We start from the raw sequence: 55,715 nt of genomic DNA on the forward strand, positions 1-55,715 counted from the left end.
CGGACCACATGGACGAACTGGGCAGCGCGTTCGCCTGCCTGCGCGAATGCGGCATGCGCATCGCGCTGGACGATTACGGCGTGGGCAATTCAAACTTGCAGCTGTGGTCCGAAATGCAGCCCGACCTGGTCAAGATCGACCGGTATTTCTTTGAAGGCATCGGCCAAAGCGACCGCAAGCAAAATATGGTGCGGGCCATCCTGAAAGTGGCGCAGCATCTGGGCACGGCCATCGTGGCCGAAGGCATAGAGACCGCGGAAGACCTTGCCGTGGTGCGCGAACTGGATATCCGGTACGCGCAAGGTTGGTTCCTGGGCCGGCCCGAGGAAACGCTGTTGACCGAGTTGACCGCGCCGCTGCGCGACTCGCTGCGGGTCCGCAGCCCCGCCCCGCTGTCGCAGCGTTCTGCCGGCGGCACCGCCGCCAGCCTGCGCGTGGAAGCGCCGGCCGCCTTGCTGAACCAGCACACCAACGACGATGTGCATCGGCTGTTCATCGAACACAAAAGCATGCATGCCGTCGCGGTGGTCGACGGCGACAACCGCCCCGTGGGCATCATCAACCGCCGCGATTTCTCGGAACACTACGCGCAACGCTATACGCGTGAGCTGTTCGGCCGCGACGCGTGCTCGACGTTTATGAATGGCGAACCCGTCCTGGTGGACCTGAATGTGTCGATCGACCAGTTGAGCCATGTGCTGATTTCCGAAGACCAGCGCTACCTGATGGACGGCCTGATCATCACGCGGGACGGCCGTTACGACGGCCTGGCCACCGGCGAGACCCTGGTGCGGTCGGTCACCGAGATGCGGATCGAAGCCGCGCGCTACGCCAATCCGCTGACGTCGCTGCCCGGCAACATCCCCATCAGCCGGCACATCGCCACCTTGCTGGAAGACGCCGCGGACTTCACGATCTGCTATGGCGACCTCAATAACTTCAAGCCATTCAACGACGTATACGGCTACTGGCGCGGCGACGACATGATCATGCTGACCGCCGAGGTCATCAAACGGCATTGCGACCCGCTGCGCGACTTCGTGGGGCATGTGGGCGGCGACGACTTCGTGGTGCTGTTCCGCAGCCTGGACTGGGTGCAGCGCGTGCAACGCATCATCGCCGAGTTCAATGAACAGGCCATGGACCTGTACGACGACCAGGGCCGCCATAACGGGGGCATCGAAGCCGAAGACCGTTATGGCGTGCCGCGCTTCTTTCCGTTCGTGACACTGGGCGTGGGCGCGCTGACCGTCACGCCGTCTTTATGCGAGCGCATCCGCCCCGAGGACATCGCGTCGGCTGCCGCGCATGTCAAGCACAAGGTCAAGCATGGGAACCTGTCGCTGGTGATCGAACGCTACACCGGCGGCGCCCTGCCCCAGCTGGCCGACTAGCTGGCCGCTGGCCGAGGCCTGCACGGCGGCGGCATTCTGCGCCGCCTGCGCAATCTGGAACACGGCCACGGCGCGGCGCAGCCCTTGCGCCTGGAGTTCCAGCGCCGCGGCCGCCGCCGCGGTCTGTTCGACCATCGCGGCATTCTCCTGGGTGGACCGCTCGATATCGGCCACCGCGTCGTTCACCGACGCAATGCCCGCGGCCTGCTCGGCGGTGGCGCTGGAGATTTCGGCCACGATCTGCGTCACCCGGTCGACCGACACCATCATGTCGCGCATGGTATCGCCCGCCAGGTGCACCTGGCGCACGCCGGCCTCGACGCGCACCGCGGAATCTTCGATCAAGCCTTTGATTTCGCGTGCCGCCTGCGCGCTGCGCTGCGCCAGCGAACGCACTTCGCCCGCCACCACGGCAAACCCTTTGCCCTGCTCGCCGGCCCGCGCCGCTTCCACCGCGGCATTCAGCGCCAGGATGTTCGTCTGGAACGCGATGCTGTCCACCACGCCGACAATCTCGCCGATTCGGCGGGCGCTGTCCGCAATGCCCTGCATGCTCTGCACGACCTCGTTCACCGCCTGGCCGCCGCGCTGCGCCAGCTGGGTGGCGCTTTCGGCCTGGCGGCTGGCCTGGTCCGCGTTGCCGGCGGTCATCTGGACCGTATGCGCCAACTGAGTCATGTTGGCCGCGGCCTCTTGCAGCGAACCCGCCTGCCGCGCGGTGCGATCGGACATGTCCGCCCCGCCTGCGGCAATTTCGCCAGACCCGGTGTGGATTTCCTCGACGCCCAGGCGCACCGAGGCGACGGCGGCCGACAGCCCCGTCTGCATGCGGCGCATGGCTGAATACAGCACGCCGATCTCGTTGTCGCCCCGCATGGCGATGGCGCCCGTCAAGTCGCCGTCCGCGATGCGGTCGAAGTGCGCGCCGGCCTCGTTCAGCGGCCGCAAGATGCTGCGGCGGAACGCCAGCCGGATCAGTACGGCCAGCAGCAGCACGATGCCCAACACGCCGGCCGCGACCAGGATCACCCGCTCCAGCGTCTGGCTGGCGCCCGCCACCGCTGCCTGCCCCTGCTGCCGCGAATAGGCCTGATAGGCATCCGCCTGCTTGACGTAGGCAGCGCCGCTTCCGGGCAGCACCTTGTCCACCAAGCGGTTGACCTCGATCCCGTTCCAGCCCTGGATCGCCTTTTGCATGGGCACGAGCGTCTGGTCGGCGAAGGCGGCATAGGCCTTCAGCATCTGGTCGAACAGCGGGCCGCCCTGGGCGCTGACATCCGGGTTGCCCCGCAGACGCGCCAAGCTGGCACCGGCCTGTTTCAACAGCACATCCGCCTGCGCCAGGGATTCGTCGCGAGCCGCTTCCAGGCCGCCTTCCATCCCTGTCTTGGCGTCGGTCAGCGCGGCGCGGGCCTGAAACAGGCGGCTGGTCATGTCCGCCAGGTCGCTGGCGCGTTCGATGCTGCCGCGGCCCAACGCCTCGATATCGGCCCGGTTGTCGCGCAGCACCGCGATGCCCGCTGCCGCCGCTACCGCGAACAGCACCACAAACAACGCCAGAATGGCGGAGACCGCCGTGGTGACCCTGAGATTTTTCCGCATATCCATCCGTATATATCCTGGCGCCAGAGGCGCAGTGCAACGGATTATGGGCATCCAGTTTGGCAATTTCTTGACACAACCTGGCCAGGCGCATGACGAACGCCCGTCATGAAACTGCGCTTTTGCGAACAGGAACCCCGTATTAAGCAATTGTGAATTGGCAGCGGCACGGCCTTGCGGCACATTCGATGCTGTACCGAACCATTCCCCTCATCCCTACAGCAGCCCTATGCCTCACGCCTCTCACGATTACCAGGACATCCGCGAAGCCGTGCGCGACCTTTGCGCCCAATTCCCCGGCGAATATTTCCGCAAGGTCGACGAAGAACGCGGCTATCCCGAAGACTTTGTCCGCGCGTTGACCGAGGCCGGCTGGCTGGCCGCGCTGATCCCGCAGGAATACGGCGGCTCGGGCCTGGGCTTGACCGAGGCGTCGGTCATCATGGAAGAGATCAATCGCAGTGGCGGCAACTCCGGCGCCTGCCACGGCCAGATGTACAACATGGGCACGCTGCTGCGCCATGGGTCCGAAGCCCAGAAGCGCGAATATCTGCCCCGCATCGCCGCCGGCGAATTGCGCCTGCAATCCATGGGCGTCACCGAGCCCACCACCGGCACCGACACCACCAAGATCAAGACCACCGCCGTGCGCCGTGGCGACCGCTACGTGATCAACGGCCAGAAGGTGTGGATCTCGCGCGTGCAGCATTCCGACCTGATGATCCTGCTGGCGCGTACCACGCCGCTGGACCAGGTCACGCGCAAGTCGGAAGGCATGTCGATCTTCCTGGTGGATCTGCATCACGCCGTCAAGCACGGCATGACGATCCGCCCCATCCCCAACATGGTCAATCACGAGACCAACGAGCTGTTCTTCGACAATCTGGAAATCCCCGTCGAGAACCTGATCGGCGAAGAAGGCAAAGGCTTCAAATACATCCTGGACGGCCTGAACGCCGAACGCACCCTGATTGCCGCCGAATGCATCGGCGACGGCTACTGGTTCGTGGACAAGGTCACCGCTTACGCCAAGGAACGCATGGTGTTCGGCCGGCCCATCGGCCAGAATCAAGGCGTGCAGTTCCCCATCGCGCGCGCCCACATCAACGTGGAAGCCGCCAGCCTGATGCGCTACGAGGCCTGCCGGCTGTTCGACGCCCACCAGCCCTGCGGCGCCCAGGCCAACATGGCCAAGCTGCTGGCCGCCGACGCGTCCTGGGAAGCCGCCAATGCCTGCTTGCAGTTCCATGGCGGGTTCGGCTTCGCGACCGAGTACGACGTCGAACGCAAATTCCGCGAGACGCGGCTGTATCAGGTGGCGCCCATCTCCACCAACCTGATCCTGTCCTACGTCGCCGAACACATCCTGGGCCTGCCCCGCTCTTTCTGATCCGACCACGCTCATGAACGCAGCCAAAGACACCCCCCACCTAAGCGCCGAACTGGCGGCCTTTGCGGCCAACCTGCGGTACGAGGACATCCCGGCGCCGGTGTTGCGCCGCGCCGAGGACCTGCTCCTGGATTGCCTGGCCTCGATCCTGGCCGGCGCCTCCGCCCGCGCCGTGCAAGCGATCGACCGCTATGCCACGGCCATGGGGCCCGCCGACGGCCCCAGCGAAGTGCTGATCACCCGCCGCCGCACGTCGCCGATGTTCGCCGCGATGGTCAATGCGGCCGCCGCCCACGTGGTCGAACAGGACGACGTCCATAACGGTTCGGTATTCCATCCCGCCGCCGTCGTGTTCCCGCCCGCGCTGGCCGTGGCGCAAGCGCTGGGCAGCTCGGGCCGCGACCTGCTGACGGCTGCCGTCGCGGGCTACGAAGTCGGCATTCGCGTCGGCGAGTTCCTTGGCCGTTCGCACTATAAGATCTTCCACACCACGGGCACCGCGGGCACCCTGGCCGCCGCCGTCACCACCGGCCACCTGCTCAAGCTGTCCCCGGAACAGATGTTGCACGCGCTGGGCTCGGCCGGCACCCAGGCCGCCGGCCTGTGGGAATTCCTGCGCGACGCCGCCGATTCCAAGCAATTGCACACCGCCAAGGCCGCCGCCGACGGCATCACCGCCGCCTATCTGGCGCGGGAAGGCTTCACCGGCGCCCGCCACATCCTGGAAGGCCCGCAAGGCATGGCGGCCGGCATGTCGACCGACGCCGACCCCGCCAAACTCTGCGACCGCCTGGGCGAACGCTGGGCGCTGGCCGAAACCTCGTTCAAGTTTCATGCGTCCTGCCGCCACACCCACCCGGCCGCCGACGCGCTGCAGCAGGCCCTGCGTGACAACAACCTGACCGAAGCCGATGTGGCGCGCGTCGTGGCCCATGTGCACCAGGGCGCCATCGACGTGCTGGGCCCGGTCGTCAATCCGCAGACCGTGCACCAGTCGAAGTTCTCGATGGGCACCGTGCTGGCGCTGATCGCCCGCAAGGGCCGCGCCGGCCTTGCCGAATTCGACGCCGGCCTGGACGACCCGGCAGTGGCGGACTTCCGCGGCAAGGTCGAGATGATGCTGGACGAAGAAGTCGACAGCGCTTATCCGCAGCGCTGGATCGGCAAGGTCACCGTGACCACCCGCGACGGCCGCACGGTTCACGGCCGCGTCGACGAACCCAAGGGCGACCCCGGCAATACGCTCAGCCGCCCCGAAATCGAAGACAAGACGCTTAGCCTGGGCCGCTACGCGGATGCCGCGACGGAACCGGAATTGCGCGGGTTGATCGCCACGATCTGGGGCTTGGAAAGCCTGACCAAGGTGGACGCATTGCTGTCGCGCAAATAACGCGCAACCCGCTTAGGCGCTTAAACCAGGGCCGCGCGTTGCGCGCGGACCAGGCTGGCGATGCCGCCTTCGGCCAGCACCAGCATCGTGTCCAGTTCGGCGCGGGTGAAGGTTGCGCCTTCGCCTGTGCCCTGTACTTCCACGAATGCGCCGCTGCCCGTCATGATGACGTTCACGTCGGCGTCGCACGCCGAGTCTTCCTGATAGTCCAGGTCCAGTACCGAGCGGCCTTGCACCAGGCCGACCGATACCGCCGCGACCGCGTCGCGGATCGGATTGACGGCCAGGTCGCCGCGCTTCATCAGCAAGGCCACGGCATCCGCCGCCGCCACCCAGGCGCCGGTGATGCTGGCGCAACGCGTGCCGCCATCGGCCTGCAGCACATCGCAATCCAGGTGCAGCGTGCGCTCGCCCAGGGCCTTCATATCGAACACGGCGCGCAGGCTGCGGCCGATCAGGCGCTGGATTTCCTGCGTGCGGCCGCTTTGCTTGCCGCGCGCGGCTTCGCGGTCACCGCGCGTGTGCGTGGCGCGCGGCAGCATGCCGTATTCCGCCGTGACCCAGCCCTCGCCCTTGCCTTTCAGGAACGGCGGCACCTTTTCCAGGACGCTGGCGGTGCAAAGCACATGCGTGTTGCCGGCCTTCACCAGCACCGACCCTTCTGCGTAGCGCGTAAAGCCGCGTTCCAGGCTGAACGGCCGCAATTCGTCGACGGCGCGGCCGGACGGACGGGCGATGGTGGGCATAGTGGTCACAGGCAGACTCCAGACATGAACATTGATTCGCGGCATTGTACGGGCACGCGCCGCAGGAAATCCCCGCTTGGAGTATCCTGCCGCGATATATCACCAGGGAACGCCCATCATGATTCGCAGCATGACCGCCTTCGGCAACGCCCGAGCAGATCTGGAGCAAGGCACGCTTGCCATCGAACTGCGCAGCGTCAACAGCCGCTTCCTAGACCTGTATTTCCGCCTGCCCGACGAACTGCGGCACGTCGAGACGCCGCTGCGCGAATTGCTGACCGCCAACCTGGCGCGCGGCAAGGTCGAAATTCGCGTCTCGTTCACCCGCACTGCCAGCACCGACCTGTCCAAGCTGGACCCCGCCTGGCTTGAAAGCCTGGCCGAGCAGCTACAGGCCGCCCGCCGTATCGTCCCCGACATCGCGCCGCCCCGGCTGGTGGAATTGTTCAATTGGCCCGGCCAACGCGGCAATGACGCGCTTGACCCGCAAATCTGGGGCGCGGCATGCCTGCAGGCGGGTCAGCAGGCGCTGACGCAGTTGCAAGAGGGCCGCGCCCGCGAAGGCGAACGCCTGGCCGGCATGATGCGCGAATGCGCCGATGGCGTGGCGCGCGTCGTCGACATCGTGCAGGCGCATCTGCCCCAACTGCTGTCGGACCACCGCGACAAGCTGGCCGCCAAGCTGCGCGAAAGCGTGGAATCGGCCTTTCCGGGCGGTTTCACCCATATCTCGGGCGCGGAACTGTCGGAACGGCTTTCGCAAGAGGCCAACCTGTTTGCGTTGCGCATCGACGTGGCCGAAGAGCTGTCGCGCCTGCGTTCGCACCTGGAAGAGCTGCGCCATCTGCTGACCGACGGCGGCGGCAAGTCCGCCACGGGTAAGAAGAACGCGGGCAGCGCCGGCAAACGCCTGGACTTCCTGTTCCAGGAAATGAACCGCGAAGCCAATACACTGGGCTCCAAGGCGGGCAGCATGGAAGTGACGCGCGCCGCCATGGACTTGAAGCTGCTGATCGAGCAGATGCGCGAGCAAGCCCAGAACATCGAATAATCACGCCTTACGCGGAACCCGGTCCATGCAACGTGTCGTCATCATTGGCGGAGGCGCCATGGGCAGCTCCGTGGCCTATTTCCTGAGCCTTGTGCCCGGCGCGTTCGATGTGACCGTGATCGAACGCGACCCGACCTACGCGCAAGCCTCTTCCGCGCTGTCCGCCAGTTCGATCCGCCAGCAGTTCACCAGCCCGGTCAATATCGGCATGTCGCAAGCGGGCATCGCATTTCTTCGCGCGCTGGGTTCCACCCTGTATGTCGACGACCCGGCGCCCGACGTGGGCCTGACCGAACCCGGCTACCTGTACCTGGCCAGCCCGGCGGGCAGTGCCGCGCTGCGTGACAACCATGCCACGCAGATCGCGCACGGCGTGGACGTTGCCCTGCTCCAGCCCGCCGAACTGGACGCGCGTTTTCCGTGGCTGCATACCGGTGATCTGGCGCTGGGCGCGCTGGGCCTGTCCGGCGAAGGCTGGTTCGACGGCTACGGGCTGATGCAGGCGCTGCGCAACAAGGCCATTGCCCAGGGCGTGCGCTACGTGCGCGCGGAGGCGGTGGGATTGCTGCGAGAAGGTTCCCGGCTCAATGGCGTCTGGCTCGACAAGGGCGCAGCCCTGGCCTGCGACGCGGTCGTCAACGCAGCCGGCCCCTGGGCCACCCGTGTGGCCCGGTGGGCGGGCATCGATCTTCCGGTGCGGGCACGGCGCCGCACCGTATTCAGTTTCAGTTGCCCGCAAGCGCTGCCCCGGTGCCCCTTGCTGATCGACCCCTCGGGCATCTGGTTCCGCCCCGAAGGCGGCAGGTTCCTGTGCGGCTTCGCGCCCGACCCGTCGGACGATGCCGACGACATGCCGCTGGAAGCGCAGCATGAAGCGTTTGATTCCCATGTGTGGCCGTTACTGGCGCAGCGCGTGCCCGCGTTTGAAGCGGTGCGGGTCCAAAGCGCCTGGGCCGGTTACTACGAGATGAACCTGTTCGACCAGAACGCCATCATTGGCGCCCATCCCGACTGCCCCAACCTGTTCTTCGTCAACGGTTTCTCGGGGCACGGCTTGCAACAGGCGCCCGCCGCGGGACGCGGCATCGCGGAGCTGCTGGCCCATGGCGAATACCGCAGCCTGGACCTGTCGCCCCTGTCGTTTCAACGCATTCTGGACAACCGTCCGCTGCGGGAAAAGAACATCATTTAAGTGATGCCCCCTTCCGCAGAGAGGGTTAGCGCGCCTCGCCCGCCGCGGGTTCGCCGCGCAGGGCCGAATCCAGGTATTCGCTGCGGGCGCGCGCGTCCGGGAAACGCATGTCCCGGTAGCTGATGAAGCGAGATCCGCGCGCCAGCCGATAGCCCAGCCAGATCAGCAGGAACAGCGGAATGCCGACATAGGTGGCCACCACGCCGCCCCAATCGATCCGGTCCTGCAGGAACGCCTGATAGTTCTGGCCCAGGGTGATGATCAGGCACAGCACGAAGGCGAAGATCGGGCCGAACGGGAAGAACGGCGACACGTACGGCAGATCAGCCAGGTTGTTGCCCTGCTTCACGTAGCCGCGGCGGAAGCGGTAGTGGCTGATGGCGATGCCCAGCCACGCGATGAAGCCCGTCATGCCCGACGTGTTCAACAGCCAGATGTAAACCGCATTGGGGCTGAAGATGAACGTGAAGAAGCACAGCGCCGCCACCACGGTCGTCGCCAGCAGCGCCCACAGCGGCACCCCATTGCGCGAAATACGGCCAAAAATGCGCGGCGCCTTGCCTTCGCGGGCCAGGCTGTACAGCATGCGCGTGGCCGCATACATGCCCGAATTGCCCGCCGACAGCACCGACGTCAGCACCACGGCGTTCATGACCGACGCCGCCCCCAGCAGGCCGGCGCGTTCGAAGATCAGCGCGAACGGGCTGACGCTGATGTCCTCGACCTCGTTGCGCAGCAGATGCGGGTCGGTATAGGGAATCAGCAGGCCAATCACCAGAATGGCCATGACGTAGAACAGCAGGATGCGCCAGAACACCTGCCGCACCGCACGCGGCAAATTGCGCGCCGGGTCCTTGGATTCGCCCGCGGCGATGCCGATCAGTTCCGTGCCCTGGAACGAAAAACCCACCACCATCGCAACCCCGATCAGGGCCGCAAAACCGCCCGCGAACGGTGCATCGCCGACGGTCCAATTGGCCAGGCCGCCCGTTTCGCCGCCGCGGATGATGCCCAGCAGCATCATCACGCCCATGGCCACGAAACCCAGCACGGCAACCACTTTGATCAGCGCGAACCAGAATTCAGCTTCGCCGAAGCCGCGCGCCGACATGGCGTTCAGGCCAAAGGTAATCGCCAGGAACAAGGCGCTCCAGTAGAAGCCGGGCACATCGGGAAACCAGTACGCCATGACAAGCTGCGCCGCCACCAGGTCCACCGCCACGGTGACCGCCCAGTTGTACCAATAGTTCCAACCCAGCGCGAAGCCGAATCCGTCTTCGACATAGCGGGCGCCATAAGTGGAGAACGAGCCCGAAACCGGCATCGCCGCGGCCAATTCGCCCAGGCTGGTCATCAGGAAATAGACCATCACCCCGATCAGCACATAGCCCAGCAGCGCGCCGCCGGGCCCCGCCTTGGCAATGGTCGCCCCCGAGGCGACGAACAGGCCGGTTCCGATGGAACCGCCCACCGCGATCATGGTCAGGTGGCGCGCGGACAGCGTCCGGCGCAGCTCGGACGGTTGGCCCGCCTTCGCTGCGCGCGTGCCGCTTGCGCGGCGTTCATCGTGTTCCGATGGTGCCAAAATGCTCTTCCTTCACGTCGTGAAGGCATCCGCGCCACACGCTGCGGATGCCTTGGGATTACCGGGCAACGCGCGAGAATAGCGCAAACCGCCCCGCCGCGAAAAACGCCGGGGCATCGGGGACGGATCCCGCTACTGGAAAGCGGTTTCCATGAACGTGCGCAGTTTGCGCGAATGCAGCCGCTCGGGCGGCATGTCGCGCAACCGCTCCAACGCCCGGATACCGATCTCCAGGTGCTGGTTGACCTGACGGCGATAGAAAACGCTGGCCATGCCGGGCAGTTTCAGTTCGCCATGCAAGGGTTTGTCCGACACGCACAGCAACGTGCCGTAAGGCACGCGGAAACGGAACCCATTGGCGGCGATGGTGGCCGACTCCATATCCAGCGCGATCGCCCGCGACTGCGCAAAGCGTTCGACCAGTTCAACGTGGTCGCGCAGTTCCCAGTTGCGATTGTCGATGGTGGCGACCGTCCCGGTGCGCATGATGCGCTTCAAGTCCCACCCGGACAGCCCCGCCACTTCTTCCACCGCCTGCTCCAGCGCCACCTGCACCTCGGCCAGCGCCGGGACGGGCACCCAGGTGGGCAGGTCGGCGTCCAGGACGTGGTCCTCGCGCACATAGCCGTGCGCCAACACGTAGTCGCCCAGCCGCTGCGAATCGCGCAGACCGGCGCAATGGCCCAGCATCAGCCAGGCATGCGGGCGCAGCACGGCGATGTGGTCGGTGATGGTCTTGGCGTTGGACGGGCCCACCCCGATGTTCACCAGCGTGATGCCGGAATGGTCGCCGCGCACCAGGTGGTACGCAGGCATCTGCGGCAAGCGGGCGGCCTGCCCTTCGTCGCCCGGGCCGCTTTCCCCGCGGCGGGTGATGCGATTGCCGGGTTCGACCAGCATTTCGTAGTCTTCGTTGCCACTGGCCATCAGCGCCCGGGCGCGGGCGCAGAACTCGTCCACATAGAACTGGTAATTGGTGAACAGCACGAAATTCTGGAAATGCGCCGGCGCGGTCGACGTGTAGTGCTGCAGGCGGTGCAACGAATAGTCAACGCGCTGGGCGGTGAACGGCGCCAGAGGCTTGGGTTCGCCCTCCTTGCCACGCCAGGAGCCGTTGACGATGGCGTCGTCGGTCACGGCCAGGTCCGGCACATCGAACAGGTCGCGTAGGGGGCGCTTCAGGGCCTCCAGATGCTCGCCTTCGACATAAGCGCCTTCCGGAAACGCGAAATGCAACGGAATCGGGGAATCGGATTCGCCGACCTCCACCGCTACCCGGTGGTTCTGCAGCAGTTGGCCGACCTGCTCGATCAGGTAGTCGCGGAACAGTTCGGGTTGCGTGACGGTGGTCTGGTAGATGCCGGGCTCGGCCACATGACCATAGGACAGGCGCGTGTCGATCGGGTCGTAGGTTTCAACCGCGATGCGGATCGCCGGGTAATAGGCGCGGGCGCGTTCGCGGCCGTTGCCGCTACCGCTGCCATTCAAGACCTCGCGGAACGCGGCACGCAGGAAGGCCGTATTGCGCGCGTAGATTTCAGCCAGCCGGTCCACCGCCGCCTGCGCATCCAGGAAAGGTTCAAAGGGCATGGCGTCAGGCCGGTTCATCGACGACAAAGGGTGGACTGCATTCATCATTGAGCTTTACTCCGCTTTCTTGTCTGCCGATTATGCCCGAGCGCGCCGTCGATGAAGCGTCATATTCCGGCACGCCTGCGCGGCGCCACCGTCGCCAATGATATAGAAACAATATATCATTCCGTTTTTGCCCGTTTTTTGCCCCTCCCTTCGCGCGCCCTCATGCCATCGCTGCCCGGCCTTCGCCACGCCCCCTCGCCGCTGTTCGTGCGCTGGGCCGTGCTTGTCTGGCTGTCCGCCTGCCTGTTGCTGGCGCCCATGGGCAGCCTGCGGCATGCATTGACCCACCTGGGCGAGGCCCCGGGCGCCAGCCAGGACGACGCCCACGCGCATGAAAAGCTGGGGCACTGCGACCTTTGCCAATTGTGGGACGTGCTGGACGCCACGCTCCCATCGTCTTTCGCATGGATCGGCGGCCACGCTGCCCATGCGGCGCCTGTCGCCCCCCTGCCCGCTGGCACCAACGCCATCGGCGGCACCTGGTTCCAACCCCGCGCCCCGCCGGCCCAGGCCTGAAATCTGCCATCGCGCCGCCTTGCAGGCGGCCCTGATTTCATTTGCCGGCCTTGTCGCCGGCGCCCTGGATATCCACCATGAATTTCCCGACCGCCCGTGCCTCGGGCAGCGTGCCGCCGCGCGCTCGCGCCCTGCGCATTTTCGCCCTGCGCCCGCTTGCCTTGGCTTGCGCCTATGCCCTGCCGCTAGCCGTGCCCCTTGCGTTACCCGGTGCCGCGCGTGCACAGCGCGCCCCGGAAGCCACCACCTTGTCGCCCGTCGTCGTCACCGCCAACCCGCTGGGCAGCGACGCGCTGGCGTCGCCCTCGACCGTGCTCCAGGGCCAGGAACTGGACCTGCGGCGCGGCTCCAACCTGGGCGAAACCCTGAACGGACTGCCCGGCGTGTCCACCACCAGCTACGGCCCGATGGTGGGCCGGCCCATCATCCGCGGGCTGGACGGCGACCGCATCCGCTTGCTGAACAATGGCGTCGGCACCCTGGATGCCTCGTCGCTGTCGTTCGACCACGCCGTGCCGCAAGACCCGCTGTCGACCAACCGCGTCGAAATCCTGCGCGGACCCGCCGCGCTGCTGTATGGCGGCAACGCCATCGGGGGCGTGGTCAACACGCTGGACAATCGCATTCCTACCGAACCCGTCGACGGCATCCATGGAGAGGTGGGCGGCAGCTACGGCGGCGCCAACAACGACCGCAACGGCGCCATCCAGCTGGAAGGCGGCGACGGTACGTTCGCGATCCATGCCGACGCCTTCGGCCGCAAGACCGGCACGCTGCGCATCCCTGGCTATGCCCGCACCGCCACGCAGCGCGCCGCGGACGGCGCGGGCGCCGAACAGGCGCGCGATCGGCTGCCCAACAGCGATGGTGAGGCCAGCGGCGGCGCGCTGGGCATGTCCTGGACGGGCGAACATGGCTATGCCGGCCTGTCCTACAGCGGGTACGACGCCAACTACGGCTCGGTCGCCGAAGCCGACGTCCGCATCAAGATGCACCAGGAACGCTTCGGTTTCGCAAGCGAACTGCGCGACTTGAGCGGCGCGTTCCAGAGCATCAAGCTGAATTTCGCCTACACCGATTACCAGCACAAGGAAATCGAGGGCGGCGAAACCGGCACGGTGTTCAAGAACCGCGGCTACGAGGCCCGTATCGAGGCGCGGCACGCGGACATCGGTCCGCTACATGGCGTCGTGGGCTTGCAACTGGGCCAAACGCGGTTTTCAGCGCTGGGCGACGAAGCGCTGGTTCCCACCACCGACACGGATTCCGCCGCGATCTTCGCCCTGGAGGAATGGACGCTGAACGAGCGCCTGACGCTGTCTGCGGGCGCCCGCATGGACCACACGCGGCTACGCCCCAACGCAGGCGGCAATGACCGGTTCGACGACTCGACCCGCCGCAGCGTCACGGCCGGCAGTTTTTCGCTGGGCGGTGTCTACAAGCTGACCCCTCTGTGGTCCCTGGCGGCCAACGGCGCCTACACCGAACGCGCGCCCACCTTCTACGAGCTCTATGCCAACGGCCCCCACGCGGCCACCGGCCAGTACCTGGTCGGCGACCAGAACCTGGGCAAAGAGCGGGCGTGGTCAGGCGATCTGTCGCTGCGCTACAAGGACGGCAACGATCATGGCAGCGTCGGCGTGTTCTACAGCAGCTTCGCCAACTACCTGGCGGAAACGAACACCGGGCGCTACCGCAATGACGACGGCGGCATCGTGACGGCCGGGGACGACGGCGCCCTGCCCGAGGCCCGCTACCAGGGCGTCGCGGCGCGCCTGTACGGCCTTGAAGCCGAGAACGTGACCCGCATCCTGCAGCGGGACGGCCACGCGCTGGACTTGGGGCTGTCGGGCGACTACACCGTCTCGCGCAACCGCGACACAGGACGGTCCCTGCCCCGCATTCCGCCGCTGCGCCTGCGGGTGGCGCTGGATTACGGCTACGGTCCGTACAGCGCAGGCGTCAGTGTCTCGAAAGCATTCGCGCAGCACGATCATCCGGCCAATGACACGGCGACGGCGGGCTACTACAGCCTGGATGCCAATGCCGGCTACCGCTTCAAGGCCACCGGCGTGCAGTGGCAAGCCTATGTGCGCGGCATCAACCTGACCAACCAAGACATCCGCTACGCGACCTCGGTGCTACGAGACGTCGCGCCTGAAGGCGGACGCGCGGTGATGGTGGGCTTGCGGGGCAGCTTCTAAGGGGTCAATTCGCGGCCGCCGTTACGTTCGCCCTTGGGGGTGGCGTAACGCCGGCCGCGGAATAATGCTGCATTGCACTACAAATGTAATGAAACTTTATTCCATTATAATTTGCGAGTATCCAAAGCGCCTGCGCGCCGGATGCCCCCTTTCCGCCGGCTTGCCCCCTATGGGCAAAGCCATGCCGCCCACTCCGATTTTTGAAGTGACGTAATGACTCCGCCCACGCGAAAAGTCCGAATTGCCAATTTCAGCATTCCTGTTTTCCTGTCAGCCCCGCTTCTGGCCCTGACCCTTTCCTGGATTCCCGGCGCCGCCCAGGCATCCCTCCCCTCCGAGCAAGCCCGCCCGACCTTAAGCGGCCTGCGCCTGGCGCAAGAGCCCACCGTTCCCACCCTGCGTGAACGCGTCGTGCAAGCCGGCCTGGACGCCATCGGCACGCCCTACAGCTGGGGCGGCGACGATGCCGAAGGTTTCGATTGCAGCGGGCTGGTGCTGTATGTGTTCCGCGAAATCGCGGGACTCGAACTTCCCCGCACGGCACGCGCGCAGCGCACCTCGGGCGAATCGGTATCGAACAAGAAAGAACTGCGTCCCGGCGACCTGGTGTTCTTCGCCACCCGCGGACGCGGCGTAACCTCGCACGTCGGCATCTACATCGGCCAGAACAAGTTCGTTCACGCGCCGCGCCGTGGCACCAAAGTGCGTATCGACGAGATGAAGAACCCCTACTGGACCAAGCGCTACGTCGGCGCGCGGCGCTACCTGGATACGACGCAAAGCCAGATGCTGGCCCAGGCTTCCCGCTAAATCCGGTTTCTGGCAAGTCCAGGCGGAAAAAAGGCGCCTGCCGGGGCGCCTTTCTGGGGAAAGTTGCAGAGCCTGCCGTGGGAGTTTCCCGCCGCAGGCGCTTTGTGCGTTCAGCCGCGGCCGACGAACGGCATGTTCGTTGCCATGATGGTCATGAACTGCACGTTGGCTTCCAGCGGCAGGCGCGCCATGGCGGCAACCGCCTGTGCCACGTGCGCCACATCCATGCGCGGTTCGACCTTGGTGCTGCCGTCCGCCTGCAGGATGCCGGCCGCCATGCGTTCGGTCATCTCGGTGGCCGCGTTGCCGATGTCGATCTGGCCGCAAGCAATACTGTAGGGCCGGCAATCCAGCGAAATCGACTTGGTCAGCCCGGTCACCGCATGCTTGGTCGCGGTGTACGCGATCGAGAACGGGCGCGGGGCGTGCGATGAAATCGACCCGTTATTGATGATGCGCCCGCCTTGCGGCGTTTGCGCCTTCATGATGCGGATGGCGGCCTGCGCGCACAGAAACATGCCGGTCAGGTTGGTGTCGACGACATCGCGCCACACCGACACCGGCAATTCTTCGATAGGCATCGCCGGCGCCCCACGGCCCGCATTGTTGAACAACACGTCCAGGCGGCCGTACTCGCGCTGCGCCGTGTCGAAGAGATCGCGCACGGCGTTTTCGTCGGTCACGTCGGTCGGCACCACCAGTGCCCTCACGCCGTCTTCGCCCGCCGCGGTGCGGGTGGCTTCCAGGGGCTCGCGACGGCGGCCGGCCAACACCACGCGATAACCCTGGGCCAGGAATTCCAGCGCCACGGCACGTCCAATTCCCGTGCCTGCGCCGGTCACCAGGGCCACGCGGGGCGGTTCGATCTCGTTCGAGTGCATCGGATTCTCCTTGTTATCAATCGGCGTGATGCTACCCGAATCAATCCCCCGATGCTGCAAGCAAAGTTAGCAGCCGCGACACACTTTTCCCTCCTGCCACGCAAGCAAAAGAAACCCGAATGCCGAGGCTCAAGCCAACGATTTCGCGTTGATCTGTCACAAGTGTTTATATAATTTATGGAAATTTGCTTATTACCCAAAGTCCAATAACATTCCTCGGAGCAGGCAACCATGACCTCACGGTCCCTTCCCCGCGCCCTTGCGCTTGGCGCATTGATCGCCACCCTCGGCACTGCGCAAGCCGCGCCTGACGGCAAACAGATCAGCACCCAGGGCGCCAATGGCGCACCCGCCTGTATCACCTGTCATGGCGCTCGCGGCGAAGGCAACCCCGCTGCGGGCTTTCCGCAATTGGCAGGCATCGGCGCCAAGTATCTGGCGGAGCAGCTGGAAGCCATGGCCAACGGATCGCGGGTCAGCCCCGTCATGGCCGCAACGGCCAAGGCGCTGGACCCCGCGCAGCAGCAAGCGGTGGCCAGCTACTACGCCAGCCTGCCCTCCCCGCTGAATGTGGATCGCCTGGCTGCCACGGCCATGCATCCGGTCAAGCCGGCCGACACCGGGGCGTGGCTTGCCACGCGCGGCGCGTGGGACAAGAACGTGCCCGCCTGTAATCAATGCCACGGCCCCGGCGGCATCGGCGTGGGCGACAACTTCCCCGCGCTGGCGGGCCAGCCCGCCGCCTACATCGCTGGCCAATTGCGCGCCTGGCGGCAAGGCCAACGCCCGCCCGGCCCACTGGGCCTGATGCCCGCCGTCGCCACCCGCCTGACGGACGCCGACATCGACGCCGTCTCCGCCTACTATGCCGGCCTGCCCAAAGCCGCCGACCTGCTTGCCTCGCAAGCCAACGCCGCCGAGGGAGCCAAGCAATGATCCACCTTCCGTTTAGCCGCCTGGGACTCACCGCCGCCTGTCTGGCGTTTTCGGCCGTCGCGCTTGCCGCCGATCCCCGCCCCGCCTTCACGCCGCCATCGGCGGCATCGCTGCCCGACACCGAGTTCGGCAAGATCGTGCGCCAGGGCGAACAGATCTTCCTGCACACGCCGAAGATGGCCGGCAAGTTCGTCGGCAACGATCTGAATTGCGCCAGTTGCCACCTGGACGCGGGCCGCCGTGCCGATTCGGCGCCCATGTGGGCGGCCTATGTGCTGTATCCCGCCTACCGGGCCAAGAACGAACACGTCAATACCTTGGCCGAGCGCCTGCAGGGCTGTTTCCGGTTCAGCATGAACGGCAAGGCGCCTGCCGCCGACGACCCCACGCTGACGGCGCTGCAAAGCTATATGTTCTGGCTGGCCAGCAAAGCGCCCACCGGCGTGGTGCTCGAGGGCCAGGGCTACCGCAAGCTGCCGGCGCCGGCGCAGAAGGCCGACTATGTGCGCGGCAGCGAAGTCTACGGCCAGTACTGCGCGGTGTGCCACGGCGCCGACGGGCAAGGCCAGAAGAACGGGAAACACTGGGTATTTCCGGCCCTGTGGGGCGCCGACTCGTTCAATTGGGGCGCGGGCATGCACCAGATCGGCAACGCCGCCGGATTCATCAAGGCCAATATGCCGCTGGGCCAGGCCGGCATGCTGAGCGACCAGGAAGCCTGGGACGTGGCGTATTTCATGAATGCGCATGAACGCCCGCAAGATCCGCGCTATGCCGGCTCCGTTGCGGCGACCCGGGCCAAGTACCACGATTCGGATGATTCCCTGTATGGCATCGAGGTCAACGGGCATTTGCTGGGCAGCGATTCCCCGCCGCCAGGTGGCAAGCTGATCCAGGCCGCGGCCAAGCCCGCCGGCTGATCGCCCGGCGCGGCGGCAATCCGCCGCATCGGCGCCACGGAATCGCCCAGGCGCGGTAGCGGGTTTCCCCCTGCCGCGCCGCGCGATTTGCTAGACTTCCGGTCTTAGCCTCACACGCCAGCCATATTCATGCACGCCAACTCCGGAAACGTCTTCATGGTCGTCGCGCCCAGCGGCGCGGGCAAGTCCAGCCTGGTCAAGGCCTTGCTCCAGCAAGACCCTTCCATCGAACTCTCCATTTCCTGCACCACCCGCGCGCCCCGTCCGGGTGAAGAGGACGGTCGTGAATACCGCTTCGTGACGCCCGATGATTTCAAGCGCATGCGCGAAGAGCAGAACCTGCTGGAATGGGCGGAAGTCCACGGCAATTTCTACGGCACGCCGCGCGACCGCATCGACGCGGCCACGCGCGAAGGCCGGGACGTCCTGCTGGAAATCGATTGGCAAGGCGCCCGCCAGGTCAAGCAGCGTTTCCCGGGCGCAATCGGCATTTTCGTGCTGCCGCCGTCGATCGAAGAGCTTGAAAGCCGGCTCAAGGCGCGAGGCCAGGATGCGCCGCAGGTGATTGCGCGCCGTCTCATGGCCGCAGGCGGCGAAATCGCCCACGCGCCCGAATGCGAATATGTTATTATTAATCAAGAATTTAGCGTAGCCTTGTCGGAACTGATACAAATCGTCAGTGCCGCGCGGCTGCGCTTTTCGTCTCAGGCCGCCCGCCACGCCCAGTTGTTCTCGCAACTTGGCATCCCGGCCGAACACTGAGCCGAACGCATTCTCCCTATCATCCATCAGCACCAGGTGTCCTAATGGCTCGCATTACCGTCGAAGACTGTCTGAATCAAATCCCCAATCGCTTCAAGCTCACGCTGGCTGCAACGTACCGCGCTCGCGAATTGGCGCAAGGCCATGCCCCGCGCCTGGACAGCAAAGACAAGCCCACGGTCACTGCACTGCGCGAAATCGCGGGCGGCCTAACCGGCGTGGAAATGCTGCGTAAAGTTCCCACCTGATACTCTCCGGGGGGCGGCAAGCATGGCTTTTCCCGGGCTGAAGTACGCTTCATCTGGTCTGCTTGCCGCACTACGTGCCGGCTCCCGTCTTGGGCGCCGCACGGGCAAGAAAGACAAAAAACTCGCTACGCCACCGTCCGTCGCCGCACAAGAAGCGGCGGACGCCACCGCCTCGCCGGTGGCTTCGCTGGCACCGCTGACCGAAATCATCGGCAGCTACCTCGACAAGAAAGATGTAGAGCGCGTGCGCGAAGCCTATCGCTTCGCGGACCAGGCGCATCTGGGCCAGTTCCGCGCCAGCGGCTCGCCCTACATCTCGCATCCCATCGCCGTCACGGAAATCTGCGCAGGCTGGAAGCTCGACGTCAACGCGTTGTCGGCCGCCCTGCTGCACGATGTGATGGAAGATCAGGGCATCGCCAAGCACGAGCTTGCCGAGAAATTCGGCCCTGAAGTCGCCGAACTGGTCGACGGGCTGTCCAAGCTTGACCGCCTGGACTTCGCCACCAAGGCCGAACAGCAAGCCGAGAGCTTCCGCAAGATGCTGCTGGCGATGGCGCGCGATGTGCGCGTCATCCTCATCAAGCTGGCCGACCGCCTGCACAACATGCGCACGCTGGACGCGGTCAATCCGGAAAAGCGCCGGCGCATCGCCCGCGAAACGCTGGACATCTATGCGCCCATCGCCCATCGCCTGGGCTTGAACCTGCTGTTCCGCGAACTGCAGGACTTGTGTTTCGCGGCCATGTACCCGAACCGCTACCAGGTGCTGTACAAGGCCGTGCTGGCGGCGCGTGGCAACCGCCGCGAAGTCATCACGAAGATCGCCGATTCGGTACGGGCTTCGCTGCCCGCCGCCGGCATCGAAGCGGAAGTGACTGGCCGCGAGAAAACGCTTTATGGCATCTATCGCAAGATGGTCGACCAGAAAAAGTCGTTTTCCGACGTGCTGGACATCTACGGTTTCCGCGTCATCGTCCATACACTGCCCGAGTGCTATCTGTCGCTGGGCACGCTGCATCAGCTGTATCGCCCGGTGCCCGGCAAGTTCAAGGACTACATCGCCATTCCCAAGGTGAACGGCTACCAGTCCCTGCACACGACGCTGGTGGGTCCGTACGGCACGCCGGTGGAATTTCAGTTCCGCACGCGCGACATGCATCATGTGGCCGAGGAAGGCGTGGCGTCGCACTGGCTCTACAAGGGCGCCGACCTGACCCTGAACGACCTGCAAAAGCGCACGCACCAGTGGCTGCAGTCGCTACTGGACATCCAGAGCCAGACCGGCGATTCCGGCGAGTTCCTGGAACACGTCAAGGTCGACCTGTTCCCCGACGCCGTTTACGTCTTCACCCCGCGCGGCAAGATCATTTCCCTGCCCCGCGGCGCCACGCCCGTCGACTTCGCCTACGCGATCCATACCGATATCGGCAACCAGGCGGTGGCCGCCAAGGTCAACGGCGAGTTCGTGCCGTTGCGCACTGAACTCAATAGCGGCGACACGGTGGAAATCGTGACGTCGCCGGCATCGCGCCCCAATGCGCAATGGCTCAACTACGTGCGCACGGGCCGCGCGCGCTCCGAAATCCGCCACTACCTTCGCACCGTGAAGTACGAAGAATCGGTGGCGTTCGGCGAGCGCCTGCTCAGCCAGGCGCTGCAAGAGCTGCACATGCCGATGCCCGCCACCGACGACCCGGCCTGGCAGAAGCTGGCGCGCAGCACCGGGGCCAGTTCGCGCGAAGAGATCCTGGCCGACATCGGCCTGGGCAAGCGCCTGGCCGCCGTGGTCGCGCGCCGATTCGCGCCCGAGCACCAATTGGTGGCCACCACTGCCGCCGCGGTGGACGAACTGACGTCGGCCCGCAGCGCCCCCATCCTGATCCAGGGCAACGAGGGCCAGGCCGTGCAGTTGGCGCCGTGCTGCGGCCCGCTACCCGGCGACCCGATCGTGGCTGGCATGCGCATGGGCCATGGGCTGGTGGTGCATACCGCCGACTGCCCCGTGGCCACGCGCCAGCGCTTGCGCGAACCCGAACGCTGGATCAATGTGGGCTGGGACGCACACACCGCCAAGCACCTGGCCACGCGCCTGGACATCGTCACCCGCAATGAGCGCGGCGTGCTGGGACGCCTGGCGGCGGAAGTCACGGCTGCCGACGCGAACATCATGCACGTCACGATGCACGACGACGCGGTGTCCACGGTGTCTTTGCACCTGACCATCCAGGTCGACAGCCGCAAGCATCTGGCGCAAGTCATCCGCGCCATTCGGCACGTGCCGCAAGTGCAGAAGATCGTCCGAGTGAAGGGCTGACCTTTTGCCCTGGCGAAAAAAAGCCGGCGCTTGGCGCCGGCTTTTTCATTTCCCGCCTCCGTTCACGCCACGTGTTGCAGGAAATCCTTCAGACGTTGGCTGGGCGGATTGCTAAGCAGTTCGGCGGGCGGGCCGTCGTGCGCGATCTTGCCCGCGTCGATGAAGATCAAGCGGCTGCCCACCTTGCGCGCGAATTCCATCTCGTGGGTGACGACCACCATCGTCATGCCCTCTTCCGCCAGGTCGCGCATCACCTTCAGCACTTCGTGGCGAAGTTCGGGATCCAGCGCGGACGTGGGCTCGTCGAACAGCATCAGCTTGGGCTTGATCGCCAGCGCGCGGGCAATCGCCACCCGTTGCTGCTGGCCGCCGGAAAGCTCCGACGGATAGTGGTTCATGCGTTCGCTGAGCCCGACCTTGTGCAGCAAGCCCTGGGCGAGTTCGCGCGCTTCACCGCGGTCTTGCCCACGCGTATGCACCGGCCCGAACATGACGTTCTCAAGCGCGGTCATCTGCGGGAACAGATTGAATTGCTGGAACACCATGCCGGCTTCGCGGCGGATTTCGCGCACCTGCGCGGCGTCGCCCTTCACGCTTAGCCCATCGACGAGCAAGTCGCCGCCGTTGATCGTTTCAAGCACGTTGATGCAACGCAGGAACGTGGATTTTCCCGAGCCCGACGGCCCGACCACCACCACGACCTCGCCCGCGTCGATGTTCAGCGAAATGCCGTTCAGCACCATGGACTCGCCGAAGTTCTTGGTGACGTTATGGAATTCAACCATGCTCATAGTATGCGCATCCTTCTTTCCACCAGGTGCAGGCCCAGCGCCATCAAGCCGGTCAGGATCAGGTAGACGATCGCGACGGCCGACCAGATTTCAACGGCGCGGAAGTTGCTGGCCATGATCTCCTGGCCTTGCCGCGTCAGTTCAGCAACCCCGATCACGATGAACAGCGAGGAATCCTTCAAGCTGATGATGCACTGATTGCCCAGCGGCGGGATCATGCGGCGAAATGCCACCGGCCCGATGATATGGAACAGGATCTTGTGAAACGGCAGACCCATTGCCTGGCCCGCTTCCTTCAGCCCCTTGTGCACCGACAGCAGCGCGCCGCGGACGATTTCGGAAATGTAGGCGCCGGAATTGATGATGAGCGTGACGATGGCCGCCCACTCGGCATCCACGCGAAGATTGGCCAGCAGCGGCAAGGCGAAGTAGATGAACATCACCTGCACGACGATCGGCGTACCGCGGATGACCGCCACATATACCTGCGCGATGGCCGACAGGATCGGATGCCCGTATGCCCGCGTCACGCCCGATAGCGCGCCCAGCAGGAAACCGCCGACCAAGCCCCAGAACGTGATCTTGACGGTCATCAGCGTACCCTCAAGCAGGTTGGGTAGCGCGGCTTGAATTACACCCCAGTCAAACTCCACGATATTCCCCCTATGGCGCCATCTTGCGCCGCATCATGGTGGGACCGCCGGGCGGCGGAAACGGCTCGGGGCCGTCCGCCGGAGCGCGGCGTTCCGGTTGGAACGTCCGGCGCCCTTACTGGCGGGCGGCCCCGAATGCAAAGCGTATGCGCATCGATTACGGCTTTTTACCGAACCACTTTTCGTAGATGGCATCGTACTGGCCGTTGGCCTTCAGGGTGGCCAGCGCCTTGTTCACTTGCGGGACCAGTTCGCTGCCCTTGGGGAAGGCGATGCCGTAGAAGTCGCCGCTCTTGACCGAACCCACCACCTTCACACGGCCCTTGCCGGCCGTATTGGCGTAGTACTGGACGTTTGGCGTGTCGTGCACGGCGGCATCCACGCGGCCCGTGGCCAGTTCAAGATAGGCGTTATCGATGTTGGGGAACAGCTTGAGCTTGGCGTCCGGCACCTGCGCCTTCAGGAAGTCCACCGTGGCGGTGCCCGTCTTGACGGCGACGGTCTTGCCAGACAGCGACTTGGCGTCCTTGATGTCGGTGTTCTTGTCGCCGACCAGAATGGCCAGGCCGCTTTCGTAGTACGGGTCCGAGAAATCGATGACCTTCTTGCGGTCATCGCGGATCGTGATGCCCGCCAGCGCGGCGTCGATGTTCTTCGTTTGCAGGCCGGGAATAATGCCGTTGAAGTCCATCGGCTGCAGCTTGTACTTCAGGTTGAGTTCCTTGGCGACGGCCGCCCAGAGATCAATGTCGAAACCCACATAGGTATTACCCTGCTTGAATTCGAACGGCACGAAAGCGGTATCGGTGGCCACCACCAATTCCTTGCCTTGGGCCTGGGCGCCGGAGACGGCGCCGAACATGGCCACGGACAGGCCGACCAAGGCGGCGGCGACTTTACGTTTGATCATGAAACTCTCCTCTTGGGGACCGTCGGCACCCCGGGGTTGTTGTAGGGGCATGATTCCTGGCTACGCCGGGGTCTCCGGTGCAACGTATTGGGGATCTTAACGCATCCGTCCCCACCGGACAGAGCTTAGAAAAATTACAATCCCCATGACACCCGGAGAATCCCCATGCCCTACAAATATGTACGCATTGCCGGAAATCGGCGTCAGGTTGGACAGGCGCTGGGCAAGCTGGCCCGTCCCCTCATGTCGGTATATTTGAACCAAAGCAGCACCTGGGAAGCCCTGCGGCCCTGGCGCGGGCACGCCTATGTGACCGAACTTGGACAACAGGCGCGCGCGGCGCTGCCGGCGCTTTGGGAAGAACTTGAAGGGCTGGCGGACGGCCTGCGCATGCCGGTCGAAGACGTGCTGCTCTGGAATTGCCGCGGCGACCTGCTCCACAGCACCGGGGACGGCTGCACCTCGGTCGCCCTGAAGGCTGCCGACGGTTCACGCTGGATCGGCCATAACGAAGACGGCGACCCCTATCTGTACGGCCGCTGCCATCTGGTGGATGTCGCGCTGGACGACGCGCCCGGTTATCTCAGCTTCTACTACCCTGGCTCGTTGCCCGGACATACTTTCGGGGCCAACCGGGCCGGTCTGGTGCAGACCATCAACAACCTGCGCACCCGCCAGCGGCATGCCGGCGTGCCGCGCATGTTGCTCGCGCGGGCCGTGCTGGATTGCACGACGCTGGAGCAGGCGACAACCCTGCTTCGCGACCTGCCGCGTGCCGGCGGCTTCCACCATACGTTGGGCAGCGCCACGGACCCGCGCCTGATCAGCGTCGAGGCCACGCCTGGCGGAGTGTCCATCCTGGATGTCGGCACGCGCTACGGACACGCCAACCATATGGTCCACCGCGAAACCCGGGGTCAGCCCCAGGTCGTCACCGAATCATCGCGCGAACGCCAAAACCGCATCGAAGGGATCGTGGACGGCTGGTCGCCCGACACCGGCGGCGCCGACGTGCTGGCCGCCCTGCATGACACGCTGGGCGCGCTGCCCATCCTGCGCACGGATGCCAGGGACCCGGACGGCGAGAACACGCTTGCCACCGCGGTATTTGAAATTCGGGACGACGACGTCGCGCTGCGGGTCTATGACCGCCGGGACAAGGCGGATATCGCATTGGACGTGATGTCCGATCCCGACTGAGCGGGACCGGACATCGGGGCCCGCCTTACGGCGCGCCGTAACCGCCGCCGCCCGGCGTTTCCACGACGAACACATCGCCTGGATGCAGCTGGGCGCTGTCTTGCGGACCAAGCTCCTCGATGGAGCCGTCAACCCGTTCGACCGTATTGCGCCCCATCGCCCCCGGCTGCCCGCCCGCCAGACCGAACGGTGCGAACCGCCGGTTATTGGACAGGATGGCCGCCGTCATGTCTTCCAGGAAGCGGATGCGGCGCACGCCGCCTTCGCCGCCCGGGTAGCGGCCCGCACCGCCTGAGCCCTTGCGGATCTCGTAGGATTCCAGCCGCACGGGGAAACGGAACTCCAGCACTTCGGGATCCGTCAGGCGCGAATTGGTCATGTGCGCCTGCACCACGGACGTGCCCGCGAAGCCCTCGTCGTGCGGGCCCGCGGCATCGATGCGCACCGGCCCGGCGCCGGTGCCGCCCGAGATGGTCTCGTAGTACTGATGGCGGGCATTGCCGAACGTGAAGTTGTTCATCGTGCCCTGGCTGGCTGCCAGCACGCCCAGCGCGCCGTACAGCGCGTTGACGATGCACATGGAGGTCTCGACGTTGCCCGCCACCACCGAGGCCGGCGGATTCGGGCGCAGCATCGAACCTTCCGGCACGATGATCGACAGTGGCACGAGGCAGCCATCGTTCAACGGGATATCGTCGTTGACCAGGGTGCGGAACACATACAACACCGCCGCCACGGCGATCGCGCCCGGCGCATTGAAGTTGTTGTCCAACTGCGCCGACGTGCCGGTGAAGTCCACCACCGCGGTGCGCGCAGCGGTATCCACCTTCACGGCCACGCGGATGACCGCGCCGTTGTCCAGCGGGTATTCGTAGCTGCCGTCCTTCAGCACCGAAATCACGCGGCGCACCGCCTCTTCGGCGTTGTCCTGCACGTGACCCATATAGGCGCGCACGACATCCAGGCCGAAATGGTCGCACATGCGCAGCAGCTCCTGCACGCCCTTTTCATTGGCCGCGATCTGCGCATGCATGTCGGCGATGTTCTGGTCCGGATTGCGCGCGGGCCAGCGGCCGGAACCCAGGATGTCGCGGGCGGCCTGTTCACGGAACTCGCCGTTCTTCACCAATTGGAAGTTGGTGAACAACACGCCCTCGTCTTCCACCGTCTTGGAGTCTGGCGGCATCGAGCCCGGCGTGGTGCCGCCGATGTCGGCGTGGTGGCCACGCGACCCGACATAGAACAGAATCTGGCGTCCGTCGTGATCAAACACCGGCGTGATGACCGTGACGTCGGGCAAGTGCGTGCCGCCATGGTAGGGGTCATTCACCACATACGCGTCGCCCGGCATCATGCGGCCCGCATTCGCGTTCATGACCGTGCGCACGGATTCGCCCATCGACCCCAGGTGCACGGGCATGTGGGGTGCATTGGCGATCAGGCGGGCCTGCGCGTCGAAAATGGCGCAGGAGAAATCCAGGCGTTCCTTGATGTTGACCGAATACGCGGTGTTCTGCAGCCGATAGCCCATCTGCTCGGCGATCGACATGAACAGGTTGTTGAATACTTCGAGCATGACCGGGTCGGCCTGCGTGCCAACCACGCGGCGTTCCTGGCGGACTTCCTCGCGACGGATCACGAAGTGGTCCTGCAACGTCAATTCCGCCTGCCAGCCGGGTTCGACCACCGTGGTCTGGTTGGGCTCGGAGATGATGGCGGGGCCCGCCACCACGTCGCCGCCCGCCATGTCTTCGCGGACATACAGGGGCGTGTCGCGCCAGGCGCCCGCACTGTACATGCCGACCACGCGGCGCGGCGCCAGCGCGCCCTCGCGCGTGCGCGACACGGCCGCTTCGCCAACGCGTTCGCCGCCACCCGTGGCTTCCACCGAAATGGTCTCGACCACCAGTTCGCGGTTCGGCATCAGGAAGGAATAGCGCTGCCGGTACGCCGCTTCAAAATCGCTGCGCGCCTGATCCAGGTCCGAAAACGCCACTTCCAATGCCGTGTCGGTGCCGCGGTACTTCAGGTGCAGGCGGCGCTGCACGCTGATGTCGCCCTCCGGCACGTGCTGGCGGCGCAACTCGCCCACCGCTTGCGAGGCCAGCTCATCCAGCTCGTCTTTCACCTGGCCCATCAGACTGGCGTCCAACACTTTTTCGACGGTCTTCTGGCGCATGTCCGTCTGATCGGCCAGCCCCATGCCGTAGGCCGACAGCACGCCGCCCAGCGGGTGTGCGAAGACCGTCGTCATGCCCAGGGCATCGGCCACCAGGCAGGCATGCTGGCCGCCAGCGCCGCCGAATACGGTCAGCGCATATTCCGTCACGTCGTGGCCGCGCTGCACTGAAATGCGCTTGATGGCTTCCGCCATGTTGCCCACGGCGATTTCGAGAAAGCCCTCGGCCAGTTGCTCTGGCGTCATCTCTCGACCCGTCGCCGCGCGCACCTCGTCCGACATGGCGGTGAAGCGGTCCACCACGGCGTCGCGGTCCAGCGCTTCATTGGCGTCGGGACCGAAAACCTTGGGAAAGAAGTCGGGCTGGATCTTGCCCAGCAGCACGTTGCAGTCCGTCACGGCCAGCGGGCCGCCCCGGCGATAGCAGGCAGGCCCGGGGTTGGCGCCAGCCGAATCGGGGCCGACGCGCAAACGCGCACCGTCGAAATGCAGGATCGAGCCGCCGCCCGCCGCCACCGTGTGGATGCTCATCATCGGAGCGCGCATGCGCACGCCCGCGACCTGCGTTTCGAATTCCCGCTCGAACTCGCCGGCATAGTGGGACACGTCGGTCGAGGTGCCGCCCATGTCGAAGCCGATCACTTTCGGGAAACCGGCGATTTCGCTGGTGCGCACCATGCCGACGATGCCGCCGGCCGGCCCGGACAGGATGGCGTCCTTGCCGCGGAAGCGGTGCGCGTCGGTCAGGCCGCCGCTGGATTGCATGAACATCAGGCGGATGCCCGGCAATTCGCCGGCCACCTGGTCCACGTAGCGCTTCAAGATCGGCGACAGGTAGGCGTCCACCACCGTGGTGTCGCCGCGCGACACGAACTTGATCAGCGGGCTGACCTCGTGCGAAGCCGATACCTGCGTGAACCCGATCTCGCTCGCGATGCGAGCGGCACGCTGCTCGTGCCCGGTGGCGTGCCAGGCGTGCATGAAGACGATGGCAACGGCGCGAATGCCGCTATCGAAGGCGGCTTGCATGCTTTGGCGCAGGCCTGCTTCGTCAAGGTCGCGAATGACCTCGCCGTCCGCCGCCACGCGCTCGTCGGCCTCGACGACCGACTCGTACAGCATTTCGGGCAGCATGACGTTGCGGTCGAACAGCCGCGGCCGGTTCTGGTAGGCAATGCGAAGACCATCGCGGAAGCCGCGCGTCGTCACCAGCAAGGTGCGCTCGCCTTTGCGTTCCAGCAAGGCGTTGGTCGCAACGGTGGTACCCATCTTCACGCAGTCGACCTGCTCGACAGGCACCGGCTGCCCGGGCGCCACGCCCAGCAGCTTGCGGATGCCCGCGACCGCCGCGTCACGATACTGCTCGGGATTCTCCGACAGCATCTTCGCGGTGGTGGTGGTGCCATCGGGGCGCCGCGCCACGATGTCGGTAAAGGTGCCCCCACGATCAATCCAGAATTGCCACTTCTTCATACATGTCCTTGAAAACGAACGGCCGCGGCGCGTAAGCCGCGGTCGGAGTGCAGGTGACGGGGCGTGCCCGAAAGGGAATCAGAGAGAGGTTGCCGCCCGGGCCGCCTGGTCGTACAGGCCGGACAACGCGCGCAGCGTGTGCGCCAGCTGCCGGCTGAATTCCAGCCCGCCCCCGCCCGGCGCATCGAGGCCGGCGGTCAGGCATTGTTCGCGGATCTCGCCGTAGCGCTTGATGATCGCCGCGCCTTCCGGCGTGACGCTATAGAACACTTCCTTGCTGCTGCGCTGGCCTTGCACCACGCCAAGGCGATCCAGCTTCTTCAGCGCGTAGCTGACGATATGCGTGTCTTCGACATTGAGCGTGAAGCAGATGTCGGCCAGCTTCTTGGGACGCTGCCGGTGGTAGACATGGTGAAAGACCATGACGTCCGTGGGCGTCAGTTCCGGCAGGCCGGCCGCCGCCATGCAGCGCACCGTCCACCGGTCGAAGGCGTGGCTGGCGATCATCAGCCCGAACTCGACTTCGGACAGATCGGGCGCGCTGCCGTCGGCAAGATGGGACGACGACGCGATCAGAGAAGAGCTCATGGAAGGCGCTAGCCAAGTTGATCTGATCGAAATACTAATAATTTATGGATAGTTCATCCATAAAAAATAACCATCAGACGACAGGAAACCCCCATTTCGAGGGAAATCCCCTAGCGTTTTACCCAGCAAATTCGGGAATTCAGGGGGCAGACCAGCCCATTGGCAGGTTGGCTCGGATCAGCCAGCCCGCAATCGAAATACGGGGCGCGATGTCGGGCATGGCGTCCCCCGGGCCGAACCAGCGGGCATCGGCGATCTCGTCTTCTTGCACCCGGATATCGCCCGACACGTAGTCGGCCGTGAAGGCGACCATCAGCGAATGCGGGAACGGCCAGGGCTGGCTGCCGAAATACTGCAGGTTGCCGACCTTCAGGCCGACTTCTTCGAAGACCTCGCGGTGCACGGTCTGTTCGATGCTCTCGCCCGGTTCGACGAACCCGGCCAAGGCGGTGTAGCGGGACGTGGCCGTGGTGGTGTGGCGCGCCAGCAGGATGCTGTCGCCCTTGCGGATCAGCACCATCATCGCAGGCGAAATGCGCGGATACGCCGAGAAACCGCAGGACGGGCAGCGAAGGCAGAATTCGTGCGCGACCCGTTCGGCTGGCGTGCCGCAGACACCACAGAACCGGTGCGTGCGCGCCCATTCCGCGATCTGGTAGGCCCGGCCCGCCAGCGCCATGCGTTCGTCGTCCAGCACCCCGAACAAGGAACGCAGCTTCTTGAAGGCGTAGCCCTCGGGCGCTTCCAGCCCCGGGTCCACATGAATCGTGCGGTACGGCGATGCGGGCGTGATCCAGACTGGCTGCAAGGCGGCGGGCGCCAGGCCGATGCGCTCACACAGCGCCATATCCGGCAGCACGCTGGACGTTTCTTGAACCAGCAATTCATCACGGCGAAATACGAAATTCACACGGGCCTCTGCACTACGTTTTCGATCTTGCAATCTTAGAAGAAAAACGGGTCCCTGGATGCGTGGCGACGCCGCGACGCAAAAAGATTCAACCTTCAACGATAGCGGGTCCGTCAGCCTAGGATTAACCCGTAAAACCCCTTTTTTTGTGCGCGATGTTGCCCCGCAGCACCCTAGAATGGCACGGCTTTCAAGCCGCGCCACAACGGCGCGGCCATCTCTTTCGCAATGCCTATCGGGCACAACCCGTCTTCATCATTCGCAAAGAAGGACCACTCATGTACAAGAAAATCTCGCTGCTGGCTGGCAGCATCATCCTGGCGTTCAGCGCGGGCGCACAGGCGCAAACGAAGTGGGACCTGCCCAGCGCCTACCCGGCCAGCAACTTCCACGTGGAAAACCTGACGACGTTCATCAAGGACGTCGACACCCTGTCGCAAGGCAAGCTGAAGATCCAGCTGCACAACAACGCGTCGCTGTACAAGGCCCCAGAAATCAAGCGCGCCGTGCAAGGCAACCAGGCGCAAATCGGCGAAATCCTGCTGACCAACTTCGCCAACGAAGACCCGATCTACGAACTGGACGGCCTGCCCTTCCTGGCCACCGGCTATGACGCGTCGTTCAAGCTGTACCAGGCGCAGAAACCGTTCCTGGAAAAAAAGCTGGCTTCTCAGGGCATGACCCTGCTGTACGCCGTGGCATGGCCGCCCCAGGGCATCTTCGCCAACCGCGACATCAAGCAGATCAACGACATGAAGGGCCTGAAGTGGCGCGCATACAGCCCGGTCACGGCCAAGATCGCCGAACTGGTTGGCGCGCAACCGGTCACGGTGCAACAAGCTGAACTGGCGCAGGCGCTGGCCACCGGCGTGATCGATTCGTACATGTCGTCGGCATCCACCGGCTACGACACCAAGACCTACGAATACATCAAGAAGTTCTACGACACGCAAGCCTGGCTGCCCAAGAACGCCATCATCGTGAACAAGAAGGCTTTCGACGCGCTGGATCCGGCCACGCAGGATGCCTTGAAGAAGGCCGCCGCCCAAGCCGAAGAACGCGGCTGGAAGCTGTCGCAGGAAAAGAACAAGTGGTATCAGGCGGAACTGGCCAAGAACGGCATGGAAACCATCAAGCCCACGGTCGAGCTGAAGGAAGGCCTGTCGGTGATCGGCAAACGCATGCTGGATGACTGGCTGAAGAAGGCAGGCGCCGACGGCCAAGCCATGATCGACGCCTACAAGAAGCAGTGATAGTTCCATGCGCCGCTTTCTAGATGGTCTTTACGGCGCGGCCGGCCTGTTGGCCGGCTTGTGCACAATCGGCGTGCTGGTGTCGGTGCTGGCGGCGATCATCGCCCGCCAGCTCAGCTTCAATATCCCGGGCACCGACGCCTACGCCGGCTACTTCATGGCCGCGGCGGGTTTCCTGGCACTGGCCAGCACGTTCAAGCACGGCGAACACATCCGCGTGACGCTGCTGTTGAATTCGCTGGCCCCCGCCCCCAGCCGCCGCCTGGATATTTTCGCGCTGGTCGTCGGTTGCCTGCTGGCCGCCGCCTTCGCGTTCTTCAGCGTCAAGTTGACCTACGACTCCTGGCAGTTCCAAGACATCTCCACGTCCAACGACGCCACCCCGCTCTGGATCCCGCAGATCTCCATGGCGGTGGGCACGATCCTGTTCCTGGTCGCCCTTCTTGACGAGCTGGTCCGCCGTACACGCGGCCTGCCCGCCGCTTCTTCGCAGCAAACCCATGAATGAACTTCTTGTCATTACCCTATTGGTCGTCTCGATCTTCGTGCTGTTGGGCTGCGGGGTCTGGGTCGGCCTGACGCTGGCGGGCACGGCCTGGATCGGGATGGAGATCTTTTCCAGCCGGCCGGCGGGCGACGCCATGGCTGTCACCATCTGGGGCGCTTCGTCCAGCTGGACGCTGACCGCCCTGCCGCTGTTCTTGTGGATGGGGGAAATCCTGTTCCGCACCCGACTGTCCGAGGATCTGTTCAAGGGCCTGGCCCCGTGGTTGAACCGGTTGCCCGGCCGGCTGCTGCACACGAACGTGATCGGTTGCGCCATCTTCGCCGCCGTGTCGGGATCATCGGCCGCCACCTGCGCCACCGTCGGCAAGATGACGATTCCCGAACTGACCCGCCGCGGCTACCCGGAAGACAAGATCCTGGGCACGCTGTCCGGCGCCGGCACATTGGGCCTGCTGATCCCGCCGTCCATCATCATGATCGTCTACGGCGTGGCGGCGGACGTCTCCATCGCCAAGCTGTTCATCGCCGGCATCTTTCCGGGCGCCATGCTGGCCCTGCTGTTCATGGGCTACATCGCCTGGTGGGCGATCCGCAACCCCGACCAAGTCCCCGCGGCCGACCCGGGCCTGACGTTCATGCAGAAACTGTCGCGGTCGCGCCACCTCATCCCCGTGATGCTGCTGATCGGCGCGGTGCTGGGTTCGATCTACTCCGGCATCGCCACGGCCACGGAAGCGGCCGCGGTAGGCGTCGTGGGCGCGTTGATCCTGTCTGGGCTGCAGGGCTCGCTGACGCGCGCCACGTTCAAGCAATCGCTACTGGGCGCCACGCGCCTGTACTGCATGATCGCGCTGATCCTGGCGGGCGCGCAGTTTCTGACCCTGGCCATGGGCTACATCGGCCTGCCGCGCGCACTGGCGGAATGGATTGGCGGATTGGGCCTGTCGCAATTCGGCCTGATCATGGCGTTGATGGTGTTCTTCGTCGTGCTCGGCTGCTTCCTGGACGGCATTTCGATCGTGGTGCTGACCATGGGCGTGCTGCTGCCGACGGTGCAAGCCGCCGGAATCGACCTGATCTGGTTCGGCATCTTCATCGTTTTCGTGGTGGAAATGGCACAGATCACGCCGCCGGTGGGCTTCAACCTGTTCGTGCTGTCGGGCATGAGCGGGCGGGAACTGCCTTACATCGCCCGCGCCTCGCTGCCGATGTTCTTCCTGATGATCCTGGCGGTCCTGCTGCTCTATGCCATCCCTGGCATCGCGACGTGGCTGCCACTGCACATGACCTTGTAAATCGTCATGGCTCTGCTGAAACCCCGTTCTTCGAACGGGGTTTTTTTTGGGGACGATCCGGCGATGGTTCCCCGCGCCTCCTGTTTTCGAATTCTGTAAACCAGGGAAAACGCCGAAAAAAAAGTGGCCCTATACAACCGGTAACTTTTTTAGAATCCCCTGGCGCTTACACGTTGCACCAATGTGGCGCAGTCATACCTTTCGGGCCAACGCTCCGGACCCGCGCTTACTCAAAGCGTCGGTGCCGCGGCCCGGCGTCAGACGATCCGCCCGGCGCAACACACCCGGCCACAAGCCCGGTGCAATCAAAAACAGCTACACAGGAGGAGTCCTCAGTGAAACGCATCACCCTATCCCTCGCCCTCGCGGGCCTTGGCCTGGCCGCCGGCTCGGCTTCGGCTGAAACCAGCGTCACCCTGTACGGCATCGCCGACGTCAGCATCCGCTACCTGAACACCAGCGCCGGCAGCGTTGGCCAGGAAGGCAGCCGCGTCTCGATGGAGAACGGCGCCATTTCGAACAGCCGCTGGGGCCTGCGTGGCTCGGAAGACCTGGGCAACGGCAACCGTGCCTTCTTCCGCCTGGAAAACGGCTTCAACCTGCAGAACGGCAATTCGTCGGCGTCCGGCAAGACGTTCGGCCGCCTGGCCTACGTGGGCCTTGATGGCGGCAGCATCGGCCAATTGACCCTGGGTCTGCAAAACACCCCGATGCACGATCTGCTGGCCGACTACTTCGACCCGCTGACCATCGGCAACTACGACCAGAACGCCTGGATGCCCGCCGCCATGGGCCGCGTGCGTACCAACAACATGACCAAGTACGCCAACACCATTGGCGACTTGTCCGTGGCGCTGTCGTGGGCCAACGGCGAAAGCTGGGAAGACCACAAGGCCGGCCAGCAGTATGGCGCCAGCCTGCGCTACATGGTTGGCAAGCTGGGCCTGGGCGCCGCCTATCAGCAGACCTTCGACGGCACCGATTCCGATCTGCGCCAGCGTGTCTGGAACTTGAACGCGTCCTACCAATTCGACAGCGCCAAGATCTTCGCCGGCTACTACAACGGCCGCGACGAAACGGGCTGGGTCAACGCCGTCATGGGCGGCACCACCACCGCCTCGGGGCTGGACCGCAAGGACAACGGCTACTTCGCCGGCGTGACCTGGCAAGCCACCCCGCGTTGGGCCATCACCGGCGCCGGCTACTACGACCAGAGCAAGAACGTGGTCACGGAAGGCGACAAGGGCAAGCGCTACGCGCTGGTCGCGGTGGCGGAATACGCGCTGTCCAAGCGTTCGCAAGTCTACGGCACCGTGGACTGGAACAAGGTCAGCGACGCCGCCAGCGGCGAAATCGCCGGCAAGAGCAATCAGGTCGGCGCGGCAGTGGGCTTCCGCCATATTTTCTAAAGCCTGACTGCCTTGCGGCCCGCGCCTGGGCCGCATGGAAAAAAGCCCATCGCGACAAGGCGATGGGCTTTTTGTTTGTCTACAGCATCGCCATGCGGCTGTTGACGAGGTCGGTCACCAGCATATGCCCCGGCGCATGCGTGATGCAGAACTCGGGCCGCACCGACGCGACCACGGACTGGGGCGTCACGCCGCAAGCCCAGAACACCGGCATTTCGCCGGGCCGGATCTCGACGGCATCACCGTAGTCCGGCCGATCGATATTCGAAATACCGATCAGCGACGGGTCCCCGATGTGCACGGGAGCACCGTGCACGGAGGGAAAGCGCGAGGTCACCTGGATGGCGCGGATCGCGTCCGCCGCTTTCAACGGCCGCATGGAAACCACCAAGGGCCCGCCAAATACGCCGGCGGGATGGGTGGGGATGTTGGTGCGGTACATGGGCACATTGCAGCCCTGCTCGATGTGGCGCACGGGCAGGCCGTTATCCAGCATCGCCTCTTCGAACGAAAACGAGCAACCGATCAGGAACGACACGAGGTCATCGCGCCAGTAATCGCGCACGTCCGTGGGTTCGGCGACCAATTCCCCGTCCTTCCAGACTCGATAGCGCGGAATGTCGGTTCGGATATCGATGTCCACGCCCAATTCGGGCAACGCCGGGTCGCCCGGTTCGGACATGGCCAGCAAAGGACAAGGCTTGGGATTGCGTTGGCAGAAGTGCAGGAACTGGGCCGCCAATGCGCGCGGCAGAATCGCCAGATTCGCCTGCACATGCCCCGGGGCAAGATTGGCGGTCGGGCCGGTCAGTTTCCCGCTGCGCGCCGCCAGGCGCGCCTCGCGGGCTAGCTCGACACGGTTACGTACTACGTCGGCGGGCGCCATGGAGATCCTCTCGATGCAAGGGTGAAATGGCAGCCGCTCAGCGGTCGGCCAGCAGCGTTTCAACCGACAGGCCGATCGCCAGGATACGGCGGTCGGCGCCGTTGCTGCCCGCGATCATCAAGCCCACCGGCGCCGTGCCTGCGGCATGGCACGGCAGCGACAACGCGCAGCCATCCAGGAAGTTGATCAGCGTGGGATTGCGCAGGATCAGGCCGTTGGCCGCGTAATAGGCCTCGTCGGAAGCCGACAGGTCAGCCACCGCGGGCGCGACGATGGGCGTGGTGGGCATGATCAGGGCGTCGTAGCCGGCGATGCGGTGGTCAACGGCGGCCACCCAGGCCTCGCGGGCGTCCAGCAGGTCAAGGTAGTCGGCGGCGGACATGTCCTGCCCGCGCATGATGCGCGACACCACGCGCGGGTCGTAGCGCTTGCCGGCGCGGGCGATCAGGTCGCGATGCCAGGCCCAGGCTTCGGCGGCGGTGAAGCCGCCCTTGCTGTTGATGCTGCCCATTTCCGCGAATTCGGGGATGGCAATTTCGTCGACCAGCGCGCCGGCGTCTTTCAAACGCGCCACGGTGGCCGCGAACGTGTCGGCGACGTGCTTTTCCATGGCGTCCAGCGCCAACGTCGTTGGCACGGCCAGCCGCAGACCGCGCAGCGGCAGCGCATCCGGCACCGGACCGCCGTCGCCGGACAAGATGGCGTCCAGCTCGGCGCAGCAGCGCACGCTGGCGGCGATGGGGCCGATGGAGTCCAGGTTGGCGGACAACGGCAGCACGCCCGTCATCGACACGCGCCAGGCGCTGGGCTTGAAGCCGGTCAGGCCGCACAGCGCCGCGGGAATGCGCACGGAGCCACCGGTATCGGAACCGATGCCGGCAACCGCCATGCCGTCGGCCACGGACACCGCGGCGCCGGAGGACGAGCCACCGGGGATGCGGCCGGTCTTGCGGTCGTACGGGTTCAGCGGCGTGCCGTAATGCGGATTGATGCCCAGGCCCGAATACGCGAATTCGGTCATGTTGGTGCGGCCGATGATGACGGCACCGGCCGCGATCAGGCGCTGGACGACTTCGGCGTTCTCGTCGGCCGCCGGTTCGCCTTCGCGCGCCACCGAGCCGGCCATCGTGGTTTCGCCTTCGATGTCGAACAAGTCCTTGATGCTGATGGGCAAGCCTTCCACCGCCGACCGGACGATGCCGGCCGCGCGCAACGTGTCGGACGCGCGCGCCTGCGCCAGCGCCGATTCGGCATACAGCTTCGTGAACACGCGGGCGCCCTCGCCCGCCTCGTCGCGGGCGCGGGCCAGGGCCGCTTCAGTCAGTTGCACCGCGCTGGTGCGGCCCTCGCGCAGGGCCAAGCTCAGTTCATTCAAGGTCGAAGCCATCATTGTCCTAGTGCCGCCTTGCGGCAAAAAAGTGCGAACAGGCGCAGCCTTCCGGGGCGCGCCTGACGGTCAATGCCGTGCGAAACCGGAATCAGGCCACCACAGGCAGCGATTCAACATGATAACGGTGGCGCAGCGTGCGCTGGCGGCGCGGATCGAAGAGTTCCATGGTGAAGTCCGCGGCAGCGCGGATGCCGCCGATGGCACCCACCGTGCCGCAGGTCATGCCCGCGCCTTGCGGCAGCACGGCCGCGCCGCCGGTGTAGCCGGCGATCAGGTCTTGCGGCGTGCGCAGCGTGGACAGCGGGCCTTCCTGGTACAGCACTTTTTCGCCGTTCTCGACGATGTAGGAACGGATGACGAGTTCATCCCAGTAGTCGGCCACGTCGGCCAGACGCCAGGCCGTGGTCGCCACGGGCTTCACGCAGACCTGCTTGGACATGGCCACGCTGACCGTCTCCAGCTTGCGGTCGGTGTGGTCGGACGCGATGCTGACGTACATCTCGCCGTCCACGGCGAACACGAAGGTTTCGACCTCGCCCGAGGAATCTTCGCCCACGGCCTGCACGCTTTCCGCCTGGGTCAGCTGATTGTCGGCGATGCGGTAGTACAGCGGCACGCTGGTCGGGCGCGGCACGCCGATGGCGGCCAGCTCTTCGATGTGGTGCTCGATGGCAGCCAAGTCGCGCCCGGCCCAGCCGGCCACGATCAGGGTGTTGAAGTCCACTTCCACTTGGCGGGGATTGGCGTCGTCGATGTTGAATACGGCTTTCATATCAGTCCTGCGAAATCAAAGGGTGGAATCGGGGCGGCCCTGGACGGGCCGCCGCCGCAACGGATAAGGAATCATCCAAAAGCGCGCGGTAGCCACAGCGCCAGGTCGGGCCAGAACGCCAGCAGGGCCAGCATCACGAACATGGCGGCCACGAACGGCAGGCTGCCGACGATGACCGCGCTCATGGAGCCCGCCTTGCGCAGGCTTTGCACCACGAACAGGTTCAGTCCGACGGGCGGCGTGATCAGGGCGGCCTCGACCAGGATGATGATCACGATGCCCAGCCAGATCGGGTCGTACCCCAGGGCGATCATGATGGGCGCGACGATCGGGATCGTCGTGATCATCATGGACAGCGTTTCCATGAAGCAGCCCAGCACCAGGTAGAAAATCACCACGATCAGCAGCATCCAGCCCGGCGACAGGCCCAGGCCGGTGATCGACTTGGTCAGCGCGTCGGTCAGCCCGGTGGCCGACATGACGAAGTTCAGGAAGCTGGCCGCGATGACGATCAGCATGATCATCGCCGTGGAACGCATCGTGCCTTCCAGCACTTCGCGCAGCATCGACCACGTCAGGCGGCGGAACCAGGCCGCCAGGATGAACGCGCCCAGCACGCCAAGCGCGGCGGCTTCCGTCGGCGTGGCCAGGCCCGCGTAGATGGAGCCCACCACCAGGAAGAAGATGCCCATGGGCGGCGCCAGGTGCACCAGGCTGGCGAAGCGCTGGCCCCAGGTGGCGTGGATCTTCTTGCCCCCCCACGACGGCTTGGCCACGCAGGCGATCACGACCGTCAGCATGAACAAGGCGGCCATCGCGAAGCCGGGGATGATGCCGGCCAGGTACAGCTTGGGCACCGACGAATTCGTCAGCACGCCATAGATGACCAGGTTGATCGAGGGCGGGATCAGGATGCCCAGCGTGCCGCCGGCGGCCAGGCTGCCCAGGAACAGCGGCTCGTTGTAGCCGTATTTGCGGATCTGCGGAATGGCGACCGTGCCGACGGTGGCCGCGGTGGCCACGCTGGAGCCGGACGTGGCCGAGAACAAGGTGGACGCGCCGATGTTGGCGTGCATCAGCCCGCCCGGCAGCCACGACAGCCACAGGCTCATCGCGCCGTACATGCGTTCGGCGAACCCTGCGCGCAGCAGCACTTCGCCCAGCATGATGAACAGCGGGATCGCCACCAGCAGGAACTCGTTGTTCGAGCTCCAGGAGATTTCGCCGATGGCGCGCGACAGCGGCAGCATCGAGAACAGCGGATCCAGAATCAGGCCCAGCACGCCAAGCGCCGCGCCCACCGGGATGGACAGGCCGATCAGCACCAGCAATAAGGTCAATGCGGTGGAAATCATGCGGCCTCTCCCTTCACCATGCGCTCGCCCGCGGCGGCTTCTTCGTCAGCCTCTTCCTGCGCCGAACGCACGCCGCAGATCTGCTTGACCAGTTCGATATCGCCCGTGACCAGCGCGGCGGAGGCGCGCGCCAGCATCAGGGCGACCGTAATGCACATCCAGGCCAGGCCCAGCAGCCACAGCCCCTGCGGAATCCACAGCGGCGTGGCCAGCGGCGTGTTGGCCGCGGATTTCTGCGCCCATGAGGTCTGCACCACCTCGTAGGCGTAGTACGTCAGGAACACCATGAAGACGGCCATCGCCACCATGGAGATCCAGTCCAGCACGGCGGACAGCCGCACGGGCAGGTATTGGTAGAGCACATCGACGCGCACGTTCGCGCGCTGCAGCGTGGCGAACGCCAGCGCCCACGACGTGCTGATGGCGAAGGCGTAGCTGGACAGCTCGTCCGCGCCGCCGGTCGTGAAGCCCAGGAATTTGCGCGCCAGGACGTCAAAGGAGATCAGCAGCACGCTGGCCACCGTCAAGGCGCCGCCGGCCCACACGGCGGCCCGAGAAAAACGCTCGGCGCGCCGCAACAGGCCGCCCAGCAGGCGGAAATGTTCGGTTTGGGTCATGGATGAAACCTCTGCGGGCAACGCCCGTAATGACAAGCCGAGCCACGCGCCGCCGCGCAAGGCGGCGGCGCGCGTCGGCGCTTACTTGCTGGCGGTCAGGCCCAGCGTCTTGCCGATGGTGGCGTTGAAGTCCTTGACGCATTGCGCCGAGCAACGCGCGGCCCACTTGGGCAGCACAGATTCCTGGGCCACCTTCTTCAGCAACGCGCGATCGGCGTCGGAGGGTTCGACCAGGACCATCTTGCCCTTGACCGGGAACGGGCACGCGGCGGCGCCGGTGTTGCAGTCATAGCCTTCTTGCGTCTGGCGCGCGGCACCTTCCCAGATGTTGTCGACCAGCGTCTTCACGTTGGCTTGCAGGAACGTGCGCACGGCGGGGTCGAGCTTGTCCCAGGCCTTCTGATTGACGGCGTGGATCTGCTGGTTCCAGTTGATCGGCAATGCGACCAGATGGGTCGACACTTCGTACCACTTGGCCGAATAGCCCGACAGCGAACCCGTGATCGCGCAGTCGACCACCTTGTTCTGCAGGGCCGGAACCACTTCACCGAACGCCATCGTGACGCTGGAACCGCCCAGCGCTTCCACGAATTCCGCGGTGGTGCGGCTGCTGGTGCGCACCTTCTTGCCCTTGATGTCGGCCAGGCTCTTGATTTCTGCGTTGCAGAACAGCACTTGGGCGGGATAGGTCGAGATGCCCAACAGCTTGACGTTGTTGCCTTCGCCATACAGCTTGGCGTAGACGGGTTCGAACGCGTCGGTGACGGCGCGCGCGGTCTTGACGTCCGGCGCCAGGCCTGCCAGGTCGATCGCTTCGTTGATCGGGTTGTCGCTGGCGAAGTACGACAAGGTGGCCGTGCCAAACTCGACCACGCCTTGCGACATCAGACGCAGCAGCTCGGGGCCCTTCAGGCCCATTTCATTGAAGCCCTTGATGTCCGCCGTGACCTGCCCTTTGGACAACTCGGGGATGGTCTTGGTCCAGAACGGCTTTTCGTAGTCGTTGTAGGCAGTCAGGTTGGACAGGCCTCCCACGACCTTCAACTGGGTTTTGGGCAGATCTTGCGCGTGGACGGCGCCGGCAAGCATGCTGGCGGCGACGGCGGCGAAAACAAGAGACTTCTTCATGGACAAAACTCCTGGCTGGCGGGATGGTCTGTCGCGCGCGGGATCCCGTTACCCTGATCGCACGCGGTTAGGAATTCGGGACTCAGGGACGGGAGTCGGACACGTGGCGCGGCGAACCGGCCGCTGCGCGCGTCCAAGGCTGGAACGGATGCGTATTCATGCTTTTCCCCCGCGCTGTGTATCCAGGCGTTGCTTATTGGTGTGCCGCCATTGCATCGCCCGGGACGCCCAGCGTCCAATCGTATGTTCCGATATGGGGGTATAAATATTTCTTGGGTCTGGCGCGTGCGGCGCGGCAACAATTACGCAAACCGCCTATTGGCGCGGGTTTGCGGGCGATGGCGCACCAATTCAAGGCGCGCCACCGAAGCAGGAACGCGCCTGGCGGCGCGCGGCATCTGGGGAAAACACCTAGACGGGGATGCCGTCTTCCGCCTGCGCCGCGACCTTTTGCGCCATCTGCGCGATCACTTTGACCGCATGGCTGTCCGGCCCCTGCACCCAGGTGGCCGTGAAATTCAGCGCCGGCAACGGGTCGGCTTCGACGCGCAAGATACGCAATTCGCCGCGCGCCAGTTCCTTGCCCAGGAAAACCGGCGCGATCACGCTGGTGCCAATGCCGTCCTGCGTCATGCGCACCACCATCGACATCGACGCGCTGCCATACATGCGCGGCGCGGCCACGCCGGCACGCGTCAGCATGTCGCGCACGAAGCGGTACGGCGAGCTGTTCGACGGGTACGTGATGATCGGCAGCTTGCCAATGCGTTGCAGCGTCAAGGGCTCCGGCCCCAGATCCAGCGTGGGGCTGGCCACCCAGGCCAGCGGATAGGTACACAGCGGCAGGTTCTCGACCCGTGCCTCAAGCACGGGCCCCATCAGAAAGGCCAGGTCGATCTGCCGCGACATCAGATGCGAGCGCAGCACATGGGTGGTATCCACCTCGATCTCGAGCACCAGCGCCGGATAGGTCGTGTGGATCAGTTCGATCAAGGTAGGCAGCCAGGTCTGCACGATGGTTTCGGCCACGCCGATGCGCACCGTGCCCATCATGACGTTCTGTTCGCGCGCGGCCTCGAACATGTCGCGCCGCACCTGCAGCATGCGCTCGGCATGCGACAGCAGTTCATGGCCTTTGGCCGTCAGTTTGACGCCCCGCGCATCGCGCTCGAAGAGCAGCACGCCCAGATCGGCTTCCAGCGACGCGATGCGCTGAGAGACTGCGGGCTGCGTGGTATTGAGCTTTTCCGACGCGGCGCGAAAGCTGCCCAGCGTGGCGACCCAGAAAAAAGTTTCGATGTTGCGTAGTTCTATCATTGGCCTGTTCCCCCGGCGGGATGAGCGTATCATGGCAGCCGCCCGTTTCCCCCATTAGGAGCCCGTCCATGCCCCCGGCCGATCACGGTCGCCCGCAACCCGCCGCCTCGTCCGCCTCTCGCGGGCCGCTCGTCGGCATTCTGTTGCTGGTGTTATCGATGTGGACGCTGTCCTGCCTGGACGCCAGCGGAAAATGGGTGATGAACGCGGGCGTGCCGCTGCTGGTGCTGTCGTGGTTCCGTTATGTCGTGCATCTGGTGCTGGTGCTGGCGCTGGTTTTGCCCGCCCGCGGCGTGGGCGTGCTGCGCAGCAAACGCCCCCGTGAACAGCTGATCCGCGGCGGCTCGATGTTCCTGGCCACGCTGATGTTCTTCACGACGCTCAGCTACATCCCGCAGGCCGAAGCCACGGCCATCAACTTCCTGGCTCCCCTGCTGGTGTTGTCGCTGGCGCCCTGGATTCTGAAAGAACCCGCCCGTCTGTCGCGTTTCGTCGCGGCGGGCATCGCGTTCATCGGCGTGATCATCGTCATCCGGCCGGGCGGCGGGCTGCACCCGATGGGCACCGTCTTCGGTCTGTTGACGGCCTGTTGCTTCGCCGCCCAGTTCATCGCCACGCGGCGGGTGGCGGGCGACGATCCGTTCACCTCGCTGATCTGGAGCGGCGCGGTGGGCACGGCCTGCCTGACGCTGTCCCTGCCCTTCGTGCTGCCGGCCGCCCTGCCCGTGCTGCAATCGCTGTCGGCCTTCGATTGGTTCCTGCTGATCTCGACCGGCGTCACCGGCGGCGTGGGCCACCTGTTCCAGATCGCCGCCTATCGACGCGCGCCAGCTTCGACGCTGGCGCCGTTCATCTATCTGCAGATCATCAGCGCCACGTCCGTGGGCTGGCTGGTCTGGGGCCATTTCCCGGATCCGCTGACCTGGCTGGGCATCGCGATCATCTGCGCCAGCGGCATCGGTATCGGTCTGGTCGAATGGCGCCGGGGTCCCGCCCGCGGCGCCGCCCCGGCAGCGGCCGCCTCTGCGAAAACCGGCGCGCGCTGATCGGCAACGACGCGACCTACGCCTGCCCCGGCAGCGCGCCGGGGCCAGCTCCCTTACAATGTTGGTCGCTTTTTGCGCTTTCGCGCACCGGTCGCGCCGGCATCCGGCATTCCCCAGCATTTCGCACTTCCCCGAACGAGGTCTTCATGATCATCAAGCCCCGCGTGCGCGGTTTCATCTGCGTCACCACCCACCCCGTCGGCTGCGAGGCCAACGTGAAGAACCAGATCGACTACGTCAAGGCGCAAGGCCCGATCGCTGGCGGCCCCAAACGCGTGCTGGTGCTGGGCGCCTCGACGGGCTATGGCCTGGCAGCCCGTATCAGCGCGGCGTTCGGCTGTGGCGCGCAGACGCTGGGGGTGTTCTACGAACGCCCCGCCGACGCCGCCAAACCGGGCACGCCCGGCTGGTACAACTCGGCGGCCTTCCACAAGGCCGCAGAAGCCGAAGGCCTGTACGCCAAGAGCATCAACGGCGACGCGTTCTCCGACGAAATCAAGCAAAAGACCATTGCCGCCATCAAGGCGGACCTGGGCCAGGTCGACCAGGTGATCTACAGCCTGGCCGCCCCGCGCCGCACGCACCCCAGGACGGGCCAAGTGTTCAATTCGACACTGAAACCGATCGGCAAGGCCGTGAACCTGCGCGGCCTGGACACCGATCGCGAAGTCGTCAAGGAATCGGTGCTTGAACCAGCCACGCAAGCCGAGATCGACGCCACGATCGCCGTCATGGGCGGTGAAGACTGGCAGATGTGGATCGACGCGCTGCTGGAAGCCGGCGTGCTCGCCGAAGGCGCCACCACCACCGCCTTCACCTATCTGGGCGAAAGGATCACGCACGACATCTATTGGAACGGCTCGATCGGCGCGGCCAAAAAGGACCTGGACGAAAAGGTGCTGGACATCCGCGCCAAGCTGGCGGCGCGAGGCGGCGACGCCCGGGTTTCGGTGCTGAAGGCCGTCGTCACGCAGGCGAGTTCGGCGATTCCGATGATGCCGCTGTACCTGTCGCTGCTGTTCAAGGTCATGAAGGCGGCGGGCACCCACGAAGGCTGCATCGAACAGGTCCATGGCCTGTACAAAGACAGCCTGTGCAGCGCCACGCCGATCCTTGACGCCGACGGCCGCTTGCGCACCGACTACAAGGAACTGGATCCGCACGTGCAGGCCCAGGTGCAGGCCTTGTGGGGCCAGGTCACCAGCGACAATATCTACGAACTGACCGATTTCGCCGGCTACAAGCAGGACTTCCTGCGCCTGTTTGGCTTCGAAATCGATGGCGTGGACTACGAGGCCGATGTGGACCCGGCCGTGGAAATCCGCGGCCTGATCTGATCGGCCTATAGGTAATCGAGGGTCACGATGCGGTATTGCCGGTCCGGACCGCCGTTGCGGTCCGCCACCGGCGGCAACGCCTTCGAGCTGACCTTGACGATGTTTGCGGCGGGAATGGCCTTGCGACCGTCCGATCCCTCGCAACTGACCTTCGGCACCGGCGCCGCAGCGGAACGCCCTTCCATCTGGACCTGGCATCCCGCCGGCTCCACGATGGCGCCCGAAAATCGAATCGTGCCATCATGGGCGCTGGCCATCGAAGGCGCCAGCAACGACACAAAAGACAACGCAAGCAGTGAATTGCGAACGGTCATGACGCCTCCAAGGCGTTGGCGGATCCAGAAGGCGAGCTTGCCTTCCGATCTGATAACGGCGTCGTCCTGCAGAACCTTAAATCCACCGGCAGGTCCCGTCGCGCCACCACTACGCAAACAATTCCAGCAACCTGTCCAGCCCGCCGTGGTCGATCGACACGTTCACCTCGCGGCGAACCGCCGGCTTGGCGTGGTAGCCCACCGACAGACCGGCGGCACGCATCATCGGCAGATCGTTCGCGCCATCGCCCACCGCAATCGCACGCTCGGGGCCGACGCCTAACGCCGCACAAACGTCCACCAGTTTGCGGCGCTTTTCTTCGCCATCGCAGAGATCGCCCCACTCCTGTGGCAGCAGCCGCCCCGTCAATTGGCCATCGACCACTTCCAGCACATTGGCGCGCACATCGTCCACCCCCAGTCGCACCCGCAGCCGGTCAGTAAAGCAAGTGAATCCGCCGGTCACCAGCAAACACGTCAGCCCCGCGGCCTTGCACGCCTTGATCAGTGTTTCGGCGCCCGGATTGATCTTGACGCGTTGTTCGTAGACCGTGTCCAGCAGGGTTTCGGGCATTCCGGCCAGCAAGGCCACGCGCTCGCGCAGACTTTGTTTGTAGTCCGCGATGTCGCCGCGCATGGCTGCCTCGGTCAGCGCCGCGACGTCGGCTTTCTTGCCCATCAAGTCGGCCATTTCATCCAGCGTCTCGATCGAAATAAGCGTGGAATCCATGTCGAACGCGATGACGCGGTAATCGGAAAGCGCCAGCGGAGGCGCAATGCCGCGCCATTGCAGGCCGGGGGTCGTCAAGAATGGGGGCATCGAAATCCTATTTATCCGGGATGAGGCAAGCCGTGCTGCTGCGCGCACAGCCAGGCGATGAAAAGTTGCGCCGGCACCGCCGCGGGACCGTCCTGCCGGTACAGGGCGTGAATGCCGGCATTGGGCAGCTGCGGTTGCGCGAACAACGGCCGCAGGCGATCGGCGCGGATGTCGTCTTCCAACAGGCTCCATGGCGCCAGGGCAATACCCAGGTCGTTCATGGCCGCCTGCATGCACAGGAACTGATGATCGAACACGGGACCGGGCAACTGCGCCGGCACGTCCACCTTGGCCAGCGCGAACCAGCGCGGCCAGTGGTCCATGCCGCCCGATATCTTCAAGAGAGGATGGCCCAGGCAGTCCGCCGGCGCGGCCAGCCGGTTGCGCTCGATGAAGCGCGGCGACGCCACGGGCAGATGAAAATCATCCAGGCAGTGCACGCAGGCCAGGTCGGACTGCGCCATGAAACCGTGCCGTATCAATACGTCGGCGCCGGAATCGCCGCCTCGGTCCAGGAACGGGCGAGCCTGCGTGCTCAGTTGCACGTCGATCCCCGGATGGCGGACCTGGAAGGCCGATAGCCGCGGGATCAACCATTTCATGGTCAGCGACGGCGTGGCGCAGACGCGCAGCACACCGCCGTAGGCCGGCGACTTCAGCTTGGCGGTCGCCGCGGCGATGCGTTCAAGGCTTGCCTGCACTTCCGGAAAATACGCCTGGGCACACGGCAACAACGCCACGCCGCGCGCTTCGCGGGCGAACAGCGGCTGGCCCACATACTCTTCAAGAATGCGGATCTGCTGGCTGACGGCGCTATGCGTAATGCTGAGCTCGTCGGCGGCCGCCGTGAAACTGCGCAGCCGCGCCGCGGCTTCGAAGACGCGCAGGGCTTTCAACGGCGGCAGGCTCTGCCCCGCCATGTCAGCGGACGCCGGCCCGGCCGCCGGCCAGGCGCAAGACTGTGCTGCTCTTTCCCACGTTTACCCTTGTTATTGACTTATCGGCGGCGCGGCTATCGCCAGCGCCCACGCTGTTCAGCGGCATTCTAGGGGATAGCGGCGGCGCCGACCTCTTAGAAAATCTAACGCCATGCCTTAAAAAACACTGCTGGTCGCCGATCGGACGCATTCCTATGATGCCGGGAACCCAAGCAGGAACCACACATGGCATCGATCACGGTAGACGGCATCGTCAAGACTTTCGGCGGGCAGCAAGTGCTGCGCAATCTGTCGCTGCACATTCCCGACGGCGCGTTCTACACGCTGCTCGGGCCCAGCGGCTGCGGCAAGACCACGCTGCTGCGCTGCATCGCGGGCTTCTATGCCCCCGACGGCGGACGCCTGCTGTTCGACCAGGACGACGTGACCCACGTGTCGGCCCACCGCCGCGACATCGGCATGGTGTTCCAGGACTACGCACTGTTCCCCGACAAGACCGCCTTCGACAACGTGGCTTACGGCCTGCGCGCCCGTGGCGTGGCACGCGCCGAAACCACCCGTCGCGCAAACGAGGCGCTGGATAAAGTGGGATTGCTGGCGCTGGCCGACCGCTACCCCGCGCAGATGAGCGGCGGACAACGCCAGCGCGTGGCGCTGGCCCGCGCGCTGGTGATCCGGCCGCGCGTGCTGCTGATGGACGAACCGCTCTCCAACCTGGACGCGAAGATGCGTCTGCAAATGCGCGACGTCATCCTGGACCTGGTGCGTGAAGCCGGCATCACGACCGTGTTCGTCACGCACGACCAGGAAGAGGCACTGGCCATGTCCGACCGCATCGCCATCATGGACCACGGCAGCATTGCGCAGTTGGGCACGCCCGAAGAACTGTACGGCACGCCCGTCAACGCTTACGTGGCCGACTTCATTGGTTCGGCCAACGTGATTCCGGTGCCTGCGCGCACGGGCCTTGCAGGCGCGCCCGACAGCCATGTCCGCTATGAGCTTTGCGGCCTGGGATTCGATGGCGTGCGCGGCAGTGCGCAGCTGGACGCCAGCGGTGTGCTGATTGCGCGGCCCGAAGAACTGGCGCTGATGTCGCCTGCCCCCTACGTGCCGAACACGCTGCCGGGCAGAGTGCTGCGCCGCCAGTATCTGGGCTTCAAGACCGCCTATCGCATCGCCCTGGACAACGGCTCCGAGATCCGCGTCGAGCTGCATGCCGGCAACATGGTCGCGCAGTTCCAGCCCGGCGAAGCCGTGCAGGTGCTGATCCCGGCCGACAGCCGCGTCGTCAACGCCTGAGGACGCCCGCGCCATGAAAATCAAATGGTGGCCCTGGGGCATCCTGACCGCAATCAGCCTGGTCCTGCTGCTGTTCTTTGTGCTGTATCCACTGGGCGTACTGTTCGGCAACAGCGTCACCGGGCAGAACGGCGGCTTTTCGCTTGAGGGATTCAAGGCCCTGCTGGCAGACTCGCAATACCTGGAGGCCTTCGGCAACACGCTGATCCTGGGCCTGGCCGTGACGACCTGCACGGTGCTGGTGGGCGTGCCGTTCGCCTATATGGTGGCGCGCTATGACTTCCCGCTGAAGAACCTGGTGGCGATCTTGCCGGTGCTGACCATCGTGATCCCCGAGATCATCGTGGGCCAGTCGTGGCTGTTGGTCCTGGGCAATAACGGGCTGTTGACCAATCTGCTGGGCGACGCGGGCATCGCGCTGCCCTCTTTCTACGGCTGGACGGGCATGGTGTTTTCCATGACGCTCGTCTATTACACGTACATCTACCTGGGTGTGCTGGCCGCGCTGCGCGGCTTTGATGGGCAACTGGAAGAAGCCGGCCTGAGCCTGGGCACGCCGCCTTTCCTGACCAAGATTCGGGTGCTGGTGCCCGTGCTGCTGCCCGCGGTGCTGGTCAACGCGCTGGTGGTTTTCACGCTGGTCGTGGGCAACTTCGCGCTAGCGATGCTGCTGGGCAGCCGCGTGCCGCTGCTGTCGGTAATGACCTACAACACCTTCGTCAGCGAAATGGGGGGCAGCCCCACCCTGCAGAGCGCCATGTCGGTCGTGTCGATCGCGATCGTCGCCATCGTGCTCTTCTTCCAGAAGCGCGTGGTCGAACGCAAGGTCTACACCATGACGCAAGGCCGCGCGCCAGCGGCCGTGCGGGTGCGCTCGTGGACGGCCGCGCTGTACACCGGCGGCGTCGGCTTCGTGATCCTGCTGTCCATGTTGCCGCTCATCATCGTGTTCGTGGCGGCCTTCACCAAGACCAGCGGCCCCGTCATGCAATGGGGCCAGTGGTCGCTGGCCAGCATGCAGCGGGCCGTGCACGGCGCACCGGAACCCATCCTGAATTCGTTGAAGTTTGCCTCGCTGGCGACGGTGCTGGGCGTGGCGTTCGCCGTGCTGGTCAGCTACCTGACGATCAAGAAGCGCAGCGCCTTCACGCAAGTGCTGGACTACATCGTGGTGCTGCCGCTGACGATCTCGGGCACGGTGCTGGGCATTGCGCTGGTGCAGACGTTCAACACCGGCTGGCTGGTGCTGGCAGGCACATCCGGCATCATGGTGCTGTGCTACACCGTGCGCCGCCTGCCGTTCGCGGTGCGCAACGCCTCGTCGGTGCTGTTCAACATCCCGGACTCGATCGAAGAGGCCTCCATCAGCCTGGGCGTATCCCCGTTGATGACGTTCTTCAAAGTGATCCTGCCCGCCATGAAGGCGTCGATCATTTCGGCCGCCATCCTGATGTGGCTCACCACCATCTCGGAACTCTCCGCGTCGATCGTCGCCTACAGCGGCGGCCTGGAAACCATGCCGATCGCCATCTTCCGCCAGGTCGACGGCGGCCGGCTGGGCATGGCCTCGGCCTACGGCGCCGCGCTGGTCACGGTGATCGTGCTGCCCATCATCGTGTCGGTCAAGGCATTCCGCATCAAGCTGTTTTCCGGCAAATAACCCCCCTCGATCCAAAGGCTAGCCATGCAACTCAAGCACCTGATACGCACCAGTGTCCTGACCGCCGCCCTGGCGTCGGGCGCCGCGCACGCCCAGAACGTCGTGCTGTATTCGTCCAACAATACGGAAACCATCGAAACCGCGCTGGAAGCGGTAAAGAAGACAAGCCCCAAGCTGAACGTGCAGCCCGTCACCGGCGGCACCGGCACGATGATGAAGCGCATCGAGGCCGAGTCGCAGAATCCGCGCGGCGACCTGTTCTGGAGCGGTGGTTTCGGCACCTTGGGCGCCTATCGCCAGCACCTTCAGCCCTACCGCCCGGCCGACCTGGACAAGATCCCGGCCGAGTTCCGCGGGCCGGACGACCTGTGGGTCGGCACGAACGTGCACGTCATGGTGATGATGGTCAACGAGCGCCAATTGAAGGGGCTGCCGGCGCCGGCCACCTGGTCAGACCTGATGCAGCCGCAGTGGAAGAACAAGTTCGCCATTACCGACCCCGCCAAGAGCGGCACGGCCTACATGCTGGTCTATGGCCTGTACAAGCAGTTTGGCCAGGCTGGCCTGGACAAAATCGCCGCCAACGCGGTCGTGACCGCCTCGTCTGGCACCACCTACAAGGGCGTGGCGGCCGGCGAATACGCCGTGGGCATGACGCTGGAATACGCCGCGCAGGAATACGTGGCCGGTGGGCAGAAGGAGATCAAGCTCGTCTACCCCAGCGAAGGCAGCTATCTGGCGCCGGAAGGGATGTTCATCATCAAGGGCGCGAAAAACCTGGATGCGGCCAAGGCGCTGTACGACGGCCTGCTGAGCAAGGCGTCGCAAGAAGCGCAGTTGGTGAAGAACTTCCGCCGCCCGACCCGCACCGACGTGGCCGTGGCCAGCCTGACCACCCTGCCCGATCTGTCCACGGTCAAGATCTTCCCGGTCAGCCAGGAAGCCGCCGCCACCGAGTATGAATCCGTGGTCGCGGCATGGAACCAGGCGGTCGCCAAAGCGAAATGACCGGCGGGTACGCCGATCTGGCCGGGGCGTCTCAGGCGCCCTGGACCATCCGGCCGGCGGCCAGCACCAGTTGACGCCCGCAACGCGCGGCCAGCTGCGGGTCGTGCGTCACCAGCACCAGGGTGGTGCCGTGTTCGCGGTGCAGATCGAACATCAGGTCAATGACCGTGACGCCCGTCGCGGCATCCAGGCTGCCGGTGGGCTCGTCGGCGAACAGCAGGTCGGGCCGCACCACGAAGGCGCGCGCCAGCGACACCCGCTGCTGTTCGCCGCCTGACAACGTCCGAGGGTAATGGTGCAACCGGGCGCCCAGGCCCACGCGCTCCAGCATGGCTTGCGCGGGTTCGCGGGCGGATTGCCCGGCCAGTTCCAGCGGCAACATCACGTTCTCCAGCGCGGTCAGGTTCGGCAGCAACTGGAACGACTGGAACACGAACCCCACATGATTGGCGCGCAACCGCGCACGGCCGTCCTCGTCAAGCGCGAACAGGTCCTGCCCGGCCAGGTGTACGCTGCCCATGCTGGGAACATCCAGCCCGGCCAGCAGTCCCAACAGGGTCGACTTGCCCGATCCGGAACTTCCGGTGATGGCCACGGCACTTCCGGCCGCCACCGTAAAATCGATACCATCCAGGATGGACAGCGTCCCGCCGGCATCGGCCACCCGCTTGCCCAGCCCTTTCACTTCGATCGAATTCTTGCTATCCATGCGCCTATTTTCCCGTCTGCGTCTTACATCCGCCCTGGCGAAAACCACCCTGGCAGCCGCCGTCATGGCGTCCCCCGCCCTCGCTCAGACCGCTGCGGCGGCCCAGGGTTCCGCGCCGCGCACCGTATTGGTGGTGGGTGACAGCCTGTCCGCCGAATACGGCATCAAGCGCGGCACGGGCTGGGTGCCCTTGCTGTCCGCCCGGGTTTCGGAACAATACCCCAAGTACCAGGTGATCAACGCCAGCATCAGCGGCGATACGACCAGCGGCGGCGTGGCTCGCCTGCCTGCGCTGTTGCGCCAACATGCGCCGGCGGTGGTGGTGCTGGAGCTGGGATCGAACGACGCCCTGCGTGGCCTGTCGCTGTCCATGACCGAACAGAACCTGCGCGCCATGGCCCAGGCTTCGCGCAAGGCGGATGCGCAGGTGCTGATCGTCGGCATGCAGATCCCGCCCAACTATGGCCGCGATTACACGCAGCGTTTCGCCCAACTGTTCCCGACGGTCGCCAAAGACGAAAACGCCCGGCTCGTGCCCTTCCTGATGGAAGGTATCGCAACGAACCGGGCGATGTTCCAGGCTGACGGCATCCATCCGAATGAGGATGCCCAGCCGCAATTGCTGGACAACGTGTGGCCGACGTTGCAGCCACTGTTGAACTAGGGCATTTTGGCGTTAAGGCCCTTTCTTGCTGATCAGCCTGCCGCCTGCGGCTGCTCGCCGCGGATGACTTCGGCGGCGCTGGGCAGCACTTGCACCTTGTACTGTTCACGCAGCATTTTCAGCAGCGCTTCGATTTCGGCTTGGCCCAGGCCGCCCGACAACTGCTGCGTCAGGCGGTCTTTGGCGGCGGCATCCACCGTGCCGGCTTCGACCTTTTCCAGGCGCACCAACGTGTAGTCGACGCCCGACTGCACGCCGGCATAGCCGGGCAACTGGGTGGCCGGCAGGCGCATCGCCGCGTCCACCACCGCTTGCGGCAAGTCCTTGGGATCCTGGCGCGACACGGTCACGGCCGCCGAGAAGCCTTCCGGCGCCGCCGACGGATTTGCCTTGTCGGCCGCCAGCGCGGCTTCACCGGCCTTCTTGGCGGCTTCGGCCGAACGTTCATCCAGCAGCTTGGCGCGGATGGTCTCGCTGACCTTGTCCAGCGCCGGCACGTGCGCCGGTTCCACGGCGGCCACGCGCACGGCCATCATGGTGGCAGGCGACAGTTCGATCACACCGGAGTTCTGCTTTTCGCGCAGCACGTCCGGCGAAAACAGCACCTGGCGCACGCGCGGGTTATCCAACAGCGCGGCGTCGGGACTGTCGGCGGCCGAGCCCGGACCGGCCTTATCGGCGGGCAGCAGGCCTTCGCGAGTCACGCCCGAGGCGGTGCGCAGCTTCAGGCCGACGGCATCGGCAGCGGGTTGCAGGCTGTCGCGCTGGTCATAGACCTGCTTGTTCAGCTGGCTGGCCATTTCCGAGAAGCGCACTGCGGCAAGCTGCTTGCGGACTTCGCCGGTGATCTGGTCCTTGACTTCGGCCAGCGGCTTGATGGCCGCGGGCTGGATCTCGGTAACCTTCACGATGTGCAGGCCGGACGGGCTTTCCACCACGCCGGACACCTGGTCCTTGGCCTGGCCGAAAATCGCCTTTTCGAGCGGGCCGGTCAACATGCCCGGTGCCAGCCAGCCCAGGTCGCCGCCATTGGCAGCCGACCCGGCGTCTTGCGAATTCTTGCGGGCCAATTCGGCGAACTGCGCCGGATCAGCTGCGGCCTGGCGGGCCAGGTCGTCAGCCTTGATGCGAGCAGCCTTGCGGGCGTCTTCCGATGCGCCCGGGGCCAGTTCGATCATGATGTGGCTGGCGCGGCGGCGTTCGGGCTGGCCGAAGCGGTTCTTGTTCTGCTCGTAATAGGCCGTCAGGTCTTCGTCCTTGACCTGAATGCCTTGCGTGGCGGCGGCCTCGTCCAGCACCAGGTACTGCACCTGGACCTGCTCGGGGACCTGCAACTGCTGCTTGTTGGCGTCGTACCAAGCCTGGATGTCGGCCGGCGTGACGGTGACTTGCGAGCGGAAATCGGCAGCGGCGAAGCGGCGCGTTTGCACCGTGCGCTGCTGGGTCAATGCGGTTTCCAGCGATGCCACGACTTCGGTGGGCGCGCGCGACGACTGCCCGACGGGTTCCAGCACGCGTGCGACCGCCAGGTCGCGGCGCAGGCCGGCTTCGAACGAGGTCGGCGACATGCCCTGCGCTGCCAGCACCTGGCGATAGCGCTCGGGCGAGAAGCGGCCGTTGTCCTGCACTTCCGGAATGGCGGCAATGGTGTTGCGCAGCGTTTCGTCGGACACCGTGAAACGGTTGTCGACGGCGACGTTGGCCAGCAGGCGCTGATTGATCAGCTGATTGAGCAGGCTTTCACGCATCGCCGGCGTGTCGATCACGGCCGGGTCGAACTGCGCGCCCATGCGCTGACGGAACTGCTCCAGCTGGTTGCGGTGCGCCTGGTCAAATTCGGCACGCGAAATAGGTTGGCCGTCGACTGTCGCCAACTCAGGCTCTTGGCGCATGAAGCTGTCATAGCCTTGAATTCCGACCAGGAAGAAGGACGGCACAATCAGAATCAGCAGGATGAACTGCATCCAGCGCCGATGGCTGCGAATAAATTCGAACATGGAATCCCTGTTGCCGCGCTCCGGGGGTATCCACCCAGAGCCGCAAGAAAACGCATAAAAAAGGGCGAACTCGATTCGCCCATTCCCATACCGGTCATTACCGGATCAGCCGGCGGATTTTAGCATTACCCGCCCGTATGGGAGCTTCGGATTCTCTTCAAGTTCCCGGCGGGCCTTTCGACCTGTCCCCACTACATGGAAGGCGTGCGCCGTCAACCCGGGAAATCACCATTTTCGCGCTTCCCGCGCGCTCGTATCGTGACTTTCAGGAGCCGCGCGCCATTTGGCCTTGCGTCCCTGACGCCAGGCCGTTCCGGCCGGCGCCCCTTTCCCCCGCCACATAAAGGGTTCCCTCGATGCCGCTTACCTCTCCCCGCCTGCATGTTCTGCGCGCTTGTGTCGCCCTGGCCTTCCTGGGCGGCGCGCACGCGGCGCTGGCCGCGCCCGTGGCCGCCGTGCACGAAGCCGCGAAGGGCCAGCAACAGGCAATGCTCGACACCATGCGGGATTTGGTCAACATCGAGTCCGGCAGCAAGGACGTCGAAGGCGTGGAACGCATCGCCGACCTGATCCGCGACCGCCTGAAGGCGCTGGGCGGCACGGTCGAGATCCTGCCGGCCACCGATGTCTTCCGGCTGGACGACACCCCGGAAAAGGTCGGCCCGATGGTCCATGCCGAATTCAAGGGAACCGGCACCAAGAAGATCATGCTGATCGCGCATATGGACACGGTGTATCGCAATGGCATGCTGAAAGACCAGCCGTTCCGGGTGGATGGCGACAAAGCCTACGGCCTGGGCATCGCCGACGACAAACACGGCGTCGCGACCATCATCCACACCCTGACCCTGCTTCAGAAACTGGGCTTTCGCGACTTCGGCACCATCACCGTGCTGATCAACGGCGACGAAGAGATCAGTTCGCCGGGCGCCCGCAGCACCATTACGAGGCTGGGCGCCGATCAGGACGCCGTCTTTTCGTTCGAAGGCGGCGGCGCCGAAGCCCGCCTGACCCTTGCCACCAGCGGCATCGGCGCCGCCTACCTGACCGTGCAAGGCAAGACCTCGCACGCCGGCGCCCGCCCCGAAGGCGGTGTCAACGCGCTATATGAACTGGCGCACCAGCTGCTGCAACTGGATAAGCTTTCGAAGCCCGAGGAAGGCCTGAAACTGAATTGGACCGTCGCCCAGGCGGGCACGAACCGCAACGTCATCCCCGGCCAGGCAACCGCCCAGGCCGATGCCCGCGCGCTGCGCGTGTCGGACTTCGACGCCCTGGCGCGCACCCTGGAAGAGCGCGTCCAGAAGAAACTGCTGCCCGAATCCAAGGTCTCGGTGAAGTTCGAAGTACGCCGGCCGCCCCTGGAGGCCACCGCCGCGTCCCGCGCCCTGGCCCAGCACGGTGTGCAGATCTATAAAGAGCTGGACCTGCCGATGAAAGTCGTCGACCGCGCCAGCGGCGGGGGCACGGACGCCGCGTTCGCCGCCCTGAAAGCCCGCGGCCCGGTCGTCGAAGGCATGGGCCTGAGCGGATTCGGCGCCCACTCCAACGATGCCGAGTACATCCAGATCAACAGCATCGTGCCGCGCCTGTACCTGGCAACCCGCATGATCATGGACGTATCGCAGGACAAAGCCGCGCTGAAGTGAGAGGGCCCCCACGCTGCGCTCGCTGCGCGAGCTTGCTGCCCCCCGAGGGGGCTGCG

The 55,715-nt window shown here is 65.2% G+C and carries 47 protein-coding genes and 1 pseudogene (1 of these 48 running past the window's edge); 25 read left to right on the forward strand and 23 right to left on the reverse strand.

Features of this window, described 5'->3' with window-relative positions:
- Positions 1-1,394, forward strand: partial view of an EAL domain-containing protein gene (locus tag CQ050_RS18230; RefSeq protein ID WP_369868474.1) — the 3' portion only. Its footprint begins 460 nt before the window's first position; only the last 1,394 of its 1,854 coding nucleotides appear in the window; the start codon falls outside the window, past its left edge; its stop codon occupies positions 1,392-1,394.
- Positions 1,395-1,562: 168 nt separating this feature from the next.
- On the opposite strand, the pseudogene CQ050_RS18235 reads toward CQ050_RS18230, so the two are convergent.
- Positions 1,563-3,050: pseudogene (locus CQ050_RS18235) on the reverse strand (methyl-accepting chemotaxis protein); the annotation flags it as partial.
- A 175-nt stretch (positions 3,051-3,225) separates the two neighbouring features.
- On the opposite strand from CQ050_RS18235, the gene CQ050_RS18240 reads away from it, so the two are divergent.
- Positions 3,226-4,386, forward strand: coding sequence for an acyl-CoA dehydrogenase family protein (locus tag CQ050_RS18240; protein ID WP_050446881.1), 1,161 nt, complete (start codon positions 3,226-3,228; stop codon positions 4,384-4,386).
- A 13-nt stretch (positions 4,387-4,399) separates the two neighbouring features.
- Entirely contained in the window at positions 4,400-5,776 is a 1,377-nt protein-coding gene (locus CQ050_RS18245; RefSeq protein WP_105558245.1) for an MmgE/PrpD family protein, read from the forward strand.
- 20 nt (positions 5,777-5,796) lie between these two features.
- On the opposite strand, the gene rph is transcribed toward CQ050_RS18245, so the two are convergent.
- Entirely contained in the window at positions 5,797-6,522 is a 726-nt protein-coding gene (gene rph / locus CQ050_RS18250; RefSeq protein WP_105558246.1) for a ribonuclease PH, read from the reverse strand.
- A 118-nt stretch (positions 6,523-6,640) separates the two neighbouring features.
- Here rph and CQ050_RS18255 point away from each other — a divergent pair, with 118 nt between their 5' ends.
- Both CQ050_RS18255 and CQ050_RS18260 read left to right on the forward strand, forming a co-directional pair.
- Positions 6,641-7,573: a YicC/YloC family endoribonuclease gene (locus tag CQ050_RS18255; RefSeq protein WP_105558293.1), complete on the forward strand. Its 933-nt coding sequence runs from the start codon at positions 6,641-6,643 to the stop codon at positions 7,571-7,573.
- 25 nt (positions 7,574-7,598) lie between these two features.
- On the forward strand, positions 7,599-8,765 hold the full coding sequence (locus CQ050_RS18260) for an FAD-binding oxidoreductase (RefSeq protein WP_105558247.1): 1,167 nt from the start codon (positions 7,599-7,601) through the stop codon (positions 8,763-8,765).
- Positions 8,766-8,790: 25 nt separating this feature from the next.
- Here CQ050_RS18260 and CQ050_RS18265 read toward each other — a convergent pair whose 3' ends face one another.
- Positions 8,791-10,350, reverse strand: a complete 1,560-nt coding sequence (locus tag CQ050_RS18265; protein WP_105558248.1) for an amino acid permease — start codon at positions 10,348-10,350, stop codon at positions 8,791-8,793.
- Positions 10,351-10,482: 132 nt separating this feature from the next.
- Entirely contained in the window at positions 10,483-11,988 is a 1,506-nt protein-coding gene (locus tag CQ050_RS18270; RefSeq protein ID WP_369868476.1) for an AMP nucleosidase, read from the reverse strand.
- Between the two features lie 162 nt (positions 11,989-12,150).
- Here CQ050_RS18270 and CQ050_RS18275 point away from each other — a divergent pair, with 162 nt between their 5' ends.
- The 3 genes from CQ050_RS18275 to CQ050_RS18285 all read left to right on the forward strand — a co-directional run bounded on the left by CQ050_RS18275 (position 12,151) and on the right by CQ050_RS18285 (position 15,518).
- Entirely contained in the window at positions 12,151-12,504 is a 354-nt protein-coding gene (locus CQ050_RS18275; protein WP_105558249.1) for a hypothetical protein, read from the forward strand.
- A gap of 77 nt (positions 12,505-12,581) precedes the next feature.
- Entirely contained in the window at positions 12,582-14,708 is a 2,127-nt protein-coding gene (locus tag CQ050_RS18280; protein WP_105558250.1) for a TonB-dependent receptor, read from the forward strand.
- Positions 14,709-14,921: 213 nt separating this feature from the next.
- Complete coding sequence (locus CQ050_RS18285; protein ID WP_105558251.1) at positions 14,922-15,518, forward strand: C40 family peptidase; 597 nt, start codon at positions 14,922-14,924, stop codon at positions 15,516-15,518.
- A 110-nt stretch (positions 15,519-15,628) separates the two neighbouring features.
- On the opposite strand, the gene CQ050_RS18290 is transcribed toward CQ050_RS18285, so the two are convergent.
- The gene (locus CQ050_RS18290; protein ID WP_105558252.1) at positions 15,629-16,399 is read right to left on the reverse strand and encodes an SDR family oxidoreductase; all 771 of its coding nucleotides are present in this window, start codon (positions 16,397-16,399) and stop codon (positions 15,629-15,631) included.
- Positions 16,400-16,630: 231 nt separating this feature from the next.
- On the opposite strand from CQ050_RS18290, the gene CQ050_RS18295 reads away from it, so the two are divergent.
- The 5 genes from CQ050_RS18295 (at position 16,631) to CQ050_RS18315 (ending at position 21,582) form a co-directional block, all read left to right on the forward strand.
- The gene (locus CQ050_RS18295; RefSeq protein WP_105558253.1) at positions 16,631-17,335 is read left to right on the forward strand and encodes a c-type cytochrome; all 705 of its coding nucleotides are present in this window, start codon (positions 16,631-16,633) and stop codon (positions 17,333-17,335) included.
- Positions 17,332-18,255: a c-type cytochrome gene (locus CQ050_RS18300; protein WP_105558254.1), complete on the forward strand. Its 924-nt coding sequence runs from the start codon at positions 17,332-17,334 to the stop codon at positions 18,253-18,255. The genes CQ050_RS18295 and CQ050_RS18300 overlap by 4 nt, the downstream gene beginning before the upstream one ends.
- A gap of 129 nt (positions 18,256-18,384) precedes the next feature.
- A complete protein-coding gene (gmk, locus tag CQ050_RS18305; RefSeq protein ID WP_105558255.1) occupies positions 18,385-19,017 on the forward strand; it encodes a guanylate kinase in 633 nt (210 codons plus the stop codon).
- Between the two features lie 44 nt (positions 19,018-19,061).
- Entirely contained in the window at positions 19,062-19,265 is a 204-nt protein-coding gene (rpoZ, locus tag CQ050_RS18310; protein WP_006219679.1) for a DNA-directed RNA polymerase subunit omega, read from the forward strand.
- 22 nt (positions 19,266-19,287) lie between these two features.
- The gene (locus CQ050_RS18315) at positions 19,288-21,582 is read left to right on the forward strand and encodes a bifunctional (p)ppGpp synthetase/guanosine-3',5'-bis(diphosphate) 3'-pyrophosphohydrolase (protein ID WP_105558256.1); all 2,295 of its coding nucleotides are present in this window, start codon (positions 19,288-19,290) and stop codon (positions 21,580-21,582) included.
- A gap of 62 nt (positions 21,583-21,644) precedes the next feature.
- Here the strand turns inward: CQ050_RS18315 and glnQ are convergent, their stop codons facing one another.
- The 3 genes from glnQ to glnH all read right to left on the reverse strand — a co-directional run bounded on the left by glnQ (position 21,645) and on the right by glnH (position 23,936).
- Positions 21,645-22,373, reverse strand: coding sequence for a glutamine ABC transporter ATP-binding protein GlnQ (gene glnQ, locus CQ050_RS18320; RefSeq protein WP_105558257.1), 729 nt, complete (start codon positions 22,371-22,373; stop codon positions 21,645-21,647).
- Positions 22,370-23,026, reverse strand: a complete 657-nt coding sequence (glnP, locus tag CQ050_RS18325) for a glutamine ABC transporter permease GlnP (RefSeq protein WP_105558258.1) — start codon at positions 23,024-23,026, stop codon at positions 22,370-22,372. The genes glnQ and glnP overlap by 4 nt, the downstream gene beginning before the upstream one ends.
- A 157-nt stretch (positions 23,027-23,183) precedes the next feature.
- Entirely contained in the window at positions 23,184-23,936 is a 753-nt protein-coding gene (gene glnH / locus CQ050_RS18330) for a glutamine ABC transporter substrate-binding protein GlnH (protein WP_105558259.1), read from the reverse strand.
- 165 nt (positions 23,937-24,101) lie between these two features.
- Between glnH and CQ050_RS18335 the strand changes: the two genes are divergently transcribed.
- A complete protein-coding gene (locus CQ050_RS18335; RefSeq protein ID WP_105558260.1) occupies positions 24,102-25,136 on the forward strand; it encodes a C45 family peptidase in 1,035 nt (344 codons plus the stop codon).
- Between the two features lie 25 nt (positions 25,137-25,161).
- On the opposite strand, the gene CQ050_RS18340 is transcribed toward CQ050_RS18335, so the two are convergent.
- The 3 genes from CQ050_RS18340 to nudC all read right to left on the reverse strand — a co-directional run bounded on the left by CQ050_RS18340 (position 25,162) and on the right by nudC (position 30,286).
- A complete protein-coding gene (locus CQ050_RS18340; protein ID WP_105558261.1) occupies positions 25,162-28,788 on the reverse strand; it encodes a hydantoinase B/oxoprolinase family protein in 3,627 nt (1,208 codons plus the stop codon).
- Between the two features lie 78 nt (positions 28,789-28,866).
- A complete protein-coding gene (locus CQ050_RS18345) occupies positions 28,867-29,376 on the reverse strand; it encodes a winged helix DNA-binding protein (RefSeq protein WP_105558262.1) in 510 nt (169 codons plus the stop codon).
- Between the two features lie 139 nt (positions 29,377-29,515).
- Positions 29,516-30,286, reverse strand: a complete 771-nt coding sequence (gene nudC / locus CQ050_RS18350; RefSeq protein ID WP_105558263.1) for an NAD(+) diphosphatase — start codon at positions 30,284-30,286, stop codon at positions 29,516-29,518.
- A 278-nt stretch (positions 30,287-30,564) separates the two neighbouring features.
- On the opposite strand from nudC, the gene CQ050_RS18355 reads away from it, so the two are divergent.
- From CQ050_RS18355 to CQ050_RS18370, 4 genes are all read left to right on the forward strand, one after another.
- Positions 30,565-31,539: a TRAP transporter substrate-binding protein gene (locus CQ050_RS18355; RefSeq protein WP_105558264.1), complete on the forward strand. Its 975-nt coding sequence runs from the start codon at positions 30,565-30,567 to the stop codon at positions 31,537-31,539.
- A 7-nt stretch (positions 31,540-31,546) separates the two neighbouring features.
- On the forward strand, positions 31,547-32,047 hold the full coding sequence (locus tag CQ050_RS18360; protein ID WP_105558265.1) for a TRAP transporter small permease: 501 nt from the start codon (positions 31,547-31,549) through the stop codon (positions 32,045-32,047).
- Entirely contained in the window at positions 32,040-33,341 is a 1,302-nt protein-coding gene (locus CQ050_RS18365) for a TRAP transporter large permease (protein WP_105558266.1), read from the forward strand. The genes CQ050_RS18360 and CQ050_RS18365 overlap by 8 nt, the downstream gene beginning before the upstream one ends.
- 335 nt (positions 33,342-33,676) lie before the next feature.
- Positions 33,677-34,750: a porin gene (locus CQ050_RS18370; RefSeq protein ID WP_105558267.1), complete on the forward strand. Its 1,074-nt coding sequence runs from the start codon at positions 33,677-33,679 to the stop codon at positions 34,748-34,750.
- Between the two features lie 79 nt (positions 34,751-34,829).
- Here the strand turns inward: CQ050_RS18370 and CQ050_RS18375 are convergent, their stop codons facing one another.
- From CQ050_RS18375 to CQ050_RS18405, 7 genes are all read right to left on the reverse strand, one after another.
- Positions 34,830-35,636, reverse strand: coding sequence for a putative hydro-lyase (locus CQ050_RS18375; protein WP_105558268.1), 807 nt, complete (start codon positions 35,634-35,636; stop codon positions 34,830-34,832).
- Positions 35,637-35,673: 37 nt separating this feature from the next.
- Positions 35,674-37,023 (reverse strand): amidase, encoded by a 1,350-nt coding sequence (locus CQ050_RS18380; protein ID WP_105558295.1) that lies wholly within the window; start codon positions 37,021-37,023, stop codon positions 35,674-35,676.
- Between the two features lie 91 nt (positions 37,024-37,114).
- Complete coding sequence (locus tag CQ050_RS18385) at positions 37,115-37,798, reverse strand: DUF2848 domain-containing protein (RefSeq protein WP_105558269.1); 684 nt, start codon at positions 37,796-37,798, stop codon at positions 37,115-37,117.
- A gap of 71 nt (positions 37,799-37,869) precedes the next feature.
- Positions 37,870-39,153: a TRAP transporter large permease gene (locus CQ050_RS18390; protein ID WP_105558270.1), complete on the reverse strand. Its 1,284-nt coding sequence runs from the start codon at positions 39,151-39,153 to the stop codon at positions 37,870-37,872.
- Complete coding sequence (locus CQ050_RS18395) at positions 39,150-39,770, reverse strand: TRAP transporter small permease subunit (protein ID WP_105558271.1); 621 nt, start codon at positions 39,768-39,770, stop codon at positions 39,150-39,152. Before CQ050_RS18395 ends, CQ050_RS18390 begins: the two co-directional genes overlap by 4 nt.
- 81 nt (positions 39,771-39,851) lie before the next feature.
- Positions 39,852-40,898, reverse strand: a complete 1,047-nt coding sequence (locus CQ050_RS18400; RefSeq protein WP_105558272.1) for a TRAP transporter substrate-binding protein — start codon at positions 40,896-40,898, stop codon at positions 39,852-39,854.
- A 411-nt stretch (positions 40,899-41,309) separates the two neighbouring features.
- Positions 41,310-42,215: a LysR family transcriptional regulator gene (locus tag CQ050_RS18405; RefSeq protein ID WP_105558273.1), complete on the reverse strand. Its 906-nt coding sequence runs from the start codon at positions 42,213-42,215 to the stop codon at positions 41,310-41,312.
- Positions 42,216-42,283: 68 nt separating this feature from the next.
- Between CQ050_RS18405 and CQ050_RS18410 the strand changes: the two genes are divergently transcribed.
- Both CQ050_RS18410 and fabV read left to right on the forward strand, forming a co-directional pair.
- Complete coding sequence (locus CQ050_RS18410) at positions 42,284-43,261, forward strand: DMT family transporter (protein WP_105558274.1); 978 nt, start codon at positions 42,284-42,286, stop codon at positions 43,259-43,261.
- A gap of 146 nt (positions 43,262-43,407) precedes the next feature.
- Positions 43,408-44,598, forward strand: coding sequence for an enoyl-ACP reductase FabV (gene fabV, locus CQ050_RS18415; RefSeq protein WP_105558296.1), 1,191 nt, complete (start codon positions 43,408-43,410; stop codon positions 44,596-44,598).
- A 5-nt stretch (positions 44,599-44,603) separates the two neighbouring features.
- On the opposite strand, the gene CQ050_RS18420 is transcribed toward fabV, so the two are convergent.
- The 3 genes from CQ050_RS18420 to CQ050_RS18430 all read right to left on the reverse strand — a co-directional run bounded on the left by CQ050_RS18420 (position 44,604) and on the right by CQ050_RS18430 (position 46,652).
- A complete protein-coding gene (locus tag CQ050_RS18420; protein WP_105558275.1) occupies positions 44,604-44,912 on the reverse strand; it encodes a hypothetical protein in 309 nt (102 codons plus the stop codon).
- Between the two features lie 109 nt (positions 44,913-45,021).
- The gene (gene serB / locus CQ050_RS18425; protein WP_105558276.1) at positions 45,022-45,732 is read right to left on the reverse strand and encodes a phosphoserine phosphatase SerB; all 711 of its coding nucleotides are present in this window, start codon (positions 45,730-45,732) and stop codon (positions 45,022-45,024) included.
- Between the two features lie 11 nt (positions 45,733-45,743).
- Positions 45,744-46,652: a LysR substrate-binding domain-containing protein gene (locus CQ050_RS18430; protein WP_105558277.1), complete on the reverse strand. Its 909-nt coding sequence runs from the start codon at positions 46,650-46,652 to the stop codon at positions 45,744-45,746.
- Positions 46,653-46,895: 243 nt separating this feature from the next.
- Here CQ050_RS18430 and CQ050_RS18435 point away from each other — a divergent pair, with 243 nt between their 5' ends.
- Genes CQ050_RS18435 through CQ050_RS18445 form a run of 3 tightly spaced genes read left to right on the forward strand, consistent with a single transcriptional unit; the run spans position 46,896 to position 50,640 of the window.
- Complete coding sequence (locus CQ050_RS18435; RefSeq protein ID WP_105558278.1) at positions 46,896-47,972, forward strand: ABC transporter ATP-binding protein; 1,077 nt, start codon at positions 46,896-46,898, stop codon at positions 47,970-47,972.
- A gap of 13 nt (positions 47,973-47,985) precedes the next feature.
- Positions 47,986-49,632, forward strand: coding sequence for an iron ABC transporter permease (locus tag CQ050_RS18440; RefSeq protein ID WP_105558279.1), 1,647 nt, complete (start codon positions 47,986-47,988; stop codon positions 49,630-49,632).
- 24 nt (positions 49,633-49,656) lie between these two features.
- Positions 49,657-50,640, forward strand: coding sequence for an ABC transporter substrate-binding protein (locus CQ050_RS18445; protein WP_105558280.1), 984 nt, complete (start codon positions 49,657-49,659; stop codon positions 50,638-50,640).
- A gap of 31 nt (positions 50,641-50,671) precedes the next feature.
- On the opposite strand, the gene CQ050_RS18450 is transcribed toward CQ050_RS18445, so the two are convergent.
- Positions 50,672-51,349 carry an ABC transporter ATP-binding protein gene (locus CQ050_RS18450; RefSeq protein ID WP_199196858.1) on the reverse strand — a complete coding sequence of 226 codons (678 nt, stop codon included), beginning with the start codon at positions 51,347-51,349 and terminating at the stop codon, positions 50,672-50,674.
- Here CQ050_RS18450 and CQ050_RS18455 point away from each other — a divergent pair.
- On the forward strand, positions 51,348-52,013 hold the full coding sequence (locus tag CQ050_RS18455; RefSeq protein WP_199196859.1) for an arylesterase: 666 nt from the start codon (positions 51,348-51,350) through the stop codon (positions 52,011-52,013). The two genes, CQ050_RS18450 and CQ050_RS18455, sit on opposite strands and share 2 nt — an antisense overlap.
- Positions 52,014-52,045: 32 nt before the next feature.
- On the opposite strand, the gene CQ050_RS18460 is transcribed toward CQ050_RS18455, so the two are convergent.
- Entirely contained in the window at positions 52,046-54,010 is a 1,965-nt protein-coding gene (locus CQ050_RS18460; protein WP_105558282.1) for a SurA N-terminal domain-containing protein, read from the reverse strand.
- A 356-nt stretch (positions 54,011-54,366) separates the two neighbouring features.
- Here CQ050_RS18460 and CQ050_RS18465 point away from each other — a divergent pair, with 356 nt between their 5' ends.
- Positions 54,367-55,659, forward strand: coding sequence for a M20/M25/M40 family metallo-hydrolase (locus CQ050_RS18465; protein WP_105558283.1), 1,293 nt, complete (start codon positions 54,367-54,369; stop codon positions 55,657-55,659).
- Positions 55,660-55,715 lie beyond the last annotated feature (56 nt).

This window comes from Achromobacter sp. MYb9 (assembly GCF_002975275.1).
Classification (GTDB): Bacteria; Pseudomonadota; Gammaproteobacteria; order Burkholderiales; family Burkholderiaceae_B; genus Achromobacter.

Excerpts from the sequence above, each read along its gene's own strand:
- CQ050_RS18240 (WP_050446881.1), top strand. The coding sequence starts at position 3,226 with ATGCCTCACGCCTCTCACGATTACCAGGACATCCGCGAAGCCGTGCGC.
- CQ050_RS18245 (WP_105558245.1), top strand. The coding sequence starts at position 4,400 with ATGAACGCAGCCAAAGACACCCCCCACCTAAGCGCCGAACTGGCGGCC.
- rph (WP_105558246.1), bottom strand. The coding sequence starts at position 6,522 with ATGCCCACCATCGCCCGTCCGTCCGGCCGCGCCGTCGACGAATTGCGG.
- CQ050_RS18255 (WP_105558293.1), top strand. The coding sequence starts at position 6,641 with ATGATTCGCAGCATGACCGCCTTCGGCAACGCCCGAGCAGATCTGGAG.
- CQ050_RS18260 (WP_105558247.1), top strand. The coding sequence starts at position 7,599 with ATGCAACGTGTCGTCATCATTGGCGGAGGCGCCATGGGCAGCTCCGTG.
- CQ050_RS18270 (WP_369868476.1), bottom strand. The coding sequence starts at position 11,988 with ATGATGAATGCAGTCCACCCTTTGTCGTCGATGAACCGGCCTGACGCC.
- CQ050_RS18275 (WP_105558249.1), top strand. The coding sequence starts at position 12,151 with ATGCCATCGCTGCCCGGCCTTCGCCACGCCCCCTCGCCGCTGTTCGTG.
- CQ050_RS18280 (WP_105558250.1), top strand. The coding sequence starts at position 12,582 with ATGAATTTCCCGACCGCCCGTGCCTCGGGCAGCGTGCCGCCGCGCGCT.
- CQ050_RS18285 (WP_105558251.1), top strand. The coding sequence starts at position 14,922 with ATGACTCCGCCCACGCGAAAAGTCCGAATTGCCAATTTCAGCATTCCT.
- CQ050_RS18290 (WP_105558252.1), bottom strand. The coding sequence starts at position 16,399 with ATGCACTCGAACGAGATCGAACCGCCCCGCGTGGCCCTGGTGACCGGC.
- CQ050_RS18295 (WP_105558253.1), top strand. The coding sequence starts at position 16,631 with ATGACCTCACGGTCCCTTCCCCGCGCCCTTGCGCTTGGCGCATTGATC.
- CQ050_RS18300 (WP_105558254.1), top strand. The coding sequence starts at position 17,332 with ATGATCCACCTTCCGTTTAGCCGCCTGGGACTCACCGCCGCCTGTCTG.
- gmk (WP_105558255.1), top strand. The coding sequence starts at position 18,385 with ATGCACGCCAACTCCGGAAACGTCTTCATGGTCGTCGCGCCCAGCGGC.
- rpoZ (WP_006219679.1), top strand. The coding sequence starts at position 19,062 with ATGGCTCGCATTACCGTCGAAGACTGTCTGAATCAAATCCCCAATCGC.
- CQ050_RS18315 (WP_105558256.1), top strand. The coding sequence starts at position 19,288 with ATGGCTTTTCCCGGGCTGAAGTACGCTTCATCTGGTCTGCTTGCCGCA.
- glnQ (WP_105558257.1), bottom strand. The coding sequence starts at position 22,373 with ATGAGCATGGTTGAATTCCATAACGTCACCAAGAACTTCGGCGAGTCC.
- glnH (WP_105558259.1), bottom strand. The coding sequence starts at position 23,936 with ATGATCAAACGTAAAGTCGCCGCCGCCTTGGTCGGCCTGTCCGTGGCC.
- CQ050_RS18335 (WP_105558260.1), top strand. The coding sequence starts at position 24,102 with ATGCCCTACAAATATGTACGCATTGCCGGAAATCGGCGTCAGGTTGGA.
- CQ050_RS18340 (WP_105558261.1), bottom strand. The coding sequence starts at position 28,788 with ATGAAGAAGTGGCAATTCTGGATTGATCGTGGGGGCACCTTTACCGAC.
- CQ050_RS18345 (WP_105558262.1), bottom strand. The coding sequence starts at position 29,376 with ATGAGCTCTTCTCTGATCGCGTCGTCGTCCCATCTTGCCGACGGCAGC.
- CQ050_RS18355 (WP_105558264.1), top strand. The coding sequence starts at position 30,565 with ATGTACAAGAAAATCTCGCTGCTGGCTGGCAGCATCATCCTGGCGTTC.
- CQ050_RS18360 (WP_105558265.1), top strand. The coding sequence starts at position 31,547 with ATGCGCCGCTTTCTAGATGGTCTTTACGGCGCGGCCGGCCTGTTGGCC.
- CQ050_RS18365 (WP_105558266.1), top strand. The coding sequence starts at position 32,040 with ATGAATGAACTTCTTGTCATTACCCTATTGGTCGTCTCGATCTTCGTG.
- CQ050_RS18375 (WP_105558268.1), bottom strand. The coding sequence starts at position 35,636 with ATGGCGCCCGCCGACGTAGTACGTAACCGTGTCGAGCTAGCCCGCGAG.
- CQ050_RS18380 (WP_105558295.1), bottom strand. The coding sequence starts at position 37,023 with ATGGCTTCGACCTTGAATGAACTGAGCTTGGCCCTGCGCGAGGGCCGC.
- CQ050_RS18385 (WP_105558269.1), bottom strand. The coding sequence starts at position 37,798 with ATGAAAGCCGTATTCAACATCGACGACGCCAATCCCCGCCAAGTGGAA.
- CQ050_RS18390 (WP_105558270.1), bottom strand. The coding sequence starts at position 39,153 with ATGATTTCCACCGCATTGACCTTATTGCTGGTGCTGATCGGCCTGTCC.
- CQ050_RS18395 (WP_105558271.1), bottom strand. The coding sequence starts at position 39,770 with ATGACCCAAACCGAACATTTCCGCCTGCTGGGCGGCCTGTTGCGGCGC.
- CQ050_RS18400 (WP_105558272.1), bottom strand. The coding sequence starts at position 40,898 with ATGAAGAAGTCTCTTGTTTTCGCCGCCGTCGCCGCCAGCATGCTTGCC.
- CQ050_RS18405 (WP_105558273.1), bottom strand. The coding sequence starts at position 42,215 with ATGATAGAACTACGCAACATCGAAACTTTTTTCTGGGTCGCCACGCTG.
- CQ050_RS18410 (WP_105558274.1), top strand. The coding sequence starts at position 42,284 with ATGCCCCCGGCCGATCACGGTCGCCCGCAACCCGCCGCCTCGTCCGCC.
- fabV (WP_105558296.1), top strand. The coding sequence starts at position 43,408 with ATGATCATCAAGCCCCGCGTGCGCGGTTTCATCTGCGTCACCACCCAC.
- CQ050_RS18420 (WP_105558275.1), bottom strand. The coding sequence starts at position 44,912 with ATGACCGTTCGCAATTCACTGCTTGCGTTGTCTTTTGTGTCGTTGCTG.
- serB (WP_105558276.1), bottom strand. The coding sequence starts at position 45,732 with ATGCCCCCATTCTTGACGACCCCCGGCCTGCAATGGCGCGGCATTGCG.
- CQ050_RS18430 (WP_105558277.1), bottom strand. The coding sequence starts at position 46,652 with ATGGCGGGGCAGAGCCTGCCGCCGTTGAAAGCCCTGCGCGTCTTCGAA.
- CQ050_RS18435 (WP_105558278.1), top strand. The coding sequence starts at position 46,896 with ATGGCATCGATCACGGTAGACGGCATCGTCAAGACTTTCGGCGGGCAG.
- CQ050_RS18440 (WP_105558279.1), top strand. The coding sequence starts at position 47,986 with ATGAAAATCAAATGGTGGCCCTGGGGCATCCTGACCGCAATCAGCCTG.
- CQ050_RS18445 (WP_105558280.1), top strand. The coding sequence starts at position 49,657 with ATGCAACTCAAGCACCTGATACGCACCAGTGTCCTGACCGCCGCCCTG.
- CQ050_RS18455 (WP_199196859.1), top strand. The coding sequence starts at position 51,348 with ATGCGCCTATTTTCCCGTCTGCGTCTTACATCCGCCCTGGCGAAAACC.
- CQ050_RS18450 (WP_199196858.1), bottom strand. The coding sequence starts at position 51,349 with ATGGATAGCAAGAATTCGATCGAAGTGAAAGGGCTGGGCAAGCGGGTG.
- CQ050_RS18460 (WP_105558282.1), bottom strand. The coding sequence starts at position 54,010 with ATGTTCGAATTTATTCGCAGCCATCGGCGCTGGATGCAGTTCATCCTG.
- CQ050_RS18465 (WP_105558283.1), top strand. The coding sequence starts at position 54,367 with ATGCCGCTTACCTCTCCCCGCCTGCATGTTCTGCGCGCTTGTGTCGCC.